Origin of the sequence: Achromobacter sp. Root170 (genome assembly GCF_001428165.1) — a bacterium.
Taxonomy (GTDB): domain Bacteria; phylum Pseudomonadota; class Gammaproteobacteria; order Burkholderiales; family Burkholderiaceae_B; genus Achromobacter; species Achromobacter mucicolens.
The window spans coordinates 1-57,671 of the sequence record NZ_LMHN01000001.1 but is presented as its reverse complement, the minus strand read 5'-3'; the positions used below and the strand labels follow the sequence as shown (position 1 = coordinate 57,671).

The 57,671-nt window shown below is 64.7% G+C and carries 43 protein-coding genes, 2 tRNA genes, 3 rRNA genes and 1 pseudogene (1 of these 49 running past the window's edge); 21 read left to right on the top strand and 28 right to left on the bottom strand.

The window, feature by feature from the left end:
• The 6 genes from ASD87_RS00245 to panD all read right to left on the bottom strand — a co-directional run.
• A protein-coding gene (locus tag ASD87_RS00245) for a hypothetical protein (protein ID WP_082586159.1) crosses the window boundary here: on the bottom strand, positions 1-715 show its start. 911 nt of this gene lie to the left of the window's left edge; the window shows 715 of its 1,626 coding nt (coding positions 1-715); it begins with the start codon at positions 713-715; its stop codon lies beyond the left edge, outside the window.
• Positions 712-1,554: a TcpQ domain-containing protein gene (locus ASD87_RS00240; protein ID WP_056315650.1), complete on the bottom strand. Its 843-nt coding sequence runs from the start codon at positions 1,552-1,554 to the stop codon at positions 712-714. The genes ASD87_RS00245 and ASD87_RS00240 overlap by 4 nt, the downstream gene beginning before the upstream one ends.
• 211 nt (positions 1,555-1,765) lie before the next feature.
• On the bottom strand, positions 1,766-3,106 hold the full coding sequence (locus ASD87_RS00235) for an extracellular solute-binding protein (protein ID WP_056315647.1): 1,341 nt from the start codon (positions 3,104-3,106) through the stop codon (positions 1,766-1,768).
• Positions 3,107-3,110: 4 nt separating this feature from the next.
• The gene (locus tag ASD87_RS00230; RefSeq protein ID WP_056315646.1) at positions 3,111-4,367 is read right to left on the bottom strand and encodes a D-amino acid dehydrogenase; all 1,257 of its coding nucleotides are present in this window, start codon (positions 4,365-4,367) and stop codon (positions 3,111-3,113) included.
• Between the two features lie 127 nt (positions 4,368-4,494).
• Positions 4,495-5,541, bottom strand: coding sequence for a CDP-6-deoxy-delta-3,4-glucoseen reductase (locus ASD87_RS00225; protein WP_056315645.1), 1,047 nt, complete (start codon positions 5,539-5,541; stop codon positions 4,495-4,497).
• A gap of 70 nt (positions 5,542-5,611) precedes the next feature.
• On the bottom strand, positions 5,612-5,980 hold the full coding sequence (gene panD, locus ASD87_RS00220; protein ID WP_050446262.1) for an aspartate 1-decarboxylase: 369 nt from the start codon (positions 5,978-5,980) through the stop codon (positions 5,612-5,614).
• A 207-nt stretch (positions 5,981-6,187) separates the two neighbouring features.
• On the opposite strand from panD, the gene sugE reads away from it, so the two are divergent.
• On the top strand, positions 6,188-6,505 hold the full coding sequence (gene sugE, locus ASD87_RS00215) for a quaternary ammonium compound efflux SMR transporter SugE (protein ID WP_056315644.1): 318 nt from the start codon (positions 6,188-6,190) through the stop codon (positions 6,503-6,505).
• A 59-nt stretch (positions 6,506-6,564) separates the two neighbouring features.
• Here the strand turns inward: sugE and ASD87_RS00210 are convergent, their stop codons facing one another.
• From ASD87_RS00210 to ASD87_RS00185, 6 genes are all read right to left on the bottom strand, one after another.
• Positions 6,565-7,437, bottom strand: coding sequence for an MOSC domain-containing protein (locus tag ASD87_RS00210; protein ID WP_056315642.1), 873 nt, complete (start codon positions 7,435-7,437; stop codon positions 6,565-6,567).
• Between the two features lie 122 nt (positions 7,438-7,559).
• Positions 7,560-8,486: an ectoine hydroxylase gene (thpD, locus tag ASD87_RS00205; protein WP_056315639.1), complete on the bottom strand. Its 927-nt coding sequence runs from the start codon at positions 8,484-8,486 to the stop codon at positions 7,560-7,562.
• 14 nt (positions 8,487-8,500) lie between these two features.
• Positions 8,501-8,899: an ectoine synthase gene (locus ASD87_RS00200; RefSeq protein ID WP_008165124.1), complete on the bottom strand. Its 399-nt coding sequence runs from the start codon at positions 8,897-8,899 to the stop codon at positions 8,501-8,503.
• Positions 8,896-10,203, bottom strand: coding sequence for a diaminobutyrate--2-oxoglutarate transaminase (gene ectB, locus ASD87_RS00195; protein ID WP_056315635.1), 1,308 nt, complete (start codon positions 10,201-10,203; stop codon positions 8,896-8,898). Before ectB ends, ASD87_RS00200 begins: the two co-directional genes overlap by 4 nt.
• 123 nt (positions 10,204-10,326) lie before the next feature.
• Positions 10,327-10,887, bottom strand: a complete 561-nt coding sequence (ectA, locus tag ASD87_RS00190; RefSeq protein ID WP_056315633.1) for a diaminobutyrate acetyltransferase — start codon at positions 10,885-10,887, stop codon at positions 10,327-10,329.
• On the bottom strand, positions 10,884-11,432 hold the full coding sequence (locus ASD87_RS00185) for a MarR family winged helix-turn-helix transcriptional regulator (RefSeq protein WP_056315630.1): 549 nt from the start codon (positions 11,430-11,432) through the stop codon (positions 10,884-10,886). Before ASD87_RS00185 ends, ectA begins: the two co-directional genes overlap by 4 nt.
• 274 nt (positions 11,433-11,706) lie before the next feature.
• On the opposite strand from ASD87_RS00185, the gene ASD87_RS00180 reads away from it, so the two are divergent.
• The gene (locus ASD87_RS00180) at positions 11,707-12,669 is read left to right on the top strand and encodes a MurR/RpiR family transcriptional regulator (RefSeq protein ID WP_056315627.1); all 963 of its coding nucleotides are present in this window, start codon (positions 11,707-11,709) and stop codon (positions 12,667-12,669) included.
• A 17-nt stretch (positions 12,670-12,686) separates the two neighbouring features.
• Positions 12,687-14,027 (top strand): aspartate aminotransferase family protein, encoded by a 1,341-nt coding sequence (locus tag ASD87_RS00175; RefSeq protein WP_056315624.1) that lies wholly within the window; start codon positions 12,687-12,689, stop codon positions 14,025-14,027.
• Positions 14,028-14,076: 49 nt separating this feature from the next.
• Here ASD87_RS00175 and ASD87_RS00170 read toward each other — a convergent pair.
• From ASD87_RS00170 to ASD87_RS00155, 4 genes and pseudogenes are all read right to left on the bottom strand, one after another.
• Positions 14,077-15,278, bottom strand: a pseudogene (locus ASD87_RS00170) (DUF418 domain-containing protein).
• Positions 15,279-15,357: 79 nt separating this feature from the next.
• Positions 15,358-17,688: a DNA topoisomerase IV subunit A gene (parC, locus tag ASD87_RS00165; protein WP_056315622.1), complete on the bottom strand. Its 2,331-nt coding sequence runs from the start codon at positions 17,686-17,688 to the stop codon at positions 15,358-15,360.
• A 45-nt stretch (positions 17,689-17,733) separates the two neighbouring features.
• Complete coding sequence (locus tag ASD87_RS00160; RefSeq protein WP_056315620.1) at positions 17,734-18,333, bottom strand: YcxB family protein; 600 nt, start codon at positions 18,331-18,333, stop codon at positions 17,734-17,736.
• A complete protein-coding gene (locus ASD87_RS00155) occupies positions 18,333-20,294 on the bottom strand; it encodes a DNA topoisomerase IV subunit B (protein ID WP_056315617.1) in 1,962 nt (653 codons plus the stop codon). The genes ASD87_RS00160 and ASD87_RS00155 overlap by 1 nt, the downstream gene beginning before the upstream one ends.
• Positions 20,295-20,618: 324 nt before the next feature.
• Between ASD87_RS00155 and trxA the strand changes: the two genes are divergently transcribed.
• Positions 20,619-20,945, top strand: a complete 327-nt coding sequence (gene trxA, locus ASD87_RS00150; protein ID WP_056315616.1) for a thioredoxin TrxA — start codon at positions 20,619-20,621, stop codon at positions 20,943-20,945.
• 117 nt (positions 20,946-21,062) lie between these two features.
• Complete coding sequence (gene rho / locus ASD87_RS00145; RefSeq protein WP_043541410.1) at positions 21,063-22,322, top strand: transcription termination factor Rho; 1,260 nt, start codon at positions 21,063-21,065, stop codon at positions 22,320-22,322.
• An 82-nt stretch (positions 22,323-22,404) separates the two neighbouring features.
• Here the strand turns inward: rho and ASD87_RS00140 are convergent, their stop codons facing one another.
• Positions 22,405-26,040, bottom strand: coding sequence for a YhdP family protein (locus tag ASD87_RS00140; RefSeq protein ID WP_082586158.1), 3,636 nt, complete (start codon positions 26,038-26,040; stop codon positions 22,405-22,407).
• Positions 26,041-26,143: 103 nt separating this feature from the next.
• On the opposite strand from ASD87_RS00140, the gene glnE reads away from it, so the two are divergent.
• Positions 26,144-28,921: a bifunctional [glutamate--ammonia ligase]-adenylyl-L-tyrosine phosphorylase/[glutamate--ammonia-ligase] adenylyltransferase gene (gene glnE / locus ASD87_RS00135; RefSeq protein ID WP_056315610.1), complete on the top strand. Its 2,778-nt coding sequence runs from the start codon at positions 26,144-26,146 to the stop codon at positions 28,919-28,921.
• Between the two features lie 48 nt (positions 28,922-28,969).
• A complete protein-coding gene (locus ASD87_RS00130; protein ID WP_056315609.1) occupies positions 28,970-29,644 on the top strand; it encodes an epoxyqueuosine reductase QueH in 675 nt (224 codons plus the stop codon).
• Between the two features lie 111 nt (positions 29,645-29,755).
• Here ASD87_RS00130 and ASD87_RS00125 read toward each other — a convergent pair whose 3' ends face one another.
• Entirely contained in the window at positions 29,756-30,745 is a 990-nt protein-coding gene (locus ASD87_RS00125) for a quinone oxidoreductase (protein WP_056315608.1), read from the bottom strand.
• Positions 30,746-30,795: 50 nt separating this feature from the next.
• On the bottom strand, positions 30,796-31,773 hold the full coding sequence (locus ASD87_RS00120; protein WP_056315607.1) for a DMT family transporter: 978 nt from the start codon (positions 31,771-31,773) through the stop codon (positions 30,796-30,798).
• 69 nt (positions 31,774-31,842) lie between these two features.
• Here ASD87_RS00120 and ASD87_RS00115 point away from each other — a divergent pair, with 69 nt between their 5' ends.
• From ASD87_RS00115 to ASD87_RS00095, 5 genes are all read left to right on the top strand, one after another.
• The gene (locus tag ASD87_RS00115) at positions 31,843-32,730 is read left to right on the top strand and encodes a DMT family transporter (protein ID WP_056318575.1); all 888 of its coding nucleotides are present in this window, start codon (positions 31,843-31,845) and stop codon (positions 32,728-32,730) included.
• 31 nt (positions 32,731-32,761) lie between these two features.
• On the top strand, positions 32,762-33,286 hold the full coding sequence (locus ASD87_RS00110) for a MarR family winged helix-turn-helix transcriptional regulator (protein WP_056315606.1): 525 nt from the start codon (positions 32,762-32,764) through the stop codon (positions 33,284-33,286).
• A gap of 94 nt (positions 33,287-33,380) precedes the next feature.
• The gene (locus tag ASD87_RS00105; protein WP_056315603.1) at positions 33,381-34,796 is read left to right on the top strand and encodes an efflux transporter outer membrane subunit; all 1,416 of its coding nucleotides are present in this window, start codon (positions 33,381-33,383) and stop codon (positions 34,794-34,796) included.
• Positions 34,797-34,817: 21 nt separating this feature from the next.
• Positions 34,818-36,011: an efflux RND transporter periplasmic adaptor subunit gene (locus ASD87_RS00100; RefSeq protein WP_056315600.1), complete on the top strand. Its 1,194-nt coding sequence runs from the start codon at positions 34,818-34,820 to the stop codon at positions 36,009-36,011.
• Positions 36,008-37,621: a DHA2 family efflux MFS transporter permease subunit gene (locus ASD87_RS00095; protein WP_056315597.1), complete on the top strand. Its 1,614-nt coding sequence runs from the start codon at positions 36,008-36,010 to the stop codon at positions 37,619-37,621. Before ASD87_RS00100 ends, ASD87_RS00095 begins: the two co-directional genes overlap by 4 nt.
• A 63-nt stretch (positions 37,622-37,684) precedes the next feature.
• Here ASD87_RS00095 and ASD87_RS00090 read toward each other — a convergent pair whose 3' ends face one another.
• The 3 genes from ASD87_RS00090 to ASD87_RS00080 all read right to left on the bottom strand — a co-directional run bounded on the left by ASD87_RS00090 (position 37,685) and on the right by ASD87_RS00080 (position 41,415).
• Positions 37,685-38,644, bottom strand: coding sequence for a hypothetical protein (locus tag ASD87_RS00090; protein WP_056315594.1), 960 nt, complete (start codon positions 38,642-38,644; stop codon positions 37,685-37,687).
• Between the two features lie 33 nt (positions 38,645-38,677).
• Complete coding sequence (locus ASD87_RS00085; RefSeq protein ID WP_056315592.1) at positions 38,678-39,745, bottom strand: tartrate dehydrogenase; 1,068 nt, start codon at positions 39,743-39,745, stop codon at positions 38,678-38,680.
• Positions 39,746-39,876: 131 nt separating this feature from the next.
• Positions 39,877-41,415, bottom strand: coding sequence for a helicase HerA-like C-terminal domain-containing protein (locus ASD87_RS00080; protein WP_056315589.1), 1,539 nt, complete (start codon positions 41,413-41,415; stop codon positions 39,877-39,879).
• 159 nt (positions 41,416-41,574) lie between these two features.
• Between ASD87_RS00080 and ASD87_RS00075 the strand changes: the two genes are divergently transcribed.
• The 7 genes from ASD87_RS00075 to ASD87_RS00045 all read left to right on the top strand — a co-directional run bounded on the left by ASD87_RS00075 (position 41,575) and on the right by ASD87_RS00045 (position 46,796).
• On the top strand, positions 41,575-42,306 hold the full coding sequence (locus ASD87_RS00075) for a YebC/PmpR family DNA-binding transcriptional regulator (protein ID WP_056315585.1): 732 nt from the start codon (positions 41,575-41,577) through the stop codon (positions 42,304-42,306).
• Between the two features lie 63 nt (positions 42,307-42,369).
• Positions 42,370-43,677, top strand: coding sequence for a phosphoribosylamine--glycine ligase (gene purD / locus ASD87_RS00070; RefSeq protein WP_056315584.1), 1,308 nt, complete (start codon positions 42,370-42,372; stop codon positions 43,675-43,677).
• A 12-nt stretch (positions 43,678-43,689) separates the two neighbouring features.
• A complete protein-coding gene (hemF, locus tag ASD87_RS00065) occupies positions 43,690-44,601 on the top strand; it encodes an oxygen-dependent coproporphyrinogen oxidase (protein ID WP_056315583.1) in 912 nt (303 codons plus the stop codon).
• Positions 44,598-45,185: a nicotinate (nicotinamide) nucleotide adenylyltransferase gene (gene nadD, locus ASD87_RS00060; RefSeq protein WP_056315582.1), complete on the top strand. Its 588-nt coding sequence runs from the start codon at positions 44,598-44,600 to the stop codon at positions 45,183-45,185. The genes hemF and nadD overlap by 4 nt, the downstream gene beginning before the upstream one ends.
• A gap of 64 nt (positions 45,186-45,249) precedes the next feature.
• Positions 45,250-45,660, top strand: coding sequence for a ribosome silencing factor (gene rsfS, locus ASD87_RS00055; RefSeq protein WP_056315579.1), 411 nt, complete (start codon positions 45,250-45,252; stop codon positions 45,658-45,660).
• 7 nt (positions 45,661-45,667) lie between these two features.
• Complete coding sequence (gene rlmH, locus ASD87_RS00050; protein ID WP_056315576.1) at positions 45,668-46,138, top strand: 23S rRNA (pseudouridine(1915)-N(3))-methyltransferase RlmH; 471 nt, start codon at positions 45,668-45,670, stop codon at positions 46,136-46,138.
• A gap of 31 nt (positions 46,139-46,169) precedes the next feature.
• On the top strand, positions 46,170-46,796 hold the full coding sequence (locus ASD87_RS00045; protein WP_056315574.1) for a nucleoside triphosphate pyrophosphatase: 627 nt from the start codon (positions 46,170-46,172) through the stop codon (positions 46,794-46,796).
• A 133-nt stretch (positions 46,797-46,929) separates the two neighbouring features.
• Here ASD87_RS00045 and ASD87_RS00040 read toward each other — a convergent pair whose 3' ends face one another.
• Positions 46,930-48,270, bottom strand: coding sequence for a dicarboxylate/amino acid:cation symporter (locus ASD87_RS00040; RefSeq protein WP_056315571.1), 1,341 nt, complete (start codon positions 48,268-48,270; stop codon positions 46,930-46,932).
• Between the two features lie 294 nt (positions 48,271-48,564).
• Between ASD87_RS00040 and ASD87_RS00035 the strand changes: the two genes are divergently transcribed.
• Together ASD87_RS00035 and ASD87_RS00030 are read left to right on the top strand one after the other, a co-directional pair.
• Positions 48,565-50,499 (top strand): ATP-binding protein, encoded by a 1,935-nt coding sequence (locus ASD87_RS00035; RefSeq protein WP_235512576.1) that lies wholly within the window; start codon positions 48,565-48,567, stop codon positions 50,497-50,499.
• Positions 50,500-50,549: 50 nt separating this feature from the next.
• Entirely contained in the window at positions 50,550-51,920 is a 1,371-nt protein-coding gene (locus ASD87_RS00030; RefSeq protein WP_056318571.1) for a sigma-54 dependent transcriptional regulator, read from the top strand.
• A gap of 256 nt (positions 51,921-52,176) precedes the next feature.
• On the opposite strand, the gene rrf is transcribed toward ASD87_RS00030, so the two are convergent.
• From rrf to ASD87_RS00005, 5 genes are all read right to left on the bottom strand, one after another.
• Positions 52,177-52,289 (bottom strand): 5S ribosomal RNA (gene rrf, locus ASD87_RS00025).
• A gap of 202 nt (positions 52,290-52,491) precedes the next feature.
• Positions 52,492-55,376: ribosomal RNA gene (locus ASD87_RS00020) — 23S ribosomal RNA — on the bottom strand.
• A gap of 297 nt (positions 55,377-55,673) precedes the next feature.
• A tRNA-Ala gene (locus ASD87_RS00015) sits at positions 55,674-55,749 on the bottom strand.
• 24 nt (positions 55,750-55,773) lie between these two features.
• Positions 55,774-55,850: transfer RNA gene (locus tag ASD87_RS00010), tRNA-Ile, on the bottom strand.
• A gap of 132 nt (positions 55,851-55,982) precedes the next feature.
• A 16S ribosomal RNA gene (locus ASD87_RS00005) occupies positions 55,983-57,513 on the bottom strand.
• Together the 16S, 23S and 5S rRNA genes with 2 tRNA genes alongside form the textbook arrangement of a ribosomal RNA operon.
• Between the last annotated feature and the right edge of the window lie 158 nt (positions 57,514-57,671).

The following is a 57,671-nucleotide window of genomic DNA, read 5'->3' as shown; positions in this document are numbered from 1 at the left end:
CGTTGTGCTCGCCTGCGGAGAGCGTGGTGTTGGATGTGCTTTCGAAACCCTCGCCTTCCGCGCTGCCGGAGCGGCCGAGCCGCACGTCGACCTTGCTGGCCAACGTTAGCGCGCGCAGGTCGAAGACGCGCGTTTCAGTGCGGTAGAACTCGAGCGCGTTGTGTTCGTAACGCCAGTGCACCGAGAAGCGTGCGGCCAGCGCATCGAGCAGATCGGCGAGCGGTTGCGGATCCGCGCGCACTTCGATGCGCGCGGGCGCGGCCAAGGCTACTGAGCCGCTGACGGCCAGACGCGGCAGGAAATGGTCTTGGGCAAGCAGCGCGTCCGGACGCACGCGCACCGCGATGCCGGTAGCGGCGGTCAGACGCTGTGCCAGCGTGGGCAGGTCCGCGTCGTCAGCCAGCATGAGCGTGGTTTTTACGTTCTCGCGCAATGCAGGCGGCAGCACGACCTCGCGCGCAAGCGGTTGCGGCTTGCCCGCAAGCCAGGGCGTGGCGACTTCCTGTGCGGCGATGCGCGCCTGACGATCGGTCAAGCCGTCGGCATAGGCCGCGTGTCGCGTGGCGGCATCCGCATGCTGGGCGCTGGCCGCGCGCCGCATGTCCGTGACCCGTTCAGTTACCGAACATCCGGCGAGGACACACGAGAGCGACACGCACGCGAGAGCCCGGCATTTGCGCAAACGAGCGGTGCAGGCAAACAGACTGAGGTTCATGCCGCGGCTCCTTTGGGCGTGGCCGCGCGTGAGCACGATTGCGCAAGCGGCACCACACGCAGAACTCGGTTGCCGTAGAAACAAGGTTGCAGGGGCCGGTCCGCCAGTTCGGTTGCGCCAAGCAGGCCGCGCACGGCAGCCTTGAAGTCACCGGGAAATTCGGCCGTGGCAGCCAGCGGAATGTCGACGTCCACCGCCCAATGCTGCGGTTGGAACGTCCAGCCGGCCGAGTCGGCCCAGCGTGCCAGGACGGCGCGCAGCGTGGCGTCGGGCGGCGCCGCGCGGAACGGGGTGGCTTGCGGGGCCACCTGCGGGCCGGCCGGCGCGTGGCCGTCCGATCGCGCGGGCGTGTCAGCCGAAAGCGTGATGGCCGCGCTGGCATCTTGCAGCGGACGCTGCGACGGATCGGGTCTTGCCGCCGTGGGCAGCGCCACGCGGGCGGCGGATGCCGGTTCGCGCGCCGGGTTGGCCGCGGCATGCGCGCGCCGCGCCCGCGCGGTCAACCTGCCGCCGCGAAAGGAAAGCCCATTCCATGCGCCAGCAACCACGACGTAGGGATCGCGCCGTACGTACGGCAAGGGGTGCTCGCCACCGTCGCCCATGCCGAAGATGGCCGGCAACGGTTGTCCCGGCAAGAACTGCAACCAGGTCTCGCGGCCGTCGTCGAAGACCTGCAGCGGTGCAACGGCGGGATCGCCGGACAGTTGCCAATCGAAGCGGAACCCCAGAGAGGACGGAATGCCGGACTGCCAGGAAGATCCGCCCGCCGGACCGGGGCCCGACCACGAGCATGCGCCAAGGCAAGACAGCCCGGCCGCCAGGAAAAAGATTCGTACCATGCCTCACCGCGAACAAAGGGCGCATCGGAAGCGACACGCATGAGCGGCATGGTGGCCGAGCGCGGAAGGCGCCGCCAGACTGGCATGTACGTAGGGATGGATTCATCCCCACCGACGGAGCTACGAATTCAGGCGCAAAAAAAGCCCGGTCCGAAGACCGGGCTTTGCTTGCTGCGCGTGGCGTGCGGCTTTGCTTGCCGCACGGATGCGATCAGCGCTGCGTGGCGATGGTGCGGGCCTGCGCGGCAGCGTTGTTCAGTGCGGCAACGGGCGGCACCTTGCCGTCAAAGGCGTCGGTGAGCTCCTTGTTCAGCACGGGCTCGATGCGATCGTAGTTGGCCATGCGGAAGCCGCGGCTGTTCTGGACGGGCTTGGCGCTCATCGAGGCGACAACAGCCTGCGCGCCCGGGATCTTGCTGTAGAACGACACGTCGGAAGCGCGGAACGCGGCTTCCGTCAGCGGCAGGTAACCCGTGCGCTGGTGCCATTCGGCTGCGACGACCGGCTTGGACAGCCAGGCGAGGAACTGCGCGGTGGCTTTTTCCTGCGCCTGCGGGTGGCCTTCCAGCGCCCACAATGCCGAACCGCTGACGAACGGCTTGCCGCCTTCCTTGGTGACTTGCTCGTAGTAGGGCAGCGGCGCGACGCCGAAGTTCAGCGACTTGGTGGCCAGGAACTGGCCAAACGCGCCCGAATTGGCCGTCAGCACTGCGCATTCGCCCTTGGCGAACAGCTTGTCGTTGGTGTTGTCGCCGGAGTAGGCAGTGAACAGCAGCGAACGCTTCCAGCTCACCATCAGCGAGATGTGGCGCATGTACAGCGTGTCGAACTGCATGGCGGGGGCAGCGGACTTCTTGGTGACCGCATCCAGGCCATTGTTGTTGCTGGTGAACTGCTGGTTGTTGATGGGCGCCAGGTTTTCAAGGTGGACCGCGACCTGGTCGCTGGACGCGTAGGGGCAGTCGATGTCGGCCACGTCGCGCAGCTTCAGCAGTTCAGCCTGCAGCGCGGTCCACGTGCGCGCCGGCTTGTTGGGATCGAGACCGGCCTTCTTGTAGGCGGCGGTGTTGTAGAACATCACGGGCACTTCGGCCATCCAGGGGAAAGCCAGCAGACGGCCCTTGCTGTCGCGCGTGAAATTGCTGGTGGCCGGGATGAACCAGTTCAGGTCCTTGATCGGATACTTGGCCAGCAGTTCGTACAGCGGCAGCACCGCCTTGTGCTGAGCCACGATTTCGGGCGAATGGTTATCGGACAGTTGCAGCAGGTTCGGGCCCTTCTTGGCCTTTACCGCGGACACGGCCTCTTGTTCCAGGGCGGACGGCGAGGCGAAGCCGCGCAGCGTCACTTTGACGTCGTCCTGTTCCTTGTTGTATTGCTTGGCGAGCTTTTCGAACTCGGCCTTGTTTGCGTCTGTCAGGGTGTGCCAGACCTGGATCTCGACGGGTGCGGCATTTGCCACGCCGGCCATCGCCATCGCGGCGCCAAACACCCATGCACGCCGGCTGGCGAACATCGCGCGGGCAACGCCCGCCAATTGCAGTTTCTTCATAGGTTCACAGACCAAGAAAAGGGAATTCCGGTTCTGGCCGCCGTCCACTGATCAGATCGGCCAATGCCCGGCCCGAGCCAACACCCATCGTCCAGCCAAGCGTACCGTGTCCTGTATTGATATACAAATTCGGAATGCGGCTGCGGCCAATGATGGGTACGTTCGAGGGGGTGGACGGGCGCAAGCCCGACCAATAGCTGACGCGCCCGAAATCGAGTGCGTCGGGAAAGAGTTCTTTGGCGAGGCGGGTCAAGGCCTCGCAACGGCCGGTATTCAGACTGCGGGAATAGCCGGACAGTTCCGCCGTGCCCGCCATGCGCAGCCGATCGCCCAAGCGCGAGAAGACGATCTTGTGGCTGCTGTCGGTCAGGCTGACGGTGGGGGTCGCACCCGGATTCAGCACCGGGAAGGTGGCCGAATAGCCCTTTGCCGGATACACGTTGCACGGGATTCCGAGGGGACGCAGCATCGCGGGGCTGAAGCTACCCATGGCGACGACATAGGCGTCGGCCGAGAGCGTGGCATACCGGCCATCGGGCTGGATGATTTCGATGCCCGTGACCGCGCCGCCCTGAGTCAGGAGCCGGGTCGCGCGCGTGTTGTATTGGAATTCGACGCCCGCGCGCGCGCAGTGTTCAGCCAGCGCGACGGTAAAGAGGTGTACGTCCCCGCTTTCGTCCTCGGGGGTGTAATCGCCGCCCACGATGGTGGCGCGATGCGGCGCCAGCGCGGGCTCGATGGCGATGACTTCGTCGGCGGTCACGACACGGCGTTCCACGCCGAAGTCGCGCATCAGGCCGGCGGCGCGCTGCGAGTTTTCGAATTCGTGGGGATCGCGGTAGAAATTCAGGATGCCGCGCTCGAGGTGGTCGTACTGGATGCCGAGTTCGGTGCGCATCCCGCGCAGCGTGGCGCGGCTGTATTCGGCCATGCGAACCATCGCCCGGATGTTGGGAGCGAGCCGGCTGGGAAGGCATTCGCGCAGGAAAGCCAGCCCCCACATCCATTGCCGCCAGTCGAGTTGCGGGCGGAACAGCAGCGGCGCGTCGTCGCGGAACATCCACCTGAGCAGCTTCATCGGCGCCTGGGGATTGGCCCAGGGTTCGGCGTAAGACACGGAAATCTGCGCGCCATTGGCAAGGCTGGTTTCCTGTGCGGGACCGGTGCAGCGGTCAATGACCACGACGTCATGACCCGCCTGGCTGAGCCACCAGGCGCTGGAGATGCCGATAATGCCGCTACCCAATACCGCTACTTTCATGCCTGCGTCGCTCCTTGCATGCCGGTTGCGTGCGCGGACCCGATGTCCGCGTACCCCCGGCAGGCCGCTGCCAAAGCAGTTTACCTTGCCGTTTTGCAGCCGCCTAAGTAATAAAAAAACATATTACTTACGACCCGGCCTTCGCCAGATCGGCCTCGGACGTGAACGCGTCCGCGTAGAACTCTTCGGGTGGCAGGCCGTTCTGCGCGCTGAACTCACGGCGCGCGGCATCGACCATCAGCGGGGTGCCGCAGGCATAGACCTGATGCCCGGACAGGTCCGCGATGTCTTGCATCACGGCTTCGTGGACAAAGCCGGTGCGGCCGGTCCAGTTGTCTTCCTGCAGCGAGTTGGACACCACCGGGACGTAACGCAAGTTCGGCAGCTGGGCCGACCAGGACTGCGCCAGCGCGTCCATGTAAAGGTCTTGCGGACGGCGGCCGCCCCAATACAGCGCGACGGGCCGGGTGATGTTCTTGTGGATCATGTGTTCGACGATCGCCTTGACCGGCGCAAAGCCCGTGCCGCTGGCCAGCAGCACGATGGGCTTGTCGCTGTCTTCGCGCAGGAAGAACGAGCCGAAGGGCCCTTCCAGGCGCAGGATCTCGCGTTCCTTCATCTGCGTGTCGCCGGCGCCGAAGACGTGATCGGTGAAAAGCCCGCCCGGCATGTGCCGGATGTGCAGTTCCAGCGGGCTGCCGGTGTGCGGCGCGCCGGCCATCGAATAGCTGCGGCGGCGGCCGTCCTTCAGAATGATTTCGACGTACTGCCCGGCGTAGTAGCGGAACTGCTCGGAGGCCGGCAGTTGCAGCTTCAGGACCGTAACGTCGGGCGCCACGCGCTCCATGGTCTGGACACGCGACGGCAGCTTGCGGATCTGGATGTCGCTGGCCAGCCGGACTTCGGTGGACTCGACCACGAGGTCGGACTCGGGGCGGGCCTGGCAGAACAGCGTGTAGCCGTCGGCCAGTTCCTCGGGCGACAGGATCTGCGCGGGGTACTGGCCGGCGTCGAACTCCCCGGAAACCACTTTGCCCTTGCAGGTGGAGCACGCGCCGTTGCGACAGCTGTAAGGCAGGACGATGCCCGCCGCCAATGCGGCGTCGAGCACGGTCTGGCCGGGCTCGACCGGGAATTGATGCTTGCTGGGTTGAATGATGACCTGGAAGCTCATGATGAAACGGTTCAGAGGCGACGAAGCGCTATCCGGGTATTGCCGGAAAGGCGCCCCGCCCGGCCCGGCGTCATGCCGGGAACTTGCGGATTTCCTTGACGCGGTTGGCGTCGTCAACCAGCACCACCTGGGGCTTGTGCGTGGCCGAATCTTCTTCGGACATGGGGCCGTACGTGCAGATGATCAGCAGGTCGCCCACCTGCGCCCGGCGCGCCGCCGCGCCGTTCAGCGAGATGGCGCCGCTGCCGCGCGCAGCCTTGATGATGTAGGTGTCGAAGCGTTCGCCATTCGTCACGTTGTAGAGTTCGATGCGTTCGAACTCGCGCATGCCGGCAGCGTCGAGGAGGTCTTCGTCGATGCCGCAAGACCCTTCGTAGTGAAGGTCGGCTTCGGTGACCGTGACGCGGTGCAGCTTTGCCCGCAGCATGATGCGTTGCATAAAAAATTCCTGGTTCCGCGGCCCGGACCGCGAAGTGTTGCATGGTTGATGCCCGGCATCCGGATTTGCCGTCGAAAGCCGGTATTCTATAATTTTTGCCGCAACGGGACGGCCCGTTGCTGCGCACAGTCAAACGGTTGGCGCGTTTTCCGGGGACGACCCCATTTATGCCGGCGGCTTGCCGGCAGCGTAACTTGGGAGTCGTGAATGACCTGGATCATCCTGGTATTGGCCGGCCTGTTCGAAATCGTCTGGGCCGTCGGCCTGAAATACACGCACGGATTCACCCGGCTGTGGCCATCCGTTGGCACCGTGGCCGGCATGCTGGCCAGTTTCTGGCTGCTGGCCTTGGCCATGAAAACCCTGCCGCTGGGCACCGCCTACGCCGTGTGGGTAGGGATCGGCACGATCGGCGCCTTCGTGGCAGGCATCGTGCTGTTCGGGGAATCGGCGAACTGGCTGCGCATTGCCAGCGTTGCGTTGATCGTGCTGGGTCTGGTTGGCCTGAAGCTGTCCACGCCATAAGGCTCAGGCCGCTCAAGGCATAAGGCTCAGGCCTAGCCCAGGCCCATCGGGGCGGCGCGTCAGAAATCCAGTTCGATCTCGACCGCGTCGCCCACCTTCAGCCGCGCGCCCGCCGGCGCATCCAGAATGGCGTTCTGGCCGAACACCACCCCGATGTCCAGATTGCGGTAACCCGCCAACGTGCGGCCCGGCTCCTCGTATTGCTTGGCCGTGCGCTGGTCGATGTCGGGAATCGAGCAACGCGTGCACGGCTTGACGAACGCCATGCGCACGCCCGCCGCCGTGATCATGGCGGTGTGGTCTTCCTCGAAGGCCTCCCATTCGCCTTCGACCACGATGTTGGGACGGAAGCGGTCTATCGGCACCGGATCTGCCCCCTTGGCCTTCAGGCGGCCATTCAGGTCGTCCAGCGACGCCTGGTTGGCGATCAGCAGCGGAAACCCGTCGGCAAATCCGAAGCAGTGCTCGCCGACGAAAGCGTCGGCCAGGTCGGGGTGTGCATCAACCCAGCGTGACACCCAATCGGGCTTGGCGTCGCGGCGCGCCGCGGCGTCCACCTTGAGCAGGGCGCACGGGGTCTGCACAAACTGGGACAGCCACTGGGCGGCGGCCTCGCTTTCGCGCCGGGCCGTGGTGGTGTCGCTCCAGACGCCAACCGAGAGCGCCTCGCCGTGCAGACCCGACCCGTCCAGCGGAACGTCCAGGTCCGCCATGCCGGGCGCCGACAGCCGCAGCGCGTGCGCGGTGAGCGCCGTGCGGATGAGCGCCATGGCTGGCCATTGCCGCTGCGTCATGAACTGGCCTGCCGCGTCCACCACCATCCAGCGCCGGTCATTGGCCAGCCCCGCCCGGTCGATGGGCGATTCGGTCAGGTCGATGCCCGCGCAGGATTTGACGGGATAGATATGCAGGCTGAGGATGCGGGCGGACATGGCGGCGATGGCTCAACGGGTGACGGATGCCGCAGAGAATACAAGAAATGCGGCACGCCGGGCCGCCCGAAAGAGACAAAAAAAGCCCGGGACAAGCCCGGGCCAGATCAGGTGGCGGTTGCTCAGCCGCCCACCAGCTTCAAGGTGTCAAGCGGGGTCACCGCCTTGAACCCCTTGCGCGTCGCGATGTGCTCGGGACGCGGGGTCAGCCCGTACTTGGGCGGATTCAGGGTGTTCTCCATGCTGTTGTAGACCATGAAGACGTTGGACCGCGGCCACGGCGAAATGTTGCTGTTCGAGCCGTGCATGGTGTTGCAGTCGAAGAACACCACCGAGCCGGCCTTGGCCGTCATCGTGCGGATGCCGCCCTGCTCCACCAGCAGCTGCAAACTGACGGGATCCGGGACCCCGTACTCCTGCTTCTTCAAGGACTGCTTGTAGTGCTCGTTCGGCGTCTCGCCGACGCACGAAATGAACTGGCGATGCGAGCCGGGCACCAGCATCAGCGGGCCGTTGCATTCGTTGTTGTCGGTCAGCAGCACCGAGCAGCTGAGCGCGCGCATCGACGGCATGCCGTCCTCGACGTGCCAGGTCTCGAAATCGGAGTGCCAATAGAACTCCTTGCCCTTGAAGCCCGGCTTCATGTTGGCGCGCGACTGGTGAATGTAGACCTCGGAACCGAGAATCTGGCGCGCCACGTTGACCAGGCGCGGATCCCGCACCAGGCGGGCCAGCATGGGATTGAGCACGTGCACCATGAAGATGGAACGCACGGCGTTGCTGCCCGGCTCGGTGATGGCCTCTTCGCGGCGCACAATGGACGGGTCGCGCGTCATGCGCTCGACCTCGGCCGACAGCGCACGCACTTCGGCCTCCGAGAACAGGTCTTCCAGCAGCAGGAAACCGTCGCGGTCGTACTGGCCCACCTGCTCGGTGGTCAGCGCGCTGGCGTACTTGCCGTCTTCATAGACGACGGGGTCCTGGCGGGAAATGATGGCGGAACTGCGATCCGTACGAGAGGCGTACGGATCCTGCGCGGGTGAGATCATGCGTACCTCCTTGTTCAGGCCGCGACCGCATCGGGTAGCGCGTAGACACCTTCCTTGTCGTGCACTTCCTGGCCGGTCAGCGGCGGGTTGAAGACGCAGATGACGCGCAGCGGCTCCTTGCCGCCGCACAGCCAGTGCTCGTCGTGTTCGTTCAGGGCGTAGACCACGCCGGGGCCCAGGTCGTACTTCTTGCCGTCGGCAATGGTCTCGATCGAACCGTCGCCCTCGATGCACCACACGGCCTCGAGGTGGTTCTTGTAGTGGATGTGCGTGCGGCCGCCCGGAAAAATGGTGGTCTCATGGAACGAGAATCCCATGCCATCCTTCTTCAGCAGCACGCGGCGGCTGACCCAGGTGTCGGTACGGACTTCGTCGGCGGTGCCGATCACATCTTTGACATTACGTACGATCATTGACGTTTTCCTCCAAATTTCAGGATGCGGGCGGACTGCCCCTCATCGGCCAGCGCTTCTGCCACGCTGGCCTCGATCAGATCCAGGCCCTTGGCCAGCAGCTCTTCCTCGATCGTCAGCGCGGGCAGCAGCTTGAGCACTTCATCGTGCGCGCCCGACGTTTCGATCACGACGCCCTTCTTGAAGGCGCACTGGGCGATGCGGTTGGACAGCGCCGGATTGCCGTTGGAAACCAGGCCCTGGATCAGGCCGCGGCCGCGAGCCGACAGGCCGGCGTTGGGGTAGCTGTGCACCAGGTTTTCCAGCCAGTCGCCCACCAGGCGTTCCTTGCGCTGGATATCAGCGGTGAACGCGGCGTTGGTCCAGTAGGTTTCCAGCGCCTGGGTCGCGGTGACGAACGCGAGGTTGTTGCCGCGGAAGGTGCCGCTGTGGGCGCCGGGCTTCCAGATGTCCAGCTCGGGCTTCATCAGCACCAGCGACATCGGCAGGCCGAAACCGGATAGCGACTTGGACAGCGTGATGATGTCAGGACGGATGCCGGCGGTCTCGAAGCTGAAGAACGTGCCGGTACGGCCGCAGCCGACCTGGATGTCGTCCACGATCAGCAGCATGTCGTGGCGCTTGCACAGCTTTTCCAGTTCCTTGAGCCAGCGCAGCGTGGCCACGTTGACGCCGCCCTCGCCCTGCACCGTTTCCACGATGACGGCGGCCGGCTTGTCCATGCCGCTGCTCGGGTCTTCCAGCATGCGTTCCATGTAGGCCATGGTGTCCACGTCCGGACCGAAGTATCCGTCGTAGGGCATGAACGTCGTGTTGCCCAGCGCGTAGCCGGCGGCGTCACGGAACTTCATGTTGGCGGTCGCGGCAAGCGAACCGCCGCTCACGCCGTGAAAGCCGTGCGTGAACGAGATCACGTTGGGACGGCCCTTGACCTGGCGCGCGATCTTCAGCGCGGCTTCGACGGCGTTGGTGCCGGTCGGGCCGGTGAATTGCAGCGTGTATTGCCAGTTGCGCGGCTTGAGCAGCACGCGATCCACCGTCTCCAGGAAACGCTTCTTCGCGCTGGTGGCCATGTCCAGGCCGTGGACGACACCGTCCGCCTGCACATACTCCAGCAGCCTTTCCTTGAGAACAGGATTGTTGTGGCCGTAGTTCAGCGTGCCTGCGCCGCTGAAGAAGTCGATGTATTCGGCGCCATCCTCATCGATGAGCGTCGAGCCCCGGGCCTGATTGAATATCACGGGAAACGACCGGATGTAGCCCCGCACCTCAGACTCCATACGGTCAAAGATCTTCAAGTCCATGATTAATCCTCCCTTTTCATCTCATAAATTGACGGACGGCCTGATCCCCCCGGGTGCGGCAAGCGCACCCGGACAGCAGAATCGTCCCGGTAAACCGATAAGACCGTCAGGCCTGTACCACCCCTACGGGGATGGCAAGGCGAACGGGCCTATCCTCAAGAGCATCTCGTCGTCGTGATCCGCGCCGCCGAACAATTGCCGGTCGAAGAACGGCTGTTCGGAAACGTGGGCGCCCACCTCGGCGGCCAAGCCGGCAAAGGTGCGGCGCGAAGCCTGGTTGTCAGGCCCCACCGTGGTTTCAAGATAGCGGACATGCGCCAGGTTCTTGCGCTGCAAGAGTTCCCGGAGCATGGCGCGGCCAAGGCGTTGGCCGCGTGCGCGGGCGTGCACCGCAACCTGCCAGACGAACAGAACGTCGGGGCGGGACGGGTCCACATAGGCGGAAATAAAACCGTTGATACGTCCTCCGGCGCTTTCAGCCAGGACGCAGGTGTCGCGAAAGTGCTCGCACAGGAGCAGGTACGCGTAAAGGGAATTCAGGTCGAGTGGCGGGCACTCGGAAATGAGGCGGTGGATCGCGGCGCCGTCTTTGCGGTCGGGCAGACGCATGGTATGGGTCTGCGCGCTGACCGCCGGCGCCACGGCACTTGAGAGTGTGGGGGTGTCCAGTTCGTTTTTCTTCATGCGACGATTCCCGATTCTGGTGGTGCCCCGCCCGTGGGCACTTCTAGGATGGGCGACGACACGTCTCCATGCGTGTCGACTGCGGCCTGACCGTCCTGTTCCATGAGCGTCACGATGCGCTCCAGGGACAGGGTGATGGTGGCCTGTTCCAATTCCGGCAAGGCATTGAGCGCGTCAGCCAGATGCTTTTGCAGCGGCGACGGCGCGCCTTGCGCCAATTCACGTCCCGCCTCCGTGGCGGTGACAAATACGATGCGGCGGTCTTCACGGCCCCGCTCGCGGCGGATCAGCGCCTTGTCTTCCAGCCGATCCAGGATGCCGACCACCGTGCTGGGGCTGACATGCATCTCGCGGCTGATCGCCGTGGCCGTCATGGGGCCATTGGCGATCACGGTGCGCAGGCACATCAGCTGCGGGGCAGTGATGTGGCTGACCGCGGACAACTGTCGCGAATGCAGCGCGATCGAACGCGTGATGCGGCGCAGGGCTCGCAAAATGCGCAGGTCGTACTGCTGAGATGTTTCGGATTTCGCGGCGTCAGTCATGGTTGCGAGTGGTTCGGACAAAATCATTTCTACACGAATGATATGCGCCCGATTTATTCGAGTCAAACAAAAACCCCGGCACGATGTAAATAAATGAACGCTGATTTGGCGAGGATGACGGCACTATGACTGGACTTGCCGTGCGGCGGATCCAGCGTGGATGCGGCTCAGCGCGCGGTCGCCCCTAGGTCTTACCCGGATAAAAAACATATGTTTTGTTCATGATGTTTTATTTATCATATGTTTTTACGTGAACGAACAACGCTGCTCTCTCATGCCCCTGCCCTCCTCCCTGCTCGCTGCCCTCCAGGAAAAGCTGGAACACCTGCCGCCCGAATTGCAGCGGGCGGCGCAATGGGTGGTGGCCAATCCCGCGCAGGTGGGGCTGTGGTCGATGCGCCGACAAGCACAGGCGTTGGGCGTGGCGCCCGCCACGATGTTGCGATTGGCCCGTGCGGTGGGCTACGCCAGTTACGAGGATTTCCGCCGGCCGTTTCAGGACGCGCTGGCGGGACGCGACGAGCCGGGAATGCGCGACCGAGCCGCCGCCCTGCAGGCCGCGTCAAGCGACAACCCGGAACCGGGCCCGGGCACGTTGACTGACGTCCAAGTCCAGGCCCTGTCCTCGGTCTGCGCGCTGAATTCGACGCAAGCGTTCGACGCGGCCGTGCAGACCCTGCTGGACGCGCGTCAGGTCGGTTTCCTGGGAACGCGCTCGGCCTTCGGCATCGCGTTCCAGATGCGATATGCCTATCAGCTCGTGCGACGCAACAGCGTCCTCATTGACGGGCTGGGCGGCGCGCCCGCCGAGCAGGCGGACAACCTCTGCGCGGGCGATGCGCTGATCGTCATCTCGCAGGCGCCCTATCCCACGGCCACCGTCCAGCTCGCGCGCCAGGCGGTCCAGCGCGGTGTGGCGCTGGTGGCGCTGACCGACGATCCGCTCTCGCCGCTTGCGCTGGATGCCCGCCACACCCTGCGGTTTGCCCCGCCCGACCGCGACGGCGTGCGCGCGCAGCCCGCGCGCCAGGGGCCGGGCTCGTTCTTTCATACGACGGCTGGGCTCTTGGGGCTGGCCGAACACCTGATCGCCCGCCTGACGGCCCGCGGCGGCCAGGCCGTGCTGGACAGGCTGGCCGAGGTGGAACAGCGCCTGCAAGCCGACAACGTTTACTGGAATGGCGCGCCCGCGCGCCGCCCGGGCCGGGCCTTCGGGCCGGCAACCTCCTCAACCTGACTCAGGAACTTCGCAGCATGAGCCAAACCCGCGTCCTGCATCGCTCCCTACGCCATACGCCTGCCGTCGCCGTGCGCGGCCAGGGTGTCTGGATCCATGACAGCGCTGGCCGCGCGTATCTAGACGGCTCCGGCGGCGCGGCAGTGTCGTGCCTGGGGCACAACCACCCCGACGTCCAGGCCGCGCTGCACGCGCAGGTGGACGCGCTGGCCTATGCCCACACCAGCTTCTTTACGACCGAGGTCGCGGAAAAGCTGGCGGCCCGGCTCGTGGCCGACGCCCCGGCAGGCACATCGCATGCCTACTTCGTGTCCGGCGGATCAGAAGCGGTGGAAGCGGCGCTGAAGATGGCGCGCCAGTATTTCGTCGAAATCGGCCAGCCGCAGCGCCGCCACATCATCGCGCGGCGGCAGAGCTATCACGGCAATACGCTGGGCGCGCTGGCGGTTGGGGGCAATGCCTGGCGGCGCGCGCAGTTCGCGCCGCTGCTCATCGAGGTCGAACACGTGTCGCCCTGCTATGCCTATCGCGACCAGCACGGCGGCGAAACCGCCGACCAGTACGGCGAACGGCTGGCTGAGGAACTGGATGCGGCCATCCAGCGCCTCGGCCCCGACTCGGTGATGGCATTCGTGGCGGAACCCGTGGTGGGCGCCACGTCCGGCGCAGTGACGGCCGTGCCCGGCTATTTCCGCCGGATCCGCGAGGTCTGCGACCGTCACGGCGTGCTGTTCATCGCCGACGAGGTCATGTGCGGCATGGGCCGGACCGGCACCCTGTACGCCGTCGAACAAGAAGGCGTGACGCCGGATCTCATCACCATTGCCAAGGGCCTGGGCGGCGGCTACCAGCCCATCGGCGCGGTCATGGCGCAGCAGCACATCGTGCAGGCCATGCAGCAAGGCAGCGGCTTTTTCCAGCACGGCCACACTTATCTTGGCCATGCGCTGGCCTGCGCGGCCTCGCTGGCGGTGCAGGACGTGATCCGGCGCGACGGGCTGCTGGAGCGGGTACGGGTGATGGGCGCAGGCCTTGCGCAGCGGCTGCAGGAGGCGCTGGGCGACCATCCCCACGTCGGGGACATCCGTGGCCGGGGCCTTTTCATGGGCGTGGAACTGGTTCGGGACCGCGCCACCAAACAGACCTTCGATCCCGATCTGGCGCTGCATGCGCGGATCAAGCGCGAGGCCATGGCGCGGGGCCTGATGGTCTATCCCATGGGCGGCACGATCGACGGCCGCCAGGGCGATCATGTGCTGCTTGCGCCGCCCTTCATCATTTCCGAGGACGAACTGGACCAACTGACCGAACGGCTGACCGGCGCCATCGACGCCGCCATCGCGCAATCGGGCGATTAGACGCCGGCCGTTGAAGCGGGATCGAAAGACCCGCTTTGCGCAGGTTCGGTCAGCCTGGCGCCGCTCGGCGCCAGGGGGGCCAGGCACCGATCGTGAGCGCGCGCAGGAACCATTCGACGGGTCCGTAGGCGTGCCGCCGCAACCACCATGCGGACAGCGGCAGCTGGGCGGCAAAGATGGCCACCGCGACCAGGAATGCGGCCAGGGGCGGCACGGCAGCGTATAGGCGCAAGCCCCATGCCGTGAAGAGGAATGCGCAGACGACCGACTGCATCAGGTAATTGCTCAGCGCCATCCGTCCCGCCGGCGCCAGCCACGCCCCCAGGCGTTCGCCCGGCCCCGTGCGCAGTGCCAGCAGGAACGCCGCACCGTACGACAGGCTCAAGAGCGGCGCTGTGAAAAGGCCCACGGCCAATCCCGGCAGTTCCCACACCACGCGCGCCTGCGGCAATGCGCTGGTCGCGTAGGCCGCGGCGCCGGCCAGGCCCGGCAAAAGGCCCAGCGCGCAGAGCAGCCCGAGCGCGCGGCGCGAGCGCCACGGGTCCGCCAGCGCATTGCGCCGCCCCAGCGCATATCCGGCCAGGAACATGGCAAAGACGAAAGGCCCCTGCACGAGCAGCACGGTGAACCAGATGGTTTCCGTGAGCTCCTTGATGTGCTGCGCGATCGTGGTGCCGATGGTGCCGCGATACGCCTCGATGGAGGCCAGCGCCTCGGCCTTGTACAGCGCGGCGTATCCAGCAGGCGCCGGATCCAGGAATGTCAGTGCGCCCAGCATCGCCCACACCGCCGACGCCAGCGCGATCAGCCACAGCGCCACGCGCAGCGCACGGCCCGGATCCATGCGCCGGCACAGCAGCAGCGCGAAGCCCAGCAAGGCATAGGTCACCAGGATGTCGCCCTGGTAGAACAGGATGGCGTGCGCAAAGCCCAGGACAGCCAGCCCCCCAGCCTGCGCAGGAAGCGCGGCGCGAAGGCGGCATCGGCCTGTTCGGCGGCCGTCATCTGCAGGGTAAAGCTGTAGCCGAACAGGAAGGAAAACAGCAGGTAGAACTTGGTCTCGAACAACCAGGCGATCAGCCAGCGGACCGTCACGTCGACCGGGCGCGAATAGACCGGATCGGCCACGCCCCCGCCATAGAACGGAAAGGCGAACACGCCGATGTTGACCACCAGGATGCCGAAGAGCGCAAAGCCGCGCAGGGCATCGACGTGGGCAAGCCGCGGCCGGACGGCGTGGCCGCCGGTCATGCCCGCCCCCGGATCGCATACCGGCGGCGCAAGACGCGTGCGCCGCCGCGCCTTTGCTGCGTCAGGCGGCGGGCAGGCCTCAACCCAGCACCGGAGACAGCAACGGCTGCTTGGGCCGCACGTCCAGTGCGCGCCCCTTGCGGGCCCGCTTGCCGACGTAGACCGCCAGGTCCGCACCCGCCAGGATGTCCTCGGTCATCTTGTTGCGGTAGATGCCGGTGGCGCGCAGCCCCAACGTGCCGATCGGCACGGTCTGATCTAGCTTGTCCGCGCCGTCCAGCCCCATCAGGATGGTGCCGCGTCCGCCGCCCGCCAGCGACTTCACTTCGTCCAGGCCGAAGACCAGGAACTTGCCCTTTTGCGACAGCAGCGCCAGTTGCTGGGCGCCGGCGAACAACGGCACCGGACGCAGCAGTTCGTCGCCCGTCTCAAGGGTGATGAACTGCTTGCCGGCCCGCTGGCGGCTGACCATGTCGGAGAGCTTGGCCGCGAACCCGTAGCCGCCGCGCGTTGCCAGCAGCCAGCGGCTGTCGGCCGAGGCCGCGATCGTGTGGACGATGCGCGTGCCCGATTCCAGGTCGATCATCGTGGTGACCGGCTGGCCGTCGCCACGCGCCGACGGCAGGCCGGACACCGGCACGGAATAGACCCGGCCGTTGTCGCCAACCGCGATCAGCGTGTCGGTGGTGCGGCACTCGAAGGCGCCGTACAGATCGTCGCCCTGCTTGAAGCCGAATTGCGCGGCATCATGGCCATGGCCCTGACGGGCCCGCAGCCAGCCCTTTTGCGAAACGATCACCGTGACAGGCTCGTCCAGCACCTTGGTTTCAAGCACGGCGCGCTCGGCCGTCTCGATCAGCGTGCGGCGCTCGTCGCCATATTGCTTGGCGTCGGCTTCGATTTCCTTGACCAGCAGGCGCTTGAGCGTTGTGGGGTTGTCCAAAAGTTCTTGCAGCGAGACCTGTTCCTTGCGCTTGTCGGCCAGTTCCTGCTCGATCTTGAAGCCTTCCAGGCGGGCCAGCTGGCGCAAACGCATTTCGAGGATGTCCTCGGCTTGCCGTTCGGACAGCTTGAAGCGTTGCATCAACGCGGCGCGGGGCTCGTCGGATTCGCGGATCGTCTGGATGACCTCGTCCACGTTCAGGTAGACGACCATGCGCCCTTCCAGCACGTGGATGCGGTCAATGACCTTGTCCAGGCGGAAGCGCGTGCGGCGCACCACGGTGTTGGTGCGGAACGCCAGCCATTCGACCAGGATGTCGCGCAGGCCCTTCTGGCGCGGACGGCCGTCGGTGCCGATGCACACCAGGTTGATGCTGGCGCTGCCTTCCATGCTGGTCTGCGCCAGCAGCGTGTTGACGAATTCGTCGCGGTCGACCCGCGAGGTCTTGGGCTCGAAGACCAGACGAACGGCGGCGTCCTTGCCGGATTCGTCGCGCACCGCATCCAGCAGGTTCAGCATGACCGCCTTGGCCTGCGTCTGCTCCGGCGTCAGGCTCTTCTTGCCCGTCTTGACCTTGGGATTGGTGATTTCCTCGATTTCTTCCAGCACCTTCTGGCCCGAGGTACCCGGCGGCAGCTCGTTGACGACCAGTTGCCACTGTCCACGCGCCAGTTCCTCGAACTGCCAGCGCGCGCGCACCTTCAGGGACCCGCGGCCCACACTGTAGATCTGCGCGATGTCGGCCGCCGGGGTGATGATCTGGCCGCCGCCCGCGAAGTCCGGGCCGGGGATCATGGCGTACAGCTCTTCGTCGGGCAACTGCGGCTGCTTGATGAGCGCCACGCAGGCCTGCGCGACTTCGCGCAGGTTGTGCGGGGGGATCTCGGTGGCCATGCCCACGGCGATGCCCGAGGCGCCGTTCAGCAGCATCACGGGCAGGCGCGCCGGCAGCATCTGCGGCTCTTGATGGCTGCCGTCGTAGTTGGGCACGAAATCCACCGTGCCTTCGTCCAGTTCGTCGAGCAGCAGCTTGGCGATCGGCGTGAGGCGCGCTTCCGTGTAACGCATGGCGGCGGCGTTGTCGCCGTCGCGCGAACCAAAGTTGCCCTGGCCGTCGATCAGCGGATAGCGCAGCGAAAAGTCCTGCGCCATGCGGACCATGGCGTCGTACGCCGCCTGGTCGCCGTGCGGATGGTACTTACCAAGCACGTCGCCCACGACGCGCGCCGATTTGACGGGCTTGGCGCCGGAGCCCAGCCCCATCGCCTGCATGGCGAAAAGGATGCGGCGCTGCACGGGCTTCTGCCCGTCGCCCACGTCGGGCAGCGCGCGGCCGCGCACCACGGACACCGCGTAGTCCAGATAGGCCTGCTCCGCGTAGCGCGCCAGCGTGATGGCGGCGTTGCCATCGCCGTCGCCGCCGGGCGGATTGGAGTCGAACAGGCCGGGTTGATTGGTGTCGGTCATGTTGTATTCAGGTAGACAATTTCATCGAAACGGCGTCAATGCGCCTCAGGCGGACGGGGCCAAAAACTGCGTGTCGGCGACATGCGCGCGCATCTGGGTGCGCACGGCCTGCAGCGTGGAGGCGTCCTGCCCGCGCTTGGGGATGATCACGCCTTGCAACGTGCCCAGGATGACGTAGAGGTGTTCGGGGGTTTCCTCGACCCGCCGCACATCGGACCACGCCATGTGCCCGGAGGCGGTGGCAGTGGTGTCCGTGACGCCGTCCGGCCCGAAGTCCAGCTCGTGCCGCCCCAGGTAAAGGGTGTCGGGCTGCTTGGCCAGCATGCGGCGCGTGTTCATCTTCACGAGGCCGGGAAGCACGTATTCGTACGCCAGGGCCAGCAACGCGAGGATGCCCAGGCCCACCGCCAAGCCCTGGAAATACACCGGCAGCAGCGCGCCCCAGTTGGGCCCCTTGCCGTCCCAGGTCTGCCAGATCAGGTAGGCGAGCAAGGCCACGATCATCAGGACGCCGAAGCGCAGATGGGACCGGTAACGGCGGCGGCGCAGTTCCGGCCGTTTGTACACATAGGCGGCGAAATCCGCGTAGTCGTCGGCGGTCAGGTCGACGACCATGCGGGCTTGCCCGGGCACGGTGGCGGTCATCAGATGTCGAGCTCCGCCAGGTTGCCCTTTTCCTCGATCCACGCGCGGCGTTGCGAGGACTCGCCCTTGCCCATCAGCATGTCGAACATGCGGGTGGTGTCATCGGGCGTCTGGTCGCCATAGCCCACCGGCAGCAGGCGGCGCGTGTCCGGATTCATGGTGGTTTCCCACAACTGCTCGGGGTTCATTTCGCCCAGGCCCTTGAACCGGCTGACGGCCCACGCGCCTTCGCGCACGCCTTCCTTGCGCAGCTTGTCCTGCGCGGCCTCCAGCTCTCCTTCGTCAAGACAATAGATCTTGCGGGCGGGACGCTTGCCCTGCGCCGGCACGTCCAGACGGAACAGCGGCGGCTTGGCGACGTAGACGTTGCCGGCCTCGACGAGCTTGGGGAAGTGCCGGTAGAACAGCGTCAGCAACAGCACCTGAATGTGCGAGCCGTCGACGTCCGCGTCCGACAGGATGCAGATGCGGCCGTAGCGCAGGCCGGACAGGTCGGGCGTATCGTTGGGACCGTGCGGATCCACGCCGATGGCGACGGAAATGTCGTGGATCTCGTTGTTGGCAAAGAGGCGGTCGCGGTCGACTTCCCAGGAGTTGAGCACCTTGCCGCGCAGCGGCAGGATGGCCTGGAATTCCTTGTCGCGGCCCATCTTGGCCGAGCCGCCGGCCGAATCGCCCTCGACCAGGAATACCTCGGTGCGCGTGGCGTCGCTGGACTCGCAGTCGGTCAGCTTGCCGGGCAGGACCGCCACGCCGGAGCTCTTGCGCTTTTCGACCTTTTGGGCCGAACGCTGGCGCGCCTGCGCCTGCCTGATGGCCAGTTCGGCAAGCTTCTTGCCGTATTCCACATTGCTGTGCAGCCACAGATCGAGCGCGCTCTTGGAGAACCCGCCCACCAGGCGCACGGCGTCGCGGCTGTTCAGGCGTTCCTTGATCTGGCCCTGGAATTGCGGATCGAGCACCTTGGCCGACAGCACGAAGCTGGCGCGGGCAAAGACGTCTTCGGGCAGCAGCTTCACGCCCTTGGGCAGCAGGCTGTGCAGCTCGGCAAACCCCTTCACGGCGCCGAACAGGCCTTCTCGCAGGCCGGACTCGTGCGTGCCGCCGGCCGGCGTGGGAATGAGGTTGACGTAGGACTCGCGTACCGCGTTGCCGTCCTCGGTCCAGGCCACCACCCATTGGGCGCCCTCGCCCTCGGCGAAGTTTTCGTGGTCGGCGCCGGCGTATTGAGCGCCTTCGAAGAACGGCACCATCAGCTCGGCGCCCGCCAGGGCCTCGGCCAGGTAGCCACGCAGGCCGTCCTGGTACTGCCAGGTCTTGGTGTCCCCGGTTTTCTCGTTGACGAGCGTGACCTTCACGCCCGGCAGCAGCACGGCCTTGCTGCGCAAGAGGTGGGTGAGCTCGCCCAGCGGAATGTTGGGGCTGTCGAAATACTTGGCGTCCGGCCAGACGCGCACGCGGGTGCCGGACTTCTTGCGGCCGCCCTGGTCGTAAGGCGCCAGGGGCTCGGCGACATCGCCGCCCTTGAACACCAGGCGGCTCACGGCGTTGTCGCGCCAGACGACGACTTCCAGGCGGGTGGCCAGCGCGTTGGTGACGGACACGCCGACACCGTGCAAGCCGCCGGAGAAGGCGTACGCGCCCCCTCCGGCCTTGTCGAATTTGCCGCCCGCGTGCAGGCGCGTGAACACGAGTTCGACGACGGGCGCGTTTTCTTCGGGATGCAGGCCGACGGGAATGCCGCGGCCGTCGTCTTCGACGGACACGCTGCCATCGGCGTGCAGCGTGACCTGGATCTGTTTGCCGTAGCCGGCCAAAGCCTCGTCTGCGGCGTTATCTATGACCTCCTGCACGACGTGCAGGGGGTTTTCGGTGCGGGTGTACATGCCCGGGCGCTGCCGCACGGGTTCCAGCCCCTTCAGGACGCGGATGGACGCCTCGTTGTAACGTGGAGTGGCCAAGTTATCCCCAACATCTGTGGAAAAAAACCGACATTTTACGGACAAGCCTAGATTCTGCGCGGCTCCGGGTGGGATGCGCACGACCTGACCAGGTCCGATTTCGGTAGGATGATGACAGTCACAACCGCCGTTCCGGACTTTGACCGACCGAATCGCGACAGCTGCGCCGCAACATCCTACACAAAATCCTGCAAACCCTGTTGTTATTAACAGTGGTATGCCTGTTGTTATTGACAGTGGTATGCTTAAGTCCATTCCACAAACAAGAACAACGGCAAGGCGCGTCTTAACGCGCCTTTTGCTGCCGAACCGAGAATCACCATCATGAGCGACCAAATCAAGAACGTCAGTGACGCCAGCTTCGATGCCGATGTGTTGAAATCCGGCCAGCCGGTGCTGGTGGACTACTGGGCTGCCTGGTGTGGCCCCTGCAAGATGATCGCCCCTATCCTGGAAGAAGTCGCCGCCGAATACGCAGGCCGCTTGACGATCGCCAAGCTGAACGTGGATGAAAACCAGGGCACGGCCACCAAGTACGGCATCCGCGGCATTCCCACCCTTATGCTCTTTAAAGACGGCCAGGCTGCCGCCACCAAGGTTGGCGCGCTGTCGAAGTCGCAACTCACCGCATTCCTGGACGGCGCGTTGTAAATCGCGTGCTGTAACCGAGGGCGCCGCCGCATAGGCGGCGCTCATTCAGTACCGCGCGAGCCCGTCCGTGGCGCGCCGCCAGAGCCCTCCTTTACTTTTCCCCCAACACCCACCGCGATGCACCTCAACGAACTGAAGGCGCTGCACGTCTCGCAGCTGCTCGAAATGGCCGCTGGCCTGGAAATCGAAAACGCCAACCGCCTGCGCAAGCAGGAACTGATGTTCGCCATCATGAAGCGGCGCGCCAAGCAAGGCGAGCAGATCTTCGGCGACGGCGTTCTTGAAGTCCTGCCCGACGGCTTCGGTTTCCTGCGCTCGCCGGAAACCTCGTATCTGGCCAGCACCGACGACATCTATATTTCTCCGTCGCAGATCCGCCGCTTCAATCTGCACACCGGCGACTCCATCGAAGGCGAAGTGCGCACCCCCAAGGATGGCGAGCGCTACTTTGCCCTGGTGAAGGTGGACAAGGTCAACGGCGTGGCGCCCGAGGCGATCAAGCATCGCATCATGTTCGAGAACCTGACGCCGCTGCACCCGAATCGCGTCATCCGCCTGGAACGCGACATCAAGAGCGAGGAAAACCTCACTGGCCGGATCCTCGACGTCTTCGCCCCCATCGGCATGGGCCAGCGCGGCCTGATCGTCGCCAGCCCCAAGTCCGGCAAGACGGTGATGATGCAGCACATTGCGCACGCCATCACCACCAACTACCCCGACGCGGTCATGATCGTCCTGCTGGTCGACGAACGCCCGGAAGAAGTGACCGAAATGCAGCGCACGGTGCGCGGTGAAGTCGTGGCCTCGACCTTCGACGAGCCCGCCACCCGTCACGTGCAAGTGGCCGAAATGGTCATCGAGAAGGCCAAGCGCCTGGTCGAAATGAAGAAGGACGTCGTGATCCTGCTGGACTCGATCACCCGTCTGGCCCGCGCCTACAATACCGTCGTGCCGGCCTCCGGCAAGGTGCTGACCGGCGGCGTGGACGCCAACGCCCTGCAGCGCCCGAAGCGCTTCTTCGGCGCGGCGCGCAACCTGGAAGAAGGCGGCTCGCTCACCATCCTGGGCACCGCGCTGATCGAAACCGGCAGCCGCATGGATGAAGTCATCTATGAAGAATTCAAGGGCACCGGCAACTCCGAAGTCCACCTCGAGCGCCGCCTGGCCGAAAAGCGCGTCTACCCGTCCATCAACCTGAACAAGTCGGGCACCCGCCGCGAAGAGCTGCTGATCGCCCCCGACCTGCTCCAGAAGGTGTGGGTGCTGCGCAAGTTCATTCACGACATGGACGAAGTGCAGTCCATGGAATTCATCCTGGACAAGATGCGCGCCACCAAGACCAACGCCGAATTCTTCGACATGATGAAGAAGAAGTAAGCGCACCGTCCGCGCCCACGAAAAAGCCGCCTTCGAGGCGGCTTTTTCGTGGGCGGCTGTCCTGTCCTGCGTCGGCGGCTGCTCAGTGCTCGATGAACTCCGGCATCCGGCGCGGCGAGGAATTGGCCGGCCGGGGCGTCTGCTTGTCCGGTTCCTTGCCCGAGGCGTCGATGGGTTCGATGCGCGGGTCGTCCCAGCTTCCCGTGACGGCGTATTCCATCGTCATCGCGCGCGCCAGCGGCTGCTTGAGGAGCCACTGCGTGACGAACGCGCCCAGACCGATCAGCGGGTTGACCGCCAGCGCGGTGACCATTGCTGCGCCGCTGGCGTCCAGATTGGGAATCACCACCGCCTTCATGTCCCAGCGCTCCTTGACGAGGTTCACGCCGCCCGCCAGGACGATTGCGGCCACCGGACCGTTGATCTTGTAGCCTTCGGTATTCAGCGTGCCGTCTGCCACCTTGACGTTGCCGCGGATGGTGTCGAACGGAAACCCGTCCCGCAGCAGGTTCGTGGGATTGACGTCCAGCCGCGCCAGCCGCTGCAGCGACTGCAGCGACAGCAGTTCCAACAGGCGCGCCGTGCGTGAGTTCACGTGCATGAAGCGGCCGTTGTCCAGGCTGACGACCACATCGCCCACCACGTCGGCGATATCGTGCGTCCACGGCAGGTTGCGCCAGGTCGCCTTGCCCTGGATCGTTCCCTTGCCGTTGGACACGACGTTCTCAAAGCCGATGCGGCTCATGAAGTCGCCGACGTTTTCCAGCTTGAGCACGGCATCGACGGTCAGCCCCCGGTTCGGCCCTTCAAGCCCCCAATTGCCCGTGGCGTTCAAGGCCGCCGAATCATTGGTGATGGACAGCTTGTCCAGCCGCCATTGCCGCCCCCGCTCCAGGTTGGTGCCCGTCACCTGCAGCGCCCCCAGGTTCTTGCCATACAACAAGAATTGATTGGCCTGCAGATCGATCGCGGGAATGTCGGACAGGTCGTTGCCGGAGGCCAGCGCCTTATCGGCCTGGTTGGAGTCGCCCTCGCCCGCAATGGACAGATGCTTCAGGCGGGCGGTGATCTGCCCGGCGATGGCGCCCTGCGCCTCGCGCCATTCCAGCGTGCCTGCCGCCTGCCGCGATTCCAACTCGACGCGCCAGCGCGCCGGCGCGGGGCGCGTGGCGTACAGCGTCAGGTCATTAAGGGTGTAGCCACTGGTGTGCAGCGCGCCGGCAGCCAGACTGATGCGCTCGGGCTGCGGCAGGATGGGCTTGGAAGGCGGCCGGCCCTTCGCGGGCGCCACGTTGAATCCCTCGGAGACGGCATCCCAGGCGTCCATGTCCAGTTCGGGCAGGCTGGCGTTAAGGCTCAGCCCGCGCTCCGGCAGGCTGGCCGGCCGCCCGATGCCCAGCGCGCCGCGCGAAAAGTAGGCGGCCGAGCCCTCGGCGGGGTCCCGTTCGAACAAGGCGTTGACGTTATCGCCCAGGCTGGCCGTCAGCCAGCGCCGGTCGCGGGCGCCGCGGTCCTGCGCCGGCGACCATTGCAGCTTTAGCAATTGCGCGGACTTGGCCGGCTTGCCGGCGGGCGCCGGCATGTCGATCGCCATGCCAACCAGGTCGGACTCGGCCGATATGTCGATGGCGCCGCCCTTCAGGTAGAGCAGCCGGCCCTTGTAAGCCGCGCGGCCGGTGAAACGCGACATCGATGCGGCGCGGCTCAACTGCGCCAGCCCGGGCCCCGACAGGGTGCCGTCAAAACGCAGCGCGTCCGTGCCCTGCGCCAGCGTGCCGTAGATGTTGGCGGGTCCGCCCAGGAATTGCGCCCGGATGCCCTTGGTCTGCACGCCCTTTTCTGAAAACTCCAGGTCGCCGTGGATCTGGCTGAGCGGCGGGATCTCGGGCATGAAAGTGAAGGAATTGTCCGAGAAACGGATACGCCCCTGGACCTGGGTGTCATCGGCATTGAGCAGCGGCACCTTCAGGTCGAGCGGCATGCGCCAGTCGCCGGTGCCCTGGGCCTCGTCCAAGGCCCCGTCCAGCAGTTCGCCCAACGGAGAATTCGCGGCCAGCGCCAGATAGGCCGCCACCGGCCCCGAGGTGTCGCCGGTGACCCGCAGTTCCGAGTCATGCTCCATGTTGGGAATGGCCGCCTTCACGGCGCCCAACGTGACGGTGTGCCCCTTGCCGGTGTGCGCCACCGCGCCGCCCGCGCTGTCCAGCGCCAGGCTCACCTTGTCGATGCGGAAACTGCCCGACAGGTTTTCCAGCATCGGCCAGCCCTTGCGATTCTCGCCCGCCGGCGCGTAGTCGACCTTCGCGCCGGAATACGCGCCGGCGATGACGAATTCGCCGGTGGCGCCCGGCGCACCGAACGGGAAGTCGTCCAGATCCCCCTTGAGCGTGATGGCCGCCGAATGCATCTGGCCGGCAGGCAAACCGGTCGCCAGCCATTCACGGGCGTCGGCGTTCACCTCGAGCGGCAGATAACGGTGGATGGCGGGCATCGACCCGCGCACCATCGTGCCGCGCACGTCGGCGCTGCCCGCCGCGGTCTTGCCCTCTTTGCGCCACTGGCCTTGCAGACGCACATCCATGTCTTCATTGGCCAGACGCATCTGGGCCACGTCCACGAACCAATTGTCCGCATCAGGCCCCTTGACCTGGGCGTCGAGCTCCAGGTCGTCGGCCCGCAGCGTCGGCGTCTCGAAGACGCCCGGCAGGGTCACACGCAACTGGTGCACCGCGCCCTTGACCGTCACGTCGGCCGCGCCGGGGCTGCGCGCCATCGGCAGGCCATCGATCGTCACGAAATCGCCCGGCAGCGCGGCAATGCGCAACTGGCCCGAACCGCCCTGAAAGGCGGGCCCGTCCGGCGACGCGCGCCAGGACACGCCGCGCGCGGCGACGTCGCTCGTCAATTTGGTGAACTTGCCGTGGTCGAGCTGCCACCACGCGCGCGCGGCGATGCGGCCGGCGATCCGGGGCACGTCGATCCAGGGCGCCCAGGCCAGCGGCTCCACGTCATCGACCTGGGCAAAGATCTGGCCGCTCCAGTTGGCGGGCTTTTTGGCGTCGGCGGCAAACAGGCTGCGGTTGAATTCGCCGCGCAGCTCCAGTTTGTGGGCCAGCGCCGGCCCCGCGGATGCCTGCAGCACGAACCGATGCGAGAGACTGCCGTTGCGCACCAGGAAGTCGACGCCTTCCAACGTAAGCTCGGGCGCCTGGCGCAATTCGTCCTGCCAGCGCAGCGTGGCATCGCTGACCAGCAGCTCGCGCTGCGCCGCCAGCCAGCGCAGGCCGGGATGGTTCAGGTCGGAGGCGTGGTCGCTGGTATTCAGGTCGATATTCTGGCCAGCGACCCACAGATGATTTGACGAGTCCCGCCGCAGCGTCAGTTCCGGCTTTTCGAGCCGCAGCCGCACCAGGGTGGGCGACAGGGACAGGATGCTGCGCCATGCCACGACCGCGGACACGGACGGCAGGCTCAATACCGGATCCGTCTCGTCGTCGTAGACCTGGACGGCGGCGAGATCGAGCCGGGGATTGAGCCCTTGCCAGTTGGCCTTGATCGCGCCGATCGTTACGCGGGCGCCCAACGCCTGGCTGGCGTAGGCTTCAATCTGAGGGCGCCACTGATCCACCCGCGGGAGGACCCAATAGCGCACGCCCAGAAACCCGATGGCGAGAACGCCATAGACGGTCAGCGCGGCCCAGGACAGGCTGCGGAGCACTTTTTTTGGAACAGACACGGATCAGTGGGCAGGAGGAGATGTCTTGCAGTATCGTCCCCACTTATACCTGAAACACGTCCATCCGTCTGCCGCCCTTTGCACCATGTCGAAACCATCACTTATTGCCCCTGCCCTCGCCTGGTCCGGCCATCTGCGCCGCCGTCTGGACGCTCACCCGGATCTGGCCGCGTGGCTGGACGAAGCGGTGAAACAACCCGTCACACCGGCGTTGATGGCGCAATGGCAGAACGAACTGGCCGGCACGGCCGTGACCGCCGCTTTGCCGGTGGATGTCTGCCGCATGGTGCTGCGCAAGCTGCGCGAACGCGTCTTCAGCGTGCTGATCGTGCGCGACCTGTCCGGCCAGGCCCCGCTTGAAGAAGTGGTGGGCGCCATGACCACGCTGGCGGACATGGCGGTGGCAGCCGCCTACCGCAGCGTGGCCGCCGAACTGGCGGCCGTGCACGGCGTGCCGCGCGACCCGGCCACGGGCAAGCCCCAGGAAATGCTGATCGTGGGCATGGGCAAGCTGGGCGGGTGCGAGCTGAACGTGTCGTCCGACATCGACCTCATCATGCTCTACGGCGAGGAAGGCGAAACCGACGGACCCCGCCGCATCAGCCATCACGAGTTCTACGGCCGCCTTACACGCCGCATGATGCCGGTGCTGTCCGAGGTGGACGCCAACGGCCAGGTATTCCGCACCGACCTGCGCCTGCGCCCGGACGGCGACGCCGGCCCGTTGGCCTGGAGCCTGGACGCGCTGGAGCACTATCTGATCGGCCAGGGGCGCGAATGGGAGCGCTATGCGTGGCTGAAGGCGCGCCTGATGCCGGCGCAAGCCTTCGAAGACAGCGACAGCGCCGCGCAGGCCCGCCAACTGGAAAGCCTGCGCGTGCCCTTCGTCTACCGCAAGTACTTTGACTTCGATGCGCTGGCCGCGCTGCGCGCGCTGCGCGAACGCATCCGCCAGGACTGGCAGCGCCGCGCGTCGGCGCGCAATGGCATCGACAGCGCCAACAACATCAAGCTGGGCGACGGCGGCATCCGCGAGATCGAGTTCGTGGTGCAACTGGCGCAGTTGATCCGCGGCGGCCGCATGCCGGCGCTGCAAAAGCGGGGCTTGCTGGAAGCGCTGCATGCCGAATGCGTGGCCGGCCTGGTGCCGCAAGACGACGCCCGCCGGCTTGAAGAGGCCTACCGGTTCCTGCGCCGCACCGAGCACGCGCTGCAATATCGCGAAGACGAGCAGACCCATCTGCTGCCCGGCGACCCCGCCCTGCGCGCCGCCCTGGCCGAGGCGCTGGGCATGACGCCCGACGCATTCGAGAGCACGCTGGCCGCGCACCGCGACTTCGTGTCGCAGACCTTCCGCAACGTGTTCCGCATGGTGGGCATGGGCGAGGAAGAAGCGGCGCCTGCCCCCACGCCGGGCGAGGCACCGTCCAGCCAGGAAGAACCCGACAGCGAAAGCGAGCTTACCGACCAGATCCGCCAGGCGTTTGGCGAGGACGCGGACGACCTGCTGCGCCGGGCCCAGACGCTGTCGGGCAGCCACCGCGTGCGCAGCCTGCCCGAAAGCAGCCGCCGCCGCATGGAGGTCCTGCTTCCGGCCGCGCTGCGCGCCGCGCTGCACACGCCCGCCCCGCGCGAGGCCGCGGTGCGGCTCTTCGACCTGATTGAAAAGATTGCGCAGCGCAGCGCGTACCTGGCGCTGCTGGCCGAATACCCGGACACGCTGGCGCGCGTGGCGCGCATGGTGGCCGCCAGCCCCTGGGCCGCGCAGTACCTGACGCAACACCCATTGCTGCTCGACAGCCTGATCGACTGGCGCACGCTCTTTGAACCGCTCGACTTCGGCCAGATCGCCCGGCAGCTGACGGCGGACCTGGACGCCTGCCGCCTGCCCGACGGCGACCCCGACGTCGAACGCCAGATGAACCTGATGCGCGACGTGCAGCGCCAGGCCAGCTTCCAACTGCTGGCGCAAGACCTGGAAGGCGAGCTCACCGTTGAAAAGCTGGCCGACCAGTTATCGGCGCTGGCGGACCTGCTACTGACCGAGACCATCCGCCGCGCCTGGCCGCTCGTGAACAAGATCGAAGGCGCCGAGCCGCGCTTTGCCGTCATTGCGTACGGCAAACTGGGCGGCAAGGAGTTGGGCTATGCCTCCGACCTGGACCTCGTGTTCCTGTTCGACGACCCGCGCGACGACGCCGCGGAGGTCTATGCCAAGCTGGGCCGGCGCATGTCGTCCTGGCTGTCGACCATGACCTCGTCGGGGCGGCTGTACGAGACCGACCTGCGTCTGCGGCCCGACGGCGACGCGGGGCTGCTGGCGGTATCGGTCGAAGCCTTCGAGGAATACCAGCACAAGCACGCCTGGGCCTGGGAACACCAGGCGCTGACCCGCGCGCGTTTCGCGGCTGGCGACGCCAACGTGGGTGCGCGTTTTGAAAAGATCCGCGAGGACATCCTGGTGCTGCCTCGCGACCCGGCGGCGCTGCGCGACGAAGTGCTGGCCATGCGCGAAAAAATTAATGCCGGCCATCCGAACACCTCGGACCGCTTCGACTTGAAGCACGACCGCGGCGGCATGGTCGACGTGGAGTTCGTAACGCAATACCTGGTGCTGTGCCACGCGGGCACGCACCCGGTGCTGGTGCGCAACCTGGGCAACATCACGCTGCTGCGCCTGGCCGCCGAAGTGGGGCTGATCCCGCCCGAGCTGGCCGCGCGGTCGGGCGACGCCTACCGCACCCTGCGGCGTGTGCAACATCAGTTGCGCTTGCAGGGCGTGGAAAAGGCCCGCGTGGCGCCCGATCAGCTCCAGCCGGAACGCGCCGCGGTGCGGGAACTGTGGACGACGGTGCTGGGGTGACGGCAACTCGTCGTAAAATAAGGGTTTTTCCGCTTTTGCCCCACCGCCATGTCTGAACTCGTCCGCCCCAAACTCGACCTGCCCGCCGGCCGCAGCAAGGTGCTGATGCATTCGTGCTGCGCGCCCTGTTCCGGCGAGGTCATGGAGGCCATGACCGCCTCCGGGATCGATTACGCGATCTACTTCTACAACCCGAACATCCATCCGGTCAAAGAGTACGAAATCCGCAAGCAGGAGAACATCCGCTTCGCGGAGCAGCACGGCATCGAATTCATCGACGCCGACTACGACATGGACAACTGGTTCGACCGCGTCAAGGGCATGGAAGACGCCCCCGAGCGCGGCGAGCGCTGCACGGCTTGCTTTGACATGCGCTTCGAACGCACCGCCCTCTACGCCCACGAGCATGGCTTTGACACCATCACCAGCTCGCTCGGCATCTCGCGCTGGAAGGACATGAACCAGATCAACGGTTGCGGCGAACGCGCCGCCGCACGTTACGACGATCTGATCTACTGGACCTACAACTGGCGCAAGGGCGGCGGTTCGGCCCGCATGATCGAAATCAGCAAGCGCGAGAACTTCTACCAGCAGGAATACTGCGGCTGCGTCTATTCGCTGCGCGACACCAACCGCCATCGCCGCTCGCAAGGCCGCGCGCGCATTCACATCGGCGTGAAGTTCTACGGCAAGGAAGACCTCATCAACGAGGAAAAGCTCTGATCGGCGGCTGATCAAAAAAAAGCCCGGCAGTCCGCGCAGCGCGCGTCCTCCAGGCCCGTCGCGGCGCCCCACGGGGCGCCGCCTTGCTTTGTGGTGCGATCAGTACTGCAATCAGTCCAGCGTCAGCACCGTCGCGCCCGTCGTCTTGCGCGACGCCAGCGCCGTCTGCGCTTCGCCCGCCTGCTCCAGCGCGTAGCGCTGATCGATGCGGACCTTGATCTTCTTTTTCAGCACCAGGTCGAACAGCTCTTCGGAAGCCGATTGCAACTTCTCCAGCGTGTTCACGTGGATGCCCAGCGAGGGGCGCGTCACGTACAGGCTGCCCTTCTGGTTCAGCACGGCCAGGTTCACGCCTGCCACGGGACCGGACGCGTTGCCGAAGCTGACCATCAGGCCGCGCGGCTCGATGCAGTCCAGCGAGGTTTCCCACGTGTCCTTGCCCACGCCGTCATACACGACCGGCACCTTCTTGCCGCCCGTCAGTTCAAGCACGCGTTCGACCACGTTTTCGCGCGAATAGTCGATGGTTTCCCAGGCGCCATTTTCGCGAGCCAGTTCCGCCTTTTCGGGGCTGGACACCGTGCCGATGAGCTTGACGCCCAGGGCCTTGGCCCATTGGCACGCAATCAGCCCGACGCCGCCGGCTGCGGCATGGAACAGGATGGTTTCGCCACCTTGCAGGCGGTAGGTCTGGCGGAACAGGTACTGCACCGTCAGGCCCTTGAGCATCAGCGCGGCCGCTTCGTCAAAGCCGATGCCCTTGGGCACCTTGACGACCTGCAGGGCCGGCACATTGCGGGCCTTGGCGTACGCGCCAATGGGGCTCTGGCCGTAGGCGACACGGTCGCCCTTCTTCAGGTGCTTGACATCGGCGCCCACGGCGGTGACCACGCCCGCGCCTTCAAAACCCAGGCCATGCGGCAGCGGATGGGGATACAAGCCCGTGCGGAAATAGATATCGATGAAATTCAGGCCGGCGGCGTGCTGCTCGATCGTGACTTCGTTGGCGGCCGGCGGCGGCACTTCCACCTCGACCAGCTTCAGGACTTCGGGACCACCGTGCTGCTCGATACGAATTGCCTTGACGAGATTGCTGGCCATGCTGGCCTCCTTTCATTGGAAATAACGCGAATTGACCAAAAATGCAGACTTCACCGGGGGGATTGTTTGCCGTCCTGTCCGGCGGGCGCGCGGGCGGCGCCGCCGCCCATCAACGCAAACACCCCCGCCAGCACCAGGACGGTTCCGCCCATTTGCCACACCGTGATGGGCTCGTCCAGGAACCACGACGCCAGAAACAGCACCGACACCGGCCCCACCATGCCCAGCAGCGACGCGGTAGGCGCCCCGATCAGCGAGACCGCCCACATCAGCATGAACACCGGCACCACCGTATTCAGGGTGGCGTGAATGATCGAGTAACCGTAGACCGCGGCGGGCTGGATCAGCATCGACGGCGGATGCACGACGAAGAACTGGATGATGCAGGCCACGCACGACACGAGCATGGCATAGGCCACCAGCCGCGTCGGGCCAATCCGCTTGATCAGTTCCCCGGAACAGATGAGGTACACAGAATAGCTTGCGGCCGAGCCAAAAACGAACAAAGACCCTAACAGCACCTCGCTGCCCCCGCCGAAGGACAGATCGTGCGCGAACACCAGCACCACGCCCGCGTAGGACAGCACCATGGCCAGCCATTGCCGGCGTTCGATCGGGCGTTTGAACCAGAGGGCCGACAGCAGCACGACGAGCGAGGGAGACAGAAACAGGATCAGGCGTTCGAGGCTGGCGGTGATGTAACGCAGCCCCAGGAAGTCCAGGAAGCTGGACAGGTAATAACCCAGAAGGCCCAGCACGCACACCTGCAGGCGTTCCTTCGTGGTCATCGTCACGATCTCGCCCCGCGCCGCGCGGCGCGACTGGCGCCACGCCACCACCGCGAAGAACGGCATCGCGAACAGCATGCGAAACGCGATCAGCGTGACTGCGTCGATACCGTAGCGGTAGGTGAACTTGACGACGATGGCCTTGGCGGAAAAGAGGATCGCGCCAAGCACCGCCATGGCGATCCCGGCAGCGCGGCTGGACGCCAGCGGGAGCGCCGTAAGCTTGGCAATACGATTCATGCGATGATTTTAAATTCACCGCAAAAATAATTGCACGCCTTCTCTGATGCAATCCGCTTCTTTCGCAGCATGACTCGACACCGCGCGCTCACCTATATCCATCTTGCCGCCGTGCTATTCGGCCTGACCGGCGTGTTCGGCGAACTGATCCAGGCCAGCGCCGCGGTCATCACGTTGGGACGGGCGGCATTCGCGGTCGTGTCGCTGGGCATCTTCGCGCGCATGCGCCGCAAACCGCTGCTGGGCGCGCTTACGCCGGCCCAGTTGTTCGTGCTGGTGATCGCCGGCGCGCTGCTCGCGGCGCATTGGGTCACTTTCTTCATTTCCGTCAAGGTGGGCGGCATCGCCATCGCGACACTCGGCTTTGCCAGCTTTCCCGCGTTCATCACGCTGTTCGAAGGACTCCTTTTCCGCGAACGCGTCCGCCTGGCCGAATGGCTGTTGCTGGGCCTGGTGACCGCCGGCTTGGTGCTTGTCACGCCGTCGTTCGACCTTGCCGACCAGGGCACCATCGGGCTGGCGTGGGGCATTCTGTCCGGCCTGACCTTTGCCCTGCTCGCCTTGAGCAACCGCCGCTCGGCCTCCGGCATGGACCCGATGCAGGTGGCCTGCTGGCAAAACGTGGTGGTCGCATTGGTGATGGTGCCCTTTGCCGTCGGCCAGTTGCCCGCCGTGCACGCGCTGGACTGGTTCTGGCTGGCGCTCCTGGGCATTTTCTGCACCGGGCTGTCCCATTACCTGTTCGTGTCCAGCCTGACCCGCCTGAATGCCCGCAGCGCGGGGCTGGTCATCGCCCTGGAACCCGTCTACGCCATTGCGTTCGCCTGGATGCTTTTCAGCCAGCAGCCCACCCCGCGCATGCTGGCCGGCGCCGCGCTGATCGTCGCAGCCATCGTGTGGTCGGGGCTGCGCAAGCAGGCGCCGGCGTCAGAGCAGCCCGCGAAAATACAGCCTTGACAATAACTGACTAGGCAGTAAAATTCGGCGCATGACTGACGCGCCCTCCCAGCCCTCGCCCGTATCCTCCGAGCCATCCGACGCACCCATCCATTACCGCAACGACACGCGGTGCATGGCGGAAGACAACGCGGGTTACCTCATCAAGCTGGTCTACCACTCCCTGACCCGGATGCTCGACCAGGAGATGGCGCCGCTCGATCTCACCGCGATGCAATGGCGCCCGCTGGCCATGGTGTTCCTGGGCCGCGCCGACACGCCCGCCGAACTGGCCCGCCTGAACGACATGGACACCGGCGCCATGACCCGCGCGCTGGACCGCCTGGAAGCCAAGGGTCTCCTGCGCCGTAACCGCAGCCAGGAAGACCGCCGGGTGGTCAAGATCGAACTGACCGAACTGGGCGAGGCCAAGGCCCGCCTCATCCCCGCCAACATCGCCCGTGCGCTGAACCACCACCTGCGCGGCTTCTCCACCGACGAAGTCACCCAGCTCATGCATTTCATGCGCCGGATGATCGCCAACGGGTCCGCCTCCGGCGCCGCCCCCGAGCGCTGACGCCATACCCCGAGCGGGAGCCGGGGTTTTTATTTGGCATAATCGTTGCCTAGGCAAATACAGATCAATCAATTACTTTCAGCTAACAGTCAGGATGAAACGCCTTTTATCTATCGCATTGGTGCTCGCCCTCACCGGTTGCGCGCTGATGGAGCCGGCGCCAAAGCCCGTCGCCGAGCTTGACGCCGCCAAACTCGGGCTGACCGGGCAGGCCACCGAATGGCCCGCCGCGCAGTGGTGGGAGCGCTACGGTGATTCGCAGCTCAATGCGCTGATGACCGAAGCGCTGGCAAACAGTCCGTCGATGAGCGCCGCGCAGGCGCGCCTGGCCAAGGCCAACGCCGCCGTCGGCATCGCGCGCGCGCCGCTGCTGCCGCGGGTGGACGCAGGCTACACGCTCAATCGCGAGCACCTGTCCAAGGACTACATCTACCCCGCGCCGCTGGGCGGCTCGGTCGTCAGCGACAACCGGCTGGCGCTGGATTTCAGCTATGAACTGGACTTCTGGGGCAAGAACCGCTCACGCCTGCAGTCCGCGGTGTCGCAGCAGGAAGCCGCCAGCGCCGATGCGCAGGCCGCGCGCAACCTGCTCGCCAGCGCCACCGTGCGCGCCTACCTGAACCTGCAGAACGCTTTTGCGCAGCGCGACGTGCTGAACCGGGTGATCGCGCAGCGCGCTGAGGTGCTGTCGCTGACGCAGGGCCGCTACGCCGCGGGCCTGGACACCCAGGTCGAGGTCAAGCAGGCGGAATCGTCGCTGGCCTCCGGCAAGGTCGAACTGACCCAGACCGACACGACGATCGCCCAGTTGCGTAATCAGGTCGCCGCGCTGGCCGGCGCCGGCCCGCAGCGCGGACAGGATCTGGTTCAGGTGACGCTGACCGCGCCGGCTGGCGTCGTGCCGGCCAGCGTTCCGCTCGACCTGCTGGGGCATCGCCCCGACGTCACGGCCGCCCGCTGGCGCGCCGAAGCGGCGCGCCACACCATCGACGCGGCCAAGGCCGAGTTCTACCCCAACGTGAACCTGGTCGCCTTCGTCGGCTTCCAGGCCATTGGCACCGGCAACCTGCTGGGCGCGGACGCCCGCATGGCCGGCATCGGTCCGGCGATCACGCTGCCCATCTTCCACGGCGGCGAACTCAACGCCAACCTGGCGGGCCGCCGTGCCGACGCGGACCTGGCGGTGTCGGACTACAACCAGACCGTGCTGGACGCCGCGCACCAGGTCGCCGACGCACTGGACGGCCTGCGCCTGCTGGATCAGGAAAAAGCCCAGCAACGCCAGGCGCGCGAGGCCATCGAGGCCGCCTACGCGCTCGCCGTCGACCGTTACAAGGCAGGCATGGGCAACTACATCTCCGTGCTGATCGCCCAGACCGGCGTGCTGACGCAGGCGCGCCTTGACACGGACCTGCGCATCCGCGCCTATCAGCTCGACGCCAACCTGGCCACCGCCCTGGGCGGCGGCTACGCGGCCCCGGCCGAGCCGGCCCCGAACTCCATTCATTGATCGATCCCGGATTCAGACGTCATGAACGCTGCCACTCCCACAACCCATCCCGCCCGTAAACGCCTGCTGCTGCTCGCGACCGGAGCCTTCATCGTCATCGCGATCGCCTATGGCATCTGGTGGGCGTTGTTCGGCGCGCACTTCGAAAGCACCGACGACGCCTACGTGCACGGCAACCTGGTGCAGATCACGCCGCAGGTGCCCGGCACCGTCGTCGCCATCGAAGCCGACGATACCGAAACCGTCACGGCCGGCCAGCCGCTGGTCCGCCTCGATCCCGCCGACACCGACGTCGCCCTGCAGCAGGCGCAAGCCAAGCTGGCGCAGACCGTGCGCCAGGTGCAGACCTACTACGTGCAGAACGATGCGCTGGCGGCCGACGTCGACCTGCGCAATGCCGACATCCTGCGCGCCCAGGCCGAGCTGACCCGCGCCCAAAGCGACGTCAAGCGCCGCCAGCAGCTCGCCAAGTCGGGCGGCGTCAGCGGCGAGGAAATCCTGCACGCCGAGGTCGCGCTCAAGTCCGCCCAGTCCGGCGTCGCGCAAGCCAAGGCGGCGCTGGCCGCCGCGCAGGCCAAGCTGGCGACCAACCAGGCCCTGACGCAAGGCACCACCGTGGCGGACCACCCCGACGTGCGCCAGGCGGCCGCCGAGCTGCGCAATGCGTGGCTTGCGCAGTCGCGCACCGTGCTGCCCGCGCCCGTGGGCGGCGTGATCGCGCGCCGCAGCGCGCAGGTTGGCCAGCGCGTTGCCCCCGGCGCCGCGCTGATGACCGTGGTGCCGCTGGACCAGGTCTGGGTCGAAGCCAACTTCAAGGAAGGCCAGTTGCGCAAGATGCGCATCGGCCAGCCGGTCAAGATGGTGGCCGATCTGTACGGCAGCTCGGTCACCTACCACGGCACCGTCGCCGGCCTGGATGCCGGCACGGGCAGCGCCTTTGCCCTGCTTCCCGCCCAGAACGCCACGGGCAACTGGATCAAGGTGGTGCAGCGCGTCCCCGTGCGGATCACGCTGGACCCCGAAGACCTCAAGCAGCATCCGCTTCGCGTGGGCTTGTCGATGGACGTGGAAGTCGACGTGGGCAAGGACGACGGCGCCCCGCTCACGCAAGTGGCGCGCAAGGAACCGGCCTGGTCGACCCGCGCCTTCGAACCCGCCCACAATGAAGTCGATGCGATGATCGCGAAGATCATCGCCGCCAACATCGCATCATGAGCACAGCCGCCCAGCCCGCGGGCGCCGGCGCGCCCCCCGACGCCGCCCGCCCGCCGGGCACCCATCCGCCTCTGGAAGGCGCGACCCGCATCATCGGGTCCATCGCCCTGTCAACCGCGGTCTTCATGAACGTGCTGGACACGTCGATCGCGAACGTCTCCATCCCCACCATCTCGGGCGACCTGGGCGTAAGCACCAGCCAGGGCACCTGGGTGATCACGTCGTTCGCGGTGGCCAACGCCATCACCGTGCCGCTTACAGGCTGGCTCACGCAGCGATTCGGCCAGGTGCGCCTGTTCCTGATCTCCACGCTGCTCTTCGTGCTGGCCTCCTGGCTGTGCGGCTTCTCGCCGTCTCTCGAGGCGCTGATTGCCTTCCGCGTGCTGCAAGGCGCGGTGGCCGGCCCGATGATTCCGCTGTCGCAGACGCTGATGCTGGCCAGCTTTCCGAAGTCCAAGGCGGGCATGGCGCTGGCGGTCTGGTCCATGACCACGCTGGTGGCGCCGGTGGCCGGCCCCCTGCTGGGCGGCTGGATTTCAGACAACTACACCTGGCCCTGGATCTTCTACATCAACGTGCCGGTGGGCCTGTTGGCCGCATGGATCAGCTGGCGCATCTACGGCAACCGGGAATCGGTCACGCGCAAGCTGCCCATCGACAAGCTGGGCCTCGTCCTGCTCGTGGTCTGGGTGGGCGCGCTGCAGATCATGCTGGACAAGGGCAAGGAGCTGGACTGGTTCGCCAGCCCCACCATCATCGCGCTGGCGGCGATCGCCTTCGTGGCCTTCGTCTTCTTCCTGATCTGGGAGCTCACCGACGCGCACCCCGTCGTGGACCTGCGCCTGTTCAAGGTCCGCAACTTCACGGTGGGCGCACTGACGCTGGCGGTGGCCTATGGCGTCTTCTTCGGCAACGTCGTGCTGCTGCCGCTGTGGCTGCAAAGCAATATGGGCTACACGGCAACCTATGCGGGCCTCGTCACCGCCCCCGTGGGACTTCTGGCGATCCTGCTGACGCCCATCGTGGGCAAGATGCTGGCCACGCGCGATCCGCGGCAACTCGTCACGGTCGCCTTCCTGATCTTTGCGCTGGTCTGCTTCATGCGCTCGGGGTTCAATACCCAGACGGACGTGCGCACGCTGATGATCCCGACGATCATCCAGGGTGCGGCGATGGCGGCGTTCTTCGTGCCGCTCACGTCGATCACCCTCTCGAGCATCGAGCCCTGGCGCATCCCGGCCGCGTCAGGCCTGTCGAACTTCCTGCGGCTGACGGCGGGCGCTTTCGGCACGTCGATCTCCACGACGTTGTGGGAAAACCGAGCGACCCTGCATCACGCGCAGCTGACCGAAATCGCCAAGCCCGGCCAACAGGCGTTCGACCAGACCATGAACACCTTGCAGAACGGCCTGGGCGTCTCGCACCAGCAGGCGCTCACGATGGTGGACGGGATGATCAACGCGCAGGCCTTCACCATGTCGGCGACGGACGTGTTCTATGCGTCGGCGATCATCTTCCTGCTGCTGACGGGCCTGGTGTGGTTTGCGCGGCCGCGGTCGTCCAAGGCGGGTGGCGGCGGCGCGGCAGAGGCGGCGGCGGGCGCGCACTGATCCGCGCGACATGCCCCAATGAAAAGGCGCCTCGCGGCGCCTTTTTCTTTTGGTCCATGCGGCTCAGTCCCTGAGCAGCGTTTGCCAGTCCTTGCGTTCGATGATGTCGGCCGACAGCGCGCTGACCGGAGACAGATTGAACACGGACACCCCGCGCTCGCGCCACAGCGGCGACGCAAAGCGGAACGACGGCTCGATGAACTTCGGAAAGTTGCGCGTCAGCCGGCTGGTCTGCGGCTTGCCGCCTTCATCGTAGAAACGCAATCCGCCCTGCACGGTCAGGTCCAGGCCATGCACGTAGACCTCGCGCGCGCCGCCGGACATCAGGACCTGCAGCGCCGCATAGGCCACGGTATCGGCATCGAACACGCCCAGCGACGCATCGAAGCTGTAGCCCAGCCCCTGCTTGGCGTCCAGCAGTTCAACATCAGGCGAGGCGGCGGCAATGCGCTTGAGCACTGCTGGCGCAACGCTGCGCTCGTAGGCGCGCCGGGAGATCAGCTCGATGATGCAGATGCGGCAGCGGATTTGCTCCTGCGGAATGCCCTGCATGATGTAGCGCAGAACTTCGGGAAACACATACAGCGTCAGGTCGCGCCCGACGATATCGCGCACCAGCTCAATGCGGTCCCGCACGAAGTTCTGGTCGATGATGCAGTAATACTTGAACTGCAGGTCGAACTTGCGCGACAGCGCGATGGAGCCATTGACGCCCATCGCCACGCCGATATCCATGCGGTCGTACGGAATCTCGGAGATCGAAGGGCCGCTCAGGATCAGGTGCACCACCTTGTCGGCAGGGTCGTAGCCCTGCGACAAGGGAGTGATGCGCAACGAACGGCCGAACGCACGATAGGCGCTGATTGCGCCCTCCTTGTCCCGCCAGATCCGCACGAACGGCCACAGGTGCTGATTGTGCCGCTGCGTGCGCGAACGCAGCATGCGGAAAAGCTTGCGGACAAACCGGTCGGCCCGCCCGCCGCCCACGTGATCGGAGGGAGGAGAAAACATCGAGTCGTTCATCTACTAACCAGACAGGCCTGCCCGCATCTGCACTTAACCGCCCCGGACCAGCGAAGCAATTGCGTCACCGACCTCGGCTGTCGAAGCGTTGCCTTTCATATCCCGCGTCCGCGGGCCATCGGCCAGCACGGTTTCGATTGCCTTGACCACGGCGGCCGACGCGTCGGGATACCCCAAGAAATCCAGCATCAATGCCCCGCTCCAGATCTGTCCGATGGGGTTGGCGATGCCCTTGCCATAAATGTCCGGCGCAGAGCCATGCACCGGCTCGAAGAGCGACGGAAATTTCCGTTCCGGATTCAGGTTCGCCGACGGCGCAATGCCGATGGTGCCCGTGCAAGCCGGCCCCAGGTCGGACAGGATATCGCCGAACAGGTTGGAAGCCACCACCACATCGAACCAGTCCGGATGCTGCACGAAGTGCGCGCACAGGATGTCGATGTGGTATTTGTCCCAGCGCACATCGGGATAGTTCCCGGCCATGTCGGCAACGCGCTCGTCCCACCAGGGCATCGAGATGGAAATGCCGTTGGACTTGGTGGCGGCGGTCAGGTGCTTGCCGCGCTTTTGCGCCAGCTCGAATGCGAACTTCAGCACGCGCTCGGCGCCGATGCGCGTGAAGACGCTTTCCTGGATGACCACTTCGCGGTCGGTGCCCTCGAACAGGCGGCCGCCGCTATTGGAGTATTCGCCTTCCGTGTTCTCGCGCACGATGAAGAAATCGATCTCGCCAGGCTTGCGATCGGCCAGCGGCGAGGGCACGCCGGGCATCAGCCGCACCGGACGCAGATTGATGTACTGATCGAATTCACGGCGGAACTTGAACAGCGAGCCCCACAGCGCCTCGTGGTCGGGCACCGTGGCGGGCCAACCGATCGAGCCGAAGAAAATGGCCTCGTGCTGGCCGATCTGGTCCTTCCAGTCGTCCGGCATCATCTTGCCGTGCTTGGCGTAGTAGTCGCAGCTCCAGTCGAAATGGTCCCACTGGAAGTCGATTCCGAACCGCGCCGCCACGGCATCCAGCACCTTCAAACCTTCCGGCACGACCTCCTTGCCGATTCCGTCTCCTGGGAGCACTGCAATTTTGTGTTTCTTAGCCACCGTGTCTTCCTTTGGTTTTCATTGATACACCGCCCGCAATCTTAGGCATAAATGTGCGCAACACAAAACCCCCACCCCCAAATGGGTGGCGGGAATGGACGGCGGCATGGGACGATCAGCGTCCATGCGGCTCAGCGCCGGCCCTTCGATCCCAGCAACGATCCCAGAATGCCGCGCGTCAGTTCCCGCGCGATGGACCGGGCCGAGCTTTTGGCGATGGTCTGCACCACACCGTCGCGCTTGCCGCCGCGCGGTCCGGTCGATCCGAACAGCACGTCCTTCAGGCTGTCCATCAGCCCGCCGCTGTCGGCGGCAGGCGGCTCGCCAGTCTTGGGGGCCGGCTGCCCCGCCCGGGCCGGCGCGTTCTGAGCGGCGCCCGGTTCGGCGGGAACCGCCGCGCGGCCCGCCAGGATCTCATAGGCGGACTCCCGGTCGACCGCCTTTTCATACTTGGCCGCCAGGGGGTTGCCTTGGCGCAGCGCCTGCCGCTCGGCGTCTGTGGCCGGTCCGATGCGGCTGCCCGGCGGCACGATGTACGCCCGCTCGGTCGGCATGGGCCGCCCCTTGGCATCCAGCAGCGACACCAGCGCCTCGCCCACGCCCAGCTCCGTGATGGCGGCTTCGATATCCAGGCCCGGATTGGGGCGCATGGTCTGCGCGGCGGTCTTGACGGCTTTCTGGTCGCGCGGCGTGAACGCCCGCAGCGCATGCTGGACGCGATTGCCCAACTGCCCCAGCACGGTATCCGGGATATCCAGCGGATTCTGCGTCACGAAATAAACGCCCACCCCCTTGGAGCGGACCAGGCGCACGACCTGCTCGATCTTCGTCAGGAGCGCCTGCGGGGCGTCGTTGAACAGCAGATGCGCCTCGTCGAAGAAGAACACGAGCTTGGGCTGATCCATGTCGCCCACTTCGGGCAGCTTTTCGTAGAGGTCGGCCAGCAGCCACAAGAGGAAGATGGCGTACAGGCGCGGCGCCTGCATCAGCTTGTCGGCCGCCAGCACGTTGACGATGCCCCGGCCCTGCGCGTCCACGCGCATCAGGTCGGCCACGTCCAGCATCGGCTCGCCAAAGAACTTCTCCGCGCCCTGGGATTCCAGCGCCAGCAGGCCGCGCTGGATGGCGCCTACACTGGCCGCGGACACATTGCCGTAACGGGTCTTGAGCTCTCCCGCCCGGTCGGCCACGTTCTGCAGCATCGCCCGCAAGTCCTTCAGGTCCAGCAGCAGTTGCCCTTCATCGTCCGCCACCTTGAAAACCAGGGTCAGGACGCCTTCCTGCGTGTCGTTCAATTCCAGGATGCGCGACAGCAGCAACGGCCCCATGTCGGTGATGGTCGCCCGCACGGGCAGCCCCTGCTCGCCAAAGACGTCCCACAGCGCGACGGGGCTGGCGCCCCAGGCGGGTTCCGCCAGGCCCAGGTTCTTCAGGCGTTCCTGCAGCTTGGGGCTGGGCACGCCGGCCTGCGAAATACCGGTCAGATCGCCTTTCACGTCCGCCATGAAGACCGGCGTGCCGATCCGGGAAAAGGATTCGGCCAGCACCTGCAGGGTGACGGTCTTGCCCGTGCCCGTGGCGCCGGTGATGCATCCGTGGCGGTTGGCCAGCGCCGGCAGCAGCGCCAACTCGGTCTGCGCGTTCTTGGCGATGACAAGGGGGGTGGGCATGAGCGGCTCCGGACCAGGGATCAAATGGATGCCCAAGTGTAGAGCCTGCCGCGCGGCTTGTGCGCGTGGCTATATGGACACAAGCGGCCCTCTTGCCGGACGGGAGGGCCGCCGGCACGGTAAAATGCCGTCTTTGCAGACACATTTTCCTGGGAAGCCATGGCCGGACACAGCAAATGGGCCAATATTCAGCACCGCAAAGGGCGCCAAGACGCCAAGCGCGGAAAGCTCTGGACCAAGATCATTCGTGAAATCACCGTGGCGGCGCGCGCCGGCGGCCCCGACCCGGACAGCAACCCCCGTTTGCGCATGGCCTGGGACAAGGCGACCGACGCCAACATGCCCAAGGACAACATCCAGCGCGCCATTCAGCGCGGCGCCGGCGGCGCCGACGGCGAGGCCTACGAAGAAGTCCGCTACGAAGGCTACGGCATCGGCGGCGCAGCGGTCATCGTCGACTGCATGACCGACAACCGCACCCGCACCGTCGCCGAAGTCCGCCACGCGTTCTCCAAGAACGGCGGCAACCTCGGCCAGGAAGGCTCCGTCGCCTTCATGTTCAAGCACTGCGGCCAATTCGTGTTCGCCCCCGGCACCCCCGAAGACAAGGTCATGGAAGCCGCGCTCGAGGCCGGCGCCGAAGACGTCACCACCGACGAAGAAGGCGTGATCGAAGTCGTCTGCGCCCCGTCCGACTACGCGGCCGTGCGCAAGGCCTTCGACGACGCCGGCCTGAAGGCCGAAGTCGACGGCATCGTCATGAAAGCCCTGAACGAAACCGAACTGGCCGGCGACGACGCCGTCAAGATGCAGAAGCTGCTCGACGCCCTGGAAAGCCTGGACGACGTGCAGGAAGTCTATACGACCGTCATTTTCGACGAAGCGCAGTAAATCTCCCTTTCCTGGCGCGCCGGCGGCTCCGCCCGCCTGCGCGCCTCTTCAGACTCACGCAACATGAAACTCCTGGTTATTGGCTCGGGCGGCCGCGAACATGCCCTCGCCTGGCGGCTGGCCCGCTCCCCGCGCGTACACAAGGTGTACGTCGCTCCGGGCAACGGCGGCACGCAACGGGCCGAGCAGATGGAGAACATCCCGCTCACCAATGCCGAGGAACTGGCCGACTTCGTCCAGCGCGAGGGCATCGCCCTGACGGTCGTCGGCCCCGAGGCGCCGCTGGCCGCCGGCGTCGTCGACGTCTTCCGCGCCCGTGGCCTGAAGATCTTCGGCCCCACCAAGGCCGCAGCGCAGCTTGAAAGCTCCAAGGATTACGCCAAGGCCTTCATGGTCCGGCACAACATCCCGACCGCGCGCTACGAAACCTTCACCGACCCGGCCAAGGCCCACGCCTACATCGACCAGGAAGGCGCGCCCATCGTCATCAAGGCCGACGGCCTGGCCGCCGGCAAGGGCGTCGTGGTTGCCGCCACCCTCGAAGAAGCGCACGCCGCCGTCGACGCCATGCTGGGCGACGGCTCCATGGGCGAAGCCGGCGCGCGCGTCGTCATCGAGGAATGCCTGGTTGGCGAAGAAGCCAGCTTCATCGTCATGTGCGACGGCCGCAACGTGCTCGCCCTGGCCACCAGCCAGGACCACAAGCGCCTGCAGGACGGCGACCGCGGTCCCAACACGGGCGGCATGGGCGCCTACTCGCCCGCCCCCATCGTCACCCCCGAACTGCATCACCGCATCATGCGCGAAATCATCCTGCCGACTGTGCAAGGCATGACGCGCGACGGCATTCCGTACACGGGCTTCCTGTACGCCGGCCTGATGATCGCCCCGGGCGACGATCCCGACCGCGAAATCAAGACGCTGGAATTCAACTGCCGCATGGGCGACCCCGAAACCCAGCCCATCATGATGCGCGTCAAGAGCGACCTGCTGGACGCGCTCGAGCACGCCGTCGAAGGCACGCTCGACCAGGCCGACATCGTCTGGGACCGCCGCACCGCCCTGGGCGCCGTGCTGGCCGCCCACAACTACCCCAACACGCCGCGCACCGGCGACGTCATCCGCGGCCTGCCCGCCGACGCCGAAGACTGCATGGTCTTTCACGCCGCCACCCAGCTCGACGGCGAAGACATCAAGACCACCGGCGGCCGCGTGCTGTGCGTCACCGCGCTGGGCGACTCCGTCAAGATGGCGCGCGATCGCGTCTACGAAGCCATCGACCGCATCCATTTCGATGGCCGCCAGTACCGCACCGATATCGGCTGGCGCGCGCTCAAGCCCTCGCAGCAAAAGCCCAAGTCCAACGCATAAACGGAACCGCCCATGACCGCTCTGCCCGTCTCCGCCGTCCGGGGCTACCTCACCGGCCTGCAAGCCCGCATCGTGGGCGCGCTGGAAACGGCCGAAGGCGGCCCCTTCCGCGCCGACGAATGGGTGCGGCCGGAAGGCGGCGGCGGGCTGTCGCGCTTGCTCGAAGGGGGCCAACTCTTCGAGCGCGCCGGCGTGCTGTTCAGCCACGTCAAGGGCTCCAAGCTGCCGCCGTCCGCCAGCGCGCATCGCCCGGAGCTCGCGGGCCGCTCGTGGGAAGCCATGGGCGTGTCCATGGTGCTGCATCCGCGCAATCCGTACGTGCCCACCACACACATGAACGTGCGCATGTTCGTCGCGGCGGCGCGGCCCGGCCACGACGAGGCCGACGTCTTCTGGTTCGGCGGCGGCATCGACCTCACCCCGTACTATCCATTCGAAGAAGACGCGCGCCATTTCCACGCGGTGTGCCGGGACGCGCTGGCGCCCCACGGCCCCGATTACTACCCGCGCTACAAGCGCTGGTGCGACGAATACTTCTTCCTCAAGCACCGCAACGAAACCCGCGGCATCGGCGGCGTCTTCTTCGACGACCTGAACGCCCCCGGGTTCGATGCGTCCTTTGCGCTGACCCGGTCGGTCGGCGACGCTTTCCTGGACAGCTACCTGCCCATCGTCGACAAGCGCCGCGGCATCGCCTACACCGAGCGCGAGCGCGATTTCCAGGCTTACCGCCGGGGCCGCTACGTCGAATTCAACCTGGTCTTTGACCGCGGTACGCTGTTTGGCCTGCAGTCGGGAGGCCGCACCGAATCGATCCTGCTGTCCATGCCGCCCATCGCGCAATGGCGCTACGACTGGCAACCGCAGGCCGGCACGCCCGAGGCCGAACTGGCCGACTACCTGAAGCCGCGGGACTGGGTTTGAAACGCATCGGCCTCTTGGGCGGCAGCTTCGACCCCGTCCACGTCGCGCATATCGCGCTGGCCCAGAATGCCTTGCAGTCGCTCGGGCTGGCCCAGGTGCAGCTCATTCCCGCCGCCAATCCCTGGCAGCGCGCCGCGCTGAACGCCACCGGCGAAGAGCGCCGCGCCATGCTGGATCTGGCCATCGCCGGCCACCCGGGGCTGGCGGTCAACCCCATCGAAATCGAGCGGGGCGGCGCCACCTACACCATCGACACGCTGCGCGCGCTGCCGCAGGACGCGCGCTACGTGTGGCTGCTGGGCGCCGATCAACTTGCCAACTTCTGCACCTGGCGCAATTGGCGCGACATCGCCAGCCTGGTCGACCTGGCCGTGGCCACCCGCCCCGGAACAGCCCTCAGCGCGCCGCCGGAACTGGCGCAGTGGCTGCAGGAACAGGGTCGCGTCCTGCAAGAGCTGCCATTTCCCCCCATGCCGGTATCGGCTTCCGAGATCCGCCGGCGCCTGTCGCAAGGCGAATCCACTGACGGACTGCTCGATGCATCCGTCGCCGCTTATATTGCGGCGCACAAACTCTACCGATAAACCCCTCCCCGCCTGGCGCCACCGGCAAGCCGCCGTTGGCACTGCGCGGGTTATATTTGCAGCTATGGATATACAGAAACTCCAACGCGCCGTCATCGACGCCCTCGAAGACGTCAAGGCGCAAGACATCAAGGTCTTCAACACCACGCATCTGACCAGCCTGTTCGATCGCGTCGTGATTGCAAGCGCCACCTCCAACCGCCAGACGCGCGCCCTCGCGTCCAGCGTCGCCGATCGCGGCCGCGCCATGTCGCTCACCGGCATCACCATCGAAGGCGAAGACACCGGCGAATGGGTCGTCGTCGACCTGGGCGATGTCGTCGTGCACATCATGCAGCCGGCCATCCGCCAGTACTACAACCTCGAAGAAATCTGGGGCGGCAAGCCGGTGCGCGTGAAGCTCCTCCCCGAATCGACCCGTCCCGCTCCTGTCGCCAGCGACAGCGGCAACGGCTACGACGACAACGAAGACTGACCGCACCGTGAAGCTGATCGTCGTCGCGGTGGGCACGCGGATGCCGGACTGGGTGCAGACCGCCTGGGACGACTACGCCAAACGCCTGCCGGCCGACTGCGCGCTGGAGCTTCGCGAAATCAAGCCCGAGCCCCGCACCACCGGCAAAACGCCTGCCCAGATGATGGCGGCCGAAGCCAAGCGCATCGAGGCGGCCCTGCCCGCCAATGCGCTGCGCCTGGCCCTGGACGAACGCGGCCGCGACCTCACCACGATGGCGCTGTCGCAAAAGCTGGAACAATGGCGCGCCGGGGGGCAGGATGTCGCGTTTCTCGTGGGCGGCCCCGACGGGCTGGATCCCGCGCTCAAGGCATCCGCCAGCGGGCAGTTGCGCCTGTCTTCCCTCACGCTGCCGCACCCCATGGTGCGTGTGGTTCTGGCCGAACAGCTCTACCGCGCCTGGGCCATCATGACCAACCACCCCTATCACCGCGCCTGACCGCCGCCCCGCGGCGCCTGGCCTGCTCCGCATGACCGACACCGCCCACTCCTCCAGTTCGTCCCCGCGCCTGTATCTCGCCTCCGCCAGCCCGCGCCGCCGCGAGTTGCTGACGCAAATCGGCCTGGCGCACGAAGTCCTGCGCGTGCCCGCCCCGCCCGGCGAGGACGAGCCGCAACACCCCGGCGAAAGCGCCGCCGACTACGTACAGCGCACCGCCCGTGACAAGGCCTTGCGGGGCCGCGATTGGATGCGCGCGCAAGCGCTGCCCGAACTGCCGCTGCTCGCGGCCGATACGACCGTCATCCTGGCGGGCGAGGTGCTGGGCAAGCCCGCCGACCGCGACGACGCCATCCGCATCCTGCGCGCGCTGTCTGGCGCTGCGCACGAGGTCCATACCGCCGTGGCGGTCTGGAGCGGCGACCGCCTGCTCGAAGCGGTCTCCATCACCCATGTCCAAATGCGCGCCTTGCAAGAGGACGAAATTGGCCGTTACTGCGACAGCGGCGAGCCCTTCGGCAAGGCGGGCGCCTATGGCATTCAGGGCCTGGCCGGCACTTTCGTCTCGCACATCGCCGGCAGCTACACCGGCGTCATGGGTCTGCCTCTCTTCGAAACGGCCAACCTGCTGCGGGAGGCGGGCATCCGGGTGCCCTGATTTCCGCCCGCATCCCCAAGAAAAATCCCCCGTGCCGCGAGGCATCGGGGGATTTCTTTTTGACCCTGCGCACTGCCGCGCGCGGATCAGGCACGGGCGCGCTGGCGGAAATCCGCACAGCGCGCCCAGGCGATCAGCTTTGCCGCGCAGGCTCGCCAATGGCAACCTGGGGCTGCGGCGCGGCGGGCGTGCTGGCGCTGTCCAGCGCGGCATGCAACTGCTCCTGGTCCAGCTCGCCTTCCCAACGCGCGACGACCACGGTGGCGGTGGCATTACCCACCAGGTTGGTCAGGGCGCGGCATTCCGACATGAAACGGTCCACGCCCAGGATCAGCGCCATGCCGGCGACCGGCACCGACGGCACCACCGACAGCGTCGCCGCCAGCGTGATGAAACCCGCACCGGTCACGCCGGCCGCACCCTTGGAACTGAGCATCGCCACCAGCAGCAGCAGGATCTGGTCGCCCAGCGACAGCGGAATGTCGCAGGCCTGCGCAATGAACAGCGCGGCCATCGTCATGTAGATGTTGGTGCCGTCCAGGTTGAATGAATAGCCGGTGGGCACCACCAGGCCGACGACCGACTTCGAACAGCCGGCGCGCTCCATCTTCTGCATCAGCGTGGGCAGCGCGGCTTCCGACGAACTCGTGCCCAGCACCAGCAGCAGTTCTTCGCGAATGTAGCGGACCAGCTTGAGGATCGAGAAGCCGTTGTAGCGGGCAACCAGGCCCAGCACGACCACGACAAACAGCACCGACGTGGCGTAGAACGTGCCCACCAGCATCGCCAGGTTCACGACCGACTTGATGCCGTACTTGCCAATGGTGAACGCCATCGCGCCAAAGGCGCCGATGGGTGCGGCCTTCATCAGGATCGCCACCATCTTGAAGATGGGCTGCGCCAACGCCGTCATGAAGTTCAGGATCGGCTTGCCGCGCTCGCCCACGATGGCCAGCGAAATACCAAACAGCACCGCCACGAACAGCACCTGCAGGATGTCGCCACCCACGAACGGGCTGAAGATGGTCGTGGGAATCACGTTCATCAGAAAGCCGGTGATGGTCGAGTCATGCGCCTTCGCGACATAGCCGGACACGGCTTTCTGGTCGAGCGTCGACGGATCGATGTGCATGCCGGCGCCGGGCTGCACGATATGGCTGACCACCATGCCGACGATCAGCGCCAGCGTCGAGAACACCAGAAAATACAGCATGGCCTTGCCGGCCACGCGCCCGACCTTCTTCAGGTCGCTCATTGCCGCGATGCCCGTGGCCACGGTCAGGAAGATGACCGGCGCGATGATCATCTTCACCAGCTTGATGAACGCATCGCCCAGCGGCTGCATCTGCTGGCCCAGCTCCGGCTTGAACGCGCCAAGCAGGATACCCACCACGATGGCGAAAATCACCTGCACATACAGGATTTGATAGAACTTGAGCTTGCGCGCGGGCGCGCTTTGATCCACTTCGATCATTGGGATTGTCCCCACCAGGGCCCCTTGCTCCGCGCAGCGTGGCGCGTGCGACGTCGGGGCGTTTTCTCTTTTATGGCCATGCGATCCTGCCGCCAGCCGATTTCACCGCGGGTGATGCGTCGCGCGGCTTGGCGGTATATATGCAATACCCATGCCAGGTGGGGAGCGGCGTCATCACCGCACATAAGCCATTGAAAATAAATAATTTTTGAAATCTCAGTCGGAATATTCGGTCACTTAAAGCGGCGAAACTTCGCACAGAAACCCGCTAAAATGTGCGGAAAACCGCACACCATGACCGGCTCCACCTCCTCTCCCCTTTCCCCGCCCGCTCGACCGCGAAGGTTGCCCTGGCCGTGGCGCGTGGCCCTGGCGATATTGGCTGTCGCCGTGGTCACGTTCACGCTGCACGCGGCAACGCAGTGGGCGCGTGACGGCGCACTTCGCGAAGCCGCCATCCAGGCGCGCAGCACGGGTCAGATCAATGCCGCTTTATTGCGCAACAACCTCGACAAATTCCGCGCACTGCCCTTCGTGCTGACCCAGGACGTCGACTTGCGCGCCGCACTGCAAGGTGCCAGCACCAGGCAGATCGAGGCCCTGGACGAGAAACTCGAATCCCTGAGCCGCGGCGTCGGCGCTTCCGCCATTTACGTTCTGGACAAGAAAGGTCTGGCCATCGCCGCCAGCAACTGGCGCGAACCCGCCACTTTCGTCGGAATCGGCTACGAATTCCGCCCTTATTTTCAAGGGTCGGTCGCGCACGGCGCCGCCGAACATTTCGCGCTCGGCACGGTCAGTCACGAAGCCGGCCTGTATCTGTCGCGTCGGGTCGACGACGCGCAGGGCGCGATGTTGGGCGTAGTGGTCTTGAAGGTCGACTTCCGGGATCTCGAAGCCGACTGGCGTCAGGCCAACGCCGTCATCTTCGTCACCGACGAGCACGGCGTGGTGCTGCTCGGCAATATTCCAGATTGGCGCTTCAGAGTCCTGTCGCCGCTGCCGCCTGCGCTGGCGCAAACGCTGCGCACCAGCCTGCAGTTTGGCGACGCCAAGTTTCAGCCGCTGCCTGTGTCGCCGCGCCTGCAAGCCGCCAGCAGCGGGCAGCTCGTCCGCACCGACGACGCCTTGCCCCGCGCCGCCGCCGGCACGCCGTTGCTGCACACCACCCTGCCGGTCACCGAATCGCCCGGCTGGACACTGCACCAGTTGTCCCCCATCCAGGCGGCCATGAACCAGGCCAGCGCCAATGCCCAACTCGGCGCATTGCTAACCCAGGGCGTGCTCGCGGCGCTGATCGGCGTGGTGCTTTACCGCCGTCACCGCAACCAGGAGCGGGCCGAGCAGCAAGCAGCCGTTCAGCAACAGCTCGCGGCATTGGTTGACGAGCGCACCGCGCAATTGCGCGACGTGAACGCCAAGCTAGTCGGCGAAATGGACGAGCGCCAACGCGCCGAAACTCAGCTTCACACCATGAAGGACGAACTGGTGCAGGCCAGCAAACTGGCATTGCTGGGCCAGGTGGCCGCCGGCGTCGCGCACGAAGTCAACCAACCCGTCGCCGCCATACGCGCCTACGCAGACAACGCCACCGAATTTCTGCGGCGCCACGACGAAGGCGCCGTCCGGGAAAATCTCGGCACCATTGCGGCATTGACCGATCGCATCGGCCACATCACCGGAGAGCTACGCGCCTTTTCGCGCAAGGCCGGTGCGACTATCGGCCCGACGGATCTGATGGAGGCGCTCGAAGGCGCAATCCTGCTCGTCGGCCCGCGTGCCCGGCGCCAGGGCGTCACGCTGCAAAGCCCGCCCCGCAGCCACAACTGCCGCGTCCAGGCGAACCGGGTCAGGCTTGAACAGGTGCTGGTCAATCTTTTGCAGAACGGCCTCGAGGCCCTCGAAGGCACGGAAAACGGACGGATAGTCATCGCCCTGCAAGACCTGGGCGAATCCGTTCAGCTACAGGTTCACGACAACGGTCCCGGACTCTCCGACGAGGCCCGCGCCCGCTTGTTCACCCCGTTTCACACGACCAAACCAGATGGCCTGGGCCTGGGCCTTGTCATCAGCCGCGACATCGTCGCCGAGTTCGGCGGCGAACTGCGCGCCGCGCGAGCAGGCGACGCCAGCTTGTCGTCTCCCCAAGCGCCCGGCAGCGGCGCCTTGTTCATCCTGACCCTGCGCAAGGCGCCGGACCAGACCCACCGCACCGAGCACTCCACATGACGCGCGCCCCAGATCTCCAGCTCCCCGCCACGATCATCACCGACGACCCAATGCAGCGGCCGGTGGCCCCTCACGCCGTCTTCATCGACGACGACGACGAACTGCGCCGCGCCGCGCTCCAAACCCTGAAGCTGCACGGCATCTCGGTGGCGGCCCACGGCAGTGCCCGCGCCGCGTTGCCGGCGTTGGACCGCAACTTCGATGGGGTGGTGGTCACCGACATCCGCATGCCGGACATGGACGGACTTGAACTGTTCCAGCGACTGCGCAACATTGATCCCGATATCCCGGTCATCCTGATCACCGGCCATGGCGACATCGCCACAGCCGTTCAGTGCATGCGCGAAGGCGCGTATGACTTCCTGTCCAAGCCCTACCCCGCCGACCGCCTGGTCGCCGCCATCAGCCACGCCGCAGAAAAGCGGCGGCTGGTCCTAGAAAACCGCCGTCTCCGCGAAGCCGCCTTCAACGTCGAGGCCGACGAGGTGCCGTTCATCGGCACCACGCCCGCCATGCAACGCATCAAGCAGACCTTGCGCCATATTGCGGACGCCGACGTCGACGTGCTCGTCGAAGGCGAAACCGGCACCGGCAAGGAAGTCGTCGCCACAGCCCTGCACCGCCTCAGCCGCCGCAGGCACCGGGCGCTCGTCGCCATCAACTGCGGCGCCTTGCCAGAAAGCGTCATCGAAAGCGAACTCTTCGGCCACGAGCCCGGCGCTTTCACCGGCGCACAAAAGAAACGCATCGGCCGCATCGAACACGCCAGCGGCGGCACCTTGTTCCTCGACGAGATCGAAAGCATGCCGCTCGCCGTCCAGGTCAAGCTGCTGCGCGTGCTCGAATCCCGCCAGATCACCCCGCTTGGCAGCAACGAAGTCCGCAATCTCGACCTGCGTGTGGTCGCCGCCACCAAGGAAGACCTGGGCAGCCCCGCCATCCGCGCCAAGTTCCGCGAGGACCTTTTCTACCGCCTGAACGTCGTCACGATCCGCCTGCCCCCGCTGCGCGAGCGCCGCGAAGACATCCCGCTGCTCTTCGCACACTATCTCGGCCACGCCGCGCGCCGCTTTCATCGCGACATCCCTGACATGCCTGCCTCGATCCGTCAGCACCTCATGACGCACGACTGGCCCGGCAACGTTCGTGAACTCGCCCACTTCGCAGAACGCTTCGTGCTGGGCGTCCTCAATGGCCCGGCACCTGATACGGCTCCGGCGTCCGCCGGCTCGCTCAGCCTTCCCGAACGCATGGAAAACTACGAGGCACAGATGATCCGCGATGCCCTCGCCGCACACCGCGGCGACATCAAAGCCACGCTCGACACACTAGGCATTCCCCGCAAAACGTTTTACGACAAACTCCAGCGCCACGGCATCGACCGCCAGGAATACGTGGCCGCGCCTCGCGGCGCCATCTAGCGCAAGCCCCAGACCGCAATCACTTTCAACACCCGCGCGGCGCAGAAATCCCTTTACGACACCAAAAGCAAAACCCCCTCGCGGCGCCAGCCGCGAGGGGGTTTTTAATAAATTCCGATCCTGCATTCCCGTTGCAGCATTCCCGTTGCTGCATCCCTGATACCGCATTTCCGATATTGGAATCTCAATGCAGTAATCCCGACGCCACAAAGACAAAACCCCGCAGGGGATACCTGCGGGGTTTTGAGCAATAAAAGCCTGACGATGACCTACTTTCACAGACGTCCGTCCACTATCATCGGCGCAAAGGCGTTTCACTGTCCTGTTCGGGATGGGAAGGAGTGGGACCACCTTGCTATGGTCGTCAGGCGTAACTGGTTGAGCAGYTGCGGGTTAGGCAACRGCTCCAATCTTGGAAGAAGCGCAACGCGTGRCGATCAGAGCYTGGGGCTCGATGATCGGCGCACGGTGGGGTGTAATTGTGTTGGCTGGCTGCTGACGGTGCAGCSRGTATTTTGTATTGAACGACACTTGGAACGCTATACCACCAGGTCATAACCATCAGTGTTATAGGATCAAGCCTCACGGGCAATTAGTATCGGTTAGCTTAACGCATTACTGCGCTTCCACACCCGACCTATCAACGTCCTGGTCTCGAACGACCCTTCAGGGGGATCAAGTCCCCGGGATACCTAATCTTCAGACGAGTTTCCCGCTTAGATGCCTTCAGCGGTTATCTCTTCCGTACTTAGCTACCCGGCAATGCCATTGGCATGACAACCGGTACACCAGAGGTACGTCCACTCCGGTCCTCTCGTACTAGGAGCAGGCTCCGTCAAGTATCCAACGCCCACGGCAGATAGGGACCAAACTGTCTCACGACGTTTTAAACCCAGCTCACGTACCTCTTTAAATGGCGAACAGCCATACCCTTGGGACCGGCTACAGCCCCAGGATGAGATGAGCCGACATCGAGGTGCCAAACACCGCCGTCGATATGAACTCTTGGGCGGTATCAGCCTGTTATCCCCAGAGTACCTTTTATCCGTTGAGCGATGGCCCTTCCATTCAGAACCACCGGATCACTATGTCCTGCTTTCGCACCTGTTCGACTTGTCAGTCTCACAGTCAAGCACGCTTATGCCATTGCACTATCAGCACGATTTCCGACCGTACCTAGCGTACCTTCGAACTCCTCCGTTACACTTTGGGAGGAGACCGCCCCAGTCAAACTGCCCACCATGCACTGTCCCCGATCCGGATAACGGACCAAGGTTAGAACCGCAAACAAACCAGGGTGGTATTTCAAGGATGGCTCCACGTGATCTAGCGACCACGCTTCAAAGCCTCCCACCTATCCTACACAGGCCGGTTCACAGTCCAATGCAAAGCTACAGTAAAGGTTCATGGGGTCTTTCCGTCTAGCCGCGGGTAGATTGCATCATCACAAACACTTCAACTTCGCTGAGTCTCAGGAGGAGACAGTGTGGCCATCGTTACGCCATTCGTGCAGGTCGGAACTTACCCGACAAGGAATTTCGCTACCTTAGGACCGTTATAGTTACGGCCGCCGTTTACCGGGGCTTCGATCAAGAGCTTGCACCCCATCACTTAACCTTCCGGCACCGGGCAGGCGTCACACCCTATACGTCGACTTTCGTCTTTGCAGAGTGCTGTGTTTTTAATAAACAGTCGCAGCCACCGATTCTCTGCGACCCCATCATGCTAAGCGCGCAGGCGCTTCACACTACCGGGGTATACCTTCTCCCGAAGTTACGGTATCAATTTGCCGAGTTCCTTCTCCTGAGTTCTCTCAAGCGCCTTGGAATATTCATCCCGTCCACCTGTGTCGGTTTGCGGTACGGTCTCGTACAGCTGAAGCTTAGAGGCTTTTCTTGGAACCACTTCCGATCACTTCGCAAGCAATGCTCGCTCGTGCCACACCCTTGATTTACGCGCCCGGATTTGCCTAAGCGCCATCTTCGATGCAGCAACAGGGACATCCAACACCCTGATGATTTTCCGCGATCCGTCCCCCCATCGCACTGTACGACGGTGCTGGAATATTAACCAGCTTCCCATCAGCTACGCATCTCTGCCTCGCCTTAGGGGCCGACTCACCCTGCGCCGATGAACGTTGCGCAGGAAACCTTGGACTTACGGCGAGGGGGCTTTTCACCCCCTTTATCGCTACTCATGTCAGCATTCGCACTTCTGATACCTCCAGCAGCCTTTACAAGCCACCTTCGCAGGCTTACAGAACGCTCTCCTACCGCGTGCACTAAAAGTGCACACCCGCAGCTTCGGTTTATCGCTTAGCCCCGTTACATCTTCCGCGCAGGACGACTCGATCAGTGAGCTATTACGCTTTCTTTAAAGGATGGCTGCTTCTAAGCCAACCTCCTGACTGTCTATGCCTTCCCACTTCGTTTCCCACTTAGCGATAATTCGGGACCTTAGCTGGCGGTCTGGGTTGTTTCCCTCTTGAGTCCGGACGTTAGCACCCGGTGCTCTGTCTCCCAAGCTGTACTTGCGGGTATTCGGAGTTTGCCATAGTTTGGTAAGTCGCCATGACCCCCTAGCTATAACAGTGCTCTACCCCCCGCAGTAATACTTGAGGCACTACCTAAATAGTTTTCGGAGAGAACCAGCTATTTCCAGATTTGTTTAGCCTTTCACCCCTATCCACAGCTCATCCCCTAATTTTTCAACATTAGTGGGTTCGGTCCTCCAGCACGTGTTACCGTGCCTTCAACCTGGCCATGGATAGATCATCTGGTTTCGGGTCTACACCCAGCGACTAAATCGCCCTATTCGGACTCGCTTTCGCTACGGCTTCCCTATTCGGTTAACCTTGCCACTGAATGTAAGTCGCTGACCCATTATACAAAAGGTACGCAGTCACCCCACAAGGAGGCTCCTACTGTTTGTATGCATACGGTTTCAGGATCTATTTCACTCCCCTTCCGGGGTTCTTTTCGCCTTTCCCTCACGGTACTGGTTCACTATCGGTCGATCACGAGTATTTAGCCTTGGAGGATGGTCCCCCCATCTTCAAACAGGATTTCACGTGTCCCGCCCTACTTGTCTTACGCTTAGTTCCACACACAGAATTTCGTCTACAGGGCTATCACCTGCTACGGCCGGACTTTCCATTCCGTTCGACTATCCTGCGYGCTAAAACGTAAAGGCTCATCCGATTTCGCTCGCCACTACTTTCGGAATCTCGGTTGATTTCTTTTCCTCGAGCTACTGAGATGTTTCAGTTCACCCGGTTCGCTTCCACTAGCCTATGTATTCAGCTAGGGATACTGCATTGCTGCAGTGGGTTTCCCCATTCGGATATCTGCGGATCAAAGCTTGTTTGCCAGCTCCCCGCAGCTTTTCGCAGGCTACTACGTCCTTCATCGCCTGTGATCGCCAAGGCATCCACCATATGCACTTAGTCGCTTGATCCTATAACGCTGTAGGCTATAGGACCTGAGTATTAGCGTTTGTGCCGTTCATAAGTTTCAAAGCAGTCTGAGGCTTATCACCCCAGTCTTGAGAACTTGGAACAAAAAATAATGCAATCACAACCCGTGCCCATCTTCATCAGCAACGCTGATTACTTGATGAACACATTTTCGTTGTGCTTCTTCCAGATTGTTAAAGAACAAATRTAGCTGTTGGGTAAAACCCAACTCATAACGTCGTGACTGACGACACTATGAGTTGGCCTCTACATCGCCACCGGCGATCAATGAGAATCAATGGTGGAGGTGAACGGGATCGAACCGATGACATCCTGCTTGCAAAGCAGGCGCTCTCCCAGCTGAGCTACACCCCCATATTTCGCTTGCCGCGAAATACCTGGTGGGTCTGGTTGGATTCGAACCAACGACCCCCGCCTTATCAAGACGGTGCTCTAACCGACTGAGCTACAGACCCAAAACCTTCTCGGATCAGTAGTCAGGAAGCTGAAGACCTAGGGAAGATTCCCTCGACCCAAGCCTACAACTGATCCCAGCTATATCAAACAACCGATAAGAGTGGACGCTTAACACGAGCACRTAAGCTCTGAAAGGAGGTGATCCAGCCGCACCTTCCGATACGGCTACCTTGTTACGACTTCACCCCAGTCATGAATCCTACCGTGGTAATCGCCCTCCTTRCGGTTAGGCTAACTACTTCTGGTAAAACCCACTCCCATGGTGTGACGGGCGGTGTGTACAAGACCCGGGAACGTATTCACCGCGACATGCTGATCCGCGATTACTAGCGATTCCGACTTCACGCAGTCGAGTTGCAGACTGCGATCCGGACTACGATCGGGTTTCTGGGATTGGCTCCCCCTCGCGGGTTGGCGACCCTCTGTCCCGACCATTGTATGACGTGTGAAGCCCTACCCATAAGGGCCATGAGGACTTGACGTCATCCCCACCTTCCTCCGGTTTGTCACCGGCAGTCTCATTAGAGTGCCCTTTCGTAGCAACTAATGACAAGGGTTGCGCTCGTTGCGGGACTTAACCCAACATCTCACGACACGAGCTGACGACAGCCATGCAGCACCTGTGTTCCGGTTCTCTTGCGAGCACTRCCAAATCTCTTCGGCATTCCAGACATGTCAAGGGTAGGTAAGGTTTTTCGCGTTGCATCGAATTAATCCACATCATCCACCGCTTGTGCGGGTCCCCGTCAATTCCTTTGAGTTTTAATCTTGCGACCGTACTCCCCAGGCGGTCAACTTCACGCGTTAGCTGCGCTACCAAGGCCCGAAGGCCCCAACAGCTAGTTGACATCGTTTAGGGCGTGGACTACCAGGGTATCTAATCCTGTTTGCTCCCCACGCTTTCGTGCATGAGCGTCAGTGTTATCCCAGGAGGCTGCCTTCGCCATCGGTGTTCCTCCGCATATCTACGCATTTCACTGCTACACGCGGAATTCCACCTCCCTCTGACACACTCTAGCTCGGTAGTTAAAAATGCAGTTCCAAAGTTAAGCTCTGGGATTTCACATCTTTCTTTCCGAACCGCCTGCGCACGCTTTACGCCCAGTAATTCCGATTAACGCTTGCACCCTACGTATTACCGCGGCTGCTGGCACGTAGTTAGCCGGTGCTTATTCTGCAGGTACCGTCAGTTTCCCGGGGTATTAACCCGGAACGTTTCTTTCCTGCCAAAAGTGCTTTACAACCCGAAGGCCTTCATCGCACACGCGGGATGGCTGGATCAGGGTTTCCCCCATTGTCCAAAATTCCCCACTGCTGCCTCCCGTAGGAGTCTGGGCCGTGTCTCAGTCCCAGTGTGGCTGGTCGTCCTCTCAAACCAGCTACGGATCGTCGCCTTGGTGAGCCGTTACCCCACCAACTAGCTAATCCGATATCGGCCGCTCTAATAGTGCAAGGTCTTRCGATCCCCTGCTTTCCCCCGTAGGGCGTATGCGGTATTAGCTACGCTTTCGCGTAGTTATCCCCCGCTACTAGGCACGTTCCGATACATTACTCACCCGTTCGCCACTCGCCACCAGACCGAAGTCCGTGCTGCCGTTCGACTTGCATGTGTAAGGCATCCCGCTAGCGTTCAATCTGAGCCAGGATCAAACTCTTCAGTTTAATCTCTGTATTTGTTTCGTATTCTTGGTCTGRATAAATCCAAACCAGGTCATACGTCGCTACTCAAAGGAAGTGAGGTATGTTCTTAAACTTGACGTCTAAGGTACTTCACTTCTAGTGAGCACTTGATTTCTTGTGCTTGCGATAAGGCCGAAACC

Excerpts from the sequence above, each read along its gene's own strand:
- ASD87_RS00230 (WP_056315646.1), bottom strand. The coding sequence starts at position 4,367 with ATGAAAGTAGCGGTATTGGGTAGCGGCATTATCGGCATCTCCAGCGCC.
- ASD87_RS00120 (WP_056315607.1), bottom strand. The coding sequence starts at position 31,773 with ATGAATCGTATTGCCAAGCTTACGGCGCTCCCGCTGGCGTCCAGCCGC.
- ASD87_RS00105 (WP_056315603.1), top strand. The coding sequence starts at position 33,381 with ATGAAACGCCTTTTATCTATCGCATTGGTGCTCGCCCTCACCGGTTGC.
- panD (WP_050446262.1), bottom strand. The coding sequence starts at position 5,980 with ATGCAACGCATCATGCTGCGGGCAAAGCTGCACCGCGTCACGGTCACC.
- ectA (WP_056315633.1), bottom strand. The coding sequence starts at position 10,887 with ATGAAGAAAAACGAACTGGACACCCCCACACTCTCAAGTGCCGTGGCG.
- sugE (WP_056315644.1), top strand. The coding sequence starts at position 6,188 with ATGACCTGGATCATCCTGGTATTGGCCGGCCTGTTCGAAATCGTCTGG.
- ASD87_RS00160 (WP_056315620.1), bottom strand. The coding sequence starts at position 18,333 with ATGACCGCCACCGTGCCCGGGCAAGCCCGCATGGTCGTCGACCTGACC.
- ASD87_RS00200 (WP_008165124.1), bottom strand. The coding sequence starts at position 8,899 with ATGATCGTACGTAATGTCAAAGATGTGATCGGCACCGCCGACGAAGTC.
- ectB (WP_056315635.1), bottom strand. The coding sequence starts at position 10,203 with ATGGACTTGAAGATCTTTGACCGTATGGAGTCTGAGGTGCGGGGCTAC.
- rho (WP_043541410.1), top strand. The coding sequence starts at position 21,063 with ATGCACCTCAACGAACTGAAGGCGCTGCACGTCTCGCAGCTGCTCGAA.
- rsfS (WP_056315579.1), top strand. The coding sequence starts at position 45,250 with ATGGATATACAGAAACTCCAACGCGCCGTCATCGACGCCCTCGAAGAC.
- ASD87_RS00240 (WP_056315650.1), bottom strand. The coding sequence starts at position 1,554 with ATGGTACGAATCTTTTTCCTGGCGGCCGGGCTGTCTTGCCTTGGCGCA.
- ASD87_RS00075 (WP_056315585.1), top strand. The coding sequence starts at position 41,575 with ATGGCCGGACACAGCAAATGGGCCAATATTCAGCACCGCAAAGGGCGC.
- ASD87_RS00210 (WP_056315642.1), bottom strand. The coding sequence starts at position 7,437 with ATGTCCGCCCGCATCCTCAGCCTGCATATCTATCCCGTCAAATCCTGC.
- glnE (WP_056315610.1), top strand. The coding sequence starts at position 26,144 with ATGTCGAAACCATCACTTATTGCCCCTGCCCTCGCCTGGTCCGGCCAT.
- ASD87_RS00035 (WP_235512576.1), top strand. The coding sequence starts at position 48,565 with ATGACCGGCTCCACCTCCTCTCCCCTTTCCCCGCCCGCTCGACCGCGA.
- ASD87_RS00095 (WP_056315597.1), top strand. The coding sequence starts at position 36,008 with ATGAGCACAGCCGCCCAGCCCGCGGGCGCCGGCGCGCCCCCCGACGCC.
- ASD87_RS00110 (WP_056315606.1), top strand. The coding sequence starts at position 32,762 with ATGACTGACGCGCCCTCCCAGCCCTCGCCCGTATCCTCCGAGCCATCC.
- ASD87_RS00130 (WP_056315609.1), top strand. The coding sequence starts at position 28,970 with ATGTCTGAACTCGTCCGCCCCAAACTCGACCTGCCCGCCGGCCGCAGC.
- ASD87_RS00040 (WP_056315571.1), bottom strand. The coding sequence starts at position 48,270 with ATGATCGAAGTGGATCAAAGCGCGCCCGCGCGCAAGCTCAAGTTCTAT.
- ASD87_RS00045 (WP_056315574.1), top strand. The coding sequence starts at position 46,170 with ATGACCGACACCGCCCACTCCTCCAGTTCGTCCCCGCGCCTGTATCTC.
- parC (WP_056315622.1), bottom strand. The coding sequence starts at position 17,688 with ATGACCGACACCAATCAACCCGGCCTGTTCGACTCCAATCCGCCCGGC.
- hemF (WP_056315583.1), top strand. The coding sequence starts at position 43,690 with ATGACCGCTCTGCCCGTCTCCGCCGTCCGGGGCTACCTCACCGGCCTG.
- ASD87_RS00115 (WP_056318575.1), top strand. The coding sequence starts at position 31,843 with ATGACTCGACACCGCGCGCTCACCTATATCCATCTTGCCGCCGTGCTA.
- ASD87_RS00175 (WP_056315624.1), top strand. The coding sequence starts at position 12,687 with ATGAGCCAAACCCGCGTCCTGCATCGCTCCCTACGCCATACGCCTGCC.
- ASD87_RS00030 (WP_056318571.1), top strand. The coding sequence starts at position 50,550 with ATGCAGCGGCCGGTGGCCCCTCACGCCGTCTTCATCGACGACGACGAC.
- ASD87_RS00090 (WP_056315594.1), bottom strand. The coding sequence starts at position 38,644 with ATGAACGACTCGATGTTTTCTCCTCCCTCCGATCACGTGGGCGGCGGG.
- ASD87_RS00235 (WP_056315647.1), bottom strand. The coding sequence starts at position 3,106 with ATGAAGAAACTGCAATTGGCGGGCGTTGCCCGCGCGATGTTCGCCAGC.
- ASD87_RS00225 (WP_056315645.1), bottom strand. The coding sequence starts at position 5,541 with ATGAGCTTCCAGGTCATCATTCAACCCAGCAAGCATCAATTCCCGGTC.
- purD (WP_056315584.1), top strand. The coding sequence starts at position 42,370 with ATGAAACTCCTGGTTATTGGCTCGGGCGGCCGCGAACATGCCCTCGCC.
- trxA (WP_056315616.1), top strand. The coding sequence starts at position 20,619 with ATGAGCGACCAAATCAAGAACGTCAGTGACGCCAGCTTCGATGCCGAT.
- ASD87_RS00180 (WP_056315627.1), top strand. The coding sequence starts at position 11,707 with ATGCCCCTGCCCTCCTCCCTGCTCGCTGCCCTCCAGGAAAAGCTGGAA.
- thpD (WP_056315639.1), bottom strand. The coding sequence starts at position 8,486 with ATGATCTCACCCGCGCAGGATCCGTACGCCTCTCGTACGGATCGCAGT.
- ASD87_RS00185 (WP_056315630.1), bottom strand. The coding sequence starts at position 11,432 with ATGACTGACGCCGCGAAATCCGAAACATCTCAGCAGTACGACCTGCGC.
- ASD87_RS00125 (WP_056315608.1), bottom strand. The coding sequence starts at position 30,745 with ATGGCCAGCAATCTCGTCAAGGCAATTCGTATCGAGCAGCACGGTGGT.
- ASD87_RS00080 (WP_056315589.1), bottom strand. The coding sequence starts at position 41,415 with ATGCCCACCCCCCTTGTCATCGCCAAGAACGCGCAGACCGAGTTGGCG.
- ASD87_RS00100 (WP_056315600.1), top strand. The coding sequence starts at position 34,818 with ATGAACGCTGCCACTCCCACAACCCATCCCGCCCGTAAACGCCTGCTG.